The 52,925-nt window shown below is 66.0% G+C and carries 55 protein-coding genes, 1 tRNA gene and 4 pseudogenes (1 of these 60 cut by a window edge); 36 read left to right on the top strand and 24 right to left on the bottom strand.

The window, feature by feature from the left end:
• The coding region (locus OE647_RS08665; RefSeq protein ID WP_263721318.1) for a DDE-type integrase/transposase/recombinase at positions 1-398 on the top strand (398 nt) is incomplete at its 5' end.
• Positions 399-535: 137 nt separating this feature from the next.
• Here the strand turns inward: OE647_RS08665 and OE647_RS08660 are convergent.
• A complete protein-coding gene (locus tag OE647_RS08660; RefSeq protein ID WP_263721317.1) occupies positions 536-730 on the bottom strand; it encodes a hypothetical protein in 195 nt (64 codons plus the stop codon).
• A gap of 173 nt (positions 731-903) precedes the next feature.
• Here OE647_RS08660 and OE647_RS08655 point away from each other — a divergent pair, with 173 nt between their 5' ends.
• Together OE647_RS08655 and OE647_RS08650 are read left to right on the top strand one after the other, a co-directional pair.
• A complete protein-coding gene (locus OE647_RS08655) occupies positions 904-2,841 on the top strand; it encodes a BTAD domain-containing putative transcriptional regulator (protein WP_263721316.1) in 1,938 nt (645 codons plus the stop codon).
• A gap of 439 nt (positions 2,842-3,280) precedes the next feature.
• Positions 3,281-4,222, top strand: a complete 942-nt coding sequence (locus tag OE647_RS08650; protein WP_263721315.1) for a ketopantoate reductase family protein — start codon at positions 3,281-3,283, stop codon at positions 4,220-4,222.
• A gap of 29 nt (positions 4,223-4,251) precedes the next feature.
• Here the strand turns inward: OE647_RS08650 and OE647_RS08645 are convergent, their stop codons facing one another.
• Positions 4,252-4,971, bottom strand: a complete 720-nt coding sequence (locus tag OE647_RS08645) for a phytochelatin synthase family protein (protein WP_263721314.1) — start codon at positions 4,969-4,971, stop codon at positions 4,252-4,254.
• A gap of 145 nt (positions 4,972-5,116) precedes the next feature.
• Complete coding sequence (locus OE647_RS08640; RefSeq protein WP_263721313.1) at positions 5,117-5,827, bottom strand: GntR family transcriptional regulator; 711 nt, start codon at positions 5,825-5,827, stop codon at positions 5,117-5,119.
• A 174-nt stretch (positions 5,828-6,001) separates the two neighbouring features.
• On the opposite strand from OE647_RS08640, the gene OE647_RS08635 reads away from it, so the two are divergent.
• The 8 genes from OE647_RS08635 to OE647_RS08600 all read left to right on the top strand — a co-directional run bounded on the left by OE647_RS08635 (position 6,002) and on the right by OE647_RS08600 (position 12,934).
• Positions 6,002-7,189 carry an ABC transporter substrate-binding protein gene (locus OE647_RS08635; protein ID WP_263721312.1) on the top strand — a complete coding sequence of 396 codons (1,188 nt, stop codon included), beginning with the start codon at positions 6,002-6,004 and terminating at the stop codon, positions 7,187-7,189.
• A gap of 79 nt (positions 7,190-7,268) precedes the next feature.
• Entirely contained in the window at positions 7,269-8,138 is an 870-nt protein-coding gene (locus OE647_RS08630; RefSeq protein ID WP_263721311.1) for a branched-chain amino acid ABC transporter permease, read from the top strand.
• 55 nt (positions 8,139-8,193) lie between these two features.
• The gene (locus OE647_RS08625) at positions 8,194-9,165 is read left to right on the top strand and encodes a branched-chain amino acid ABC transporter permease (protein ID WP_263721310.1); all 972 of its coding nucleotides are present in this window, start codon (positions 8,194-8,196) and stop codon (positions 9,163-9,165) included.
• A complete protein-coding gene (locus OE647_RS08620) occupies positions 9,162-9,947 on the top strand; it encodes an ABC transporter ATP-binding protein (protein WP_263721309.1) in 786 nt (261 codons plus the stop codon). Before OE647_RS08625 ends, OE647_RS08620 begins: the two co-directional genes overlap by 4 nt.
• Positions 9,948-9,950: 3 nt before the next feature.
• Positions 9,951-10,715, top strand: a complete 765-nt coding sequence (locus tag OE647_RS08615; protein WP_459542708.1) for an ABC transporter ATP-binding protein — start codon at positions 9,951-9,953, stop codon at positions 10,713-10,715.
• Position 10,716: 1 nt separating this feature from the next.
• Positions 10,717-11,427, top strand: coding sequence for an aspartate/glutamate racemase family protein (locus tag OE647_RS08610; protein WP_263721308.1), 711 nt, complete (start codon positions 10,717-10,719; stop codon positions 11,425-11,427).
• A gap of 441 nt (positions 11,428-11,868) precedes the next feature.
• Complete coding sequence (locus OE647_RS08605; protein ID WP_263721307.1) at positions 11,869-12,171, top strand: hypothetical protein; 303 nt, start codon at positions 11,869-11,871, stop codon at positions 12,169-12,171.
• A 178-nt stretch (positions 12,172-12,349) separates the two neighbouring features.
• Positions 12,350-12,934, top strand: a complete 585-nt coding sequence (locus OE647_RS08600) for a hypothetical protein (RefSeq protein ID WP_263721306.1) — start codon at positions 12,350-12,352, stop codon at positions 12,932-12,934.
• Between the two features lie 73 nt (positions 12,935-13,007).
• Here OE647_RS08600 and OE647_RS08595 read toward each other — a convergent pair whose 3' ends face one another.
• Entirely contained in the window at positions 13,008-13,664 is a 657-nt protein-coding gene (locus tag OE647_RS08595) for a transglutaminase-like cysteine peptidase (protein ID WP_263721305.1), read from the bottom strand.
• Positions 13,665-13,877: 213 nt separating this feature from the next.
• On the opposite strand from OE647_RS08595, the gene hisB reads away from it, so the two are divergent.
• The 5 genes from hisB (at position 13,878) to hisA (ending at position 17,197) form a co-directional block, all read left to right on the top strand.
• Positions 13,878-14,465, top strand: a complete 588-nt coding sequence (hisB, locus tag OE647_RS08590) for an imidazoleglycerol-phosphate dehydratase HisB (protein ID WP_263721304.1) — start codon at positions 13,878-13,880, stop codon at positions 14,463-14,465.
• Complete coding sequence (hisH, locus tag OE647_RS08585) at positions 14,462-15,103, top strand: imidazole glycerol phosphate synthase subunit HisH (protein ID WP_263721303.1); 642 nt, start codon at positions 14,462-14,464, stop codon at positions 15,101-15,103. The genes hisB and hisH overlap by 4 nt, the downstream gene beginning before the upstream one ends.
• Entirely contained in the window at positions 15,100-16,029 is a 930-nt protein-coding gene (locus OE647_RS08580) for a glutaminase (protein ID WP_263721302.1), read from the top strand. The genes hisH and OE647_RS08580 overlap by 4 nt, the downstream gene beginning before the upstream one ends.
• 75 nt (positions 16,030-16,104) lie before the next feature.
• Positions 16,105-16,395 carry a DUF1330 domain-containing protein gene (locus tag OE647_RS08575; RefSeq protein ID WP_263721301.1) on the top strand — a complete coding sequence of 97 codons (291 nt, stop codon included), beginning with the start codon at positions 16,105-16,107 and terminating at the stop codon, positions 16,393-16,395.
• A gap of 85 nt (positions 16,396-16,480) precedes the next feature.
• Positions 16,481-17,197: a 1-(5-phosphoribosyl)-5-[(5-phosphoribosylamino)methylideneamino]imidazole-4-carboxamide isomerase gene (hisA, locus tag OE647_RS08570; protein ID WP_263721300.1), complete on the top strand. Its 717-nt coding sequence runs from the start codon at positions 16,481-16,483 to the stop codon at positions 17,195-17,197.
• Here hisA and OE647_RS08565 read toward each other — a convergent pair.
• On the bottom strand, positions 17,194-18,321 hold the full coding sequence (locus OE647_RS08565) for a THUMP domain-containing class I SAM-dependent RNA methyltransferase (RefSeq protein ID WP_263721329.1): 1,128 nt from the start codon (positions 18,319-18,321) through the stop codon (positions 17,194-17,196). The genes hisA and OE647_RS08565 overlap by 4 nt on opposite strands.
• 97 nt (positions 18,322-18,418) lie before the next feature.
• Here OE647_RS08565 and hisF point away from each other — a divergent pair, with 97 nt between their 5' ends.
• Genes hisF through OE647_RS08550 form a run of 3 tightly spaced genes read left to right on the top strand, consistent with a single transcriptional unit; the run spans position 18,419 to position 20,024 of the window.
• Positions 18,419-19,180: an imidazole glycerol phosphate synthase subunit HisF gene (gene hisF, locus OE647_RS08560; RefSeq protein WP_263721299.1), complete on the top strand. Its 762-nt coding sequence runs from the start codon at positions 18,419-18,421 to the stop codon at positions 19,178-19,180.
• Entirely contained in the window at positions 19,177-19,716 is a 540-nt protein-coding gene (locus OE647_RS08555) for a YcxB family protein (protein ID WP_263721298.1), read from the top strand. Before hisF ends, OE647_RS08555 begins: the two co-directional genes overlap by 4 nt.
• A complete protein-coding gene (locus tag OE647_RS08550; protein ID WP_263721297.1) occupies positions 19,713-20,024 on the top strand; it encodes a phosphoribosyl-ATP diphosphatase in 312 nt (103 codons plus the stop codon). The genes OE647_RS08555 and OE647_RS08550 overlap by 4 nt, the downstream gene beginning before the upstream one ends.
• 114 nt (positions 20,025-20,138) lie before the next feature.
• Here OE647_RS08550 and OE647_RS08545 read toward each other — a convergent pair whose 3' ends face one another.
• The 3 genes from OE647_RS08545 to rlmB form a co-directional block, all read right to left on the bottom strand.
• A complete protein-coding gene (locus OE647_RS08545; protein WP_263721296.1) occupies positions 20,139-20,615 on the bottom strand; it encodes a CoA-binding protein in 477 nt (158 codons plus the stop codon).
• A 164-nt stretch (positions 20,616-20,779) separates the two neighbouring features.
• Positions 20,780-21,241: a YHS domain-containing (seleno)protein gene (locus OE647_RS08540; protein WP_263721295.1), complete on the bottom strand. Its 462-nt coding sequence runs from the start codon at positions 21,239-21,241 to the stop codon at positions 20,780-20,782.
• A 118-nt stretch (positions 21,242-21,359) separates the two neighbouring features.
• The gene (gene rlmB, locus OE647_RS08535; RefSeq protein ID WP_263721294.1) at positions 21,360-22,157 is read right to left on the bottom strand and encodes a 23S rRNA (guanosine(2251)-2'-O)-methyltransferase RlmB; all 798 of its coding nucleotides are present in this window, start codon (positions 22,155-22,157) and stop codon (positions 21,360-21,362) included.
• A 139-nt stretch (positions 22,158-22,296) separates the two neighbouring features.
• On the opposite strand from rlmB, the gene OE647_RS08530 reads away from it, so the two are divergent.
• Positions 22,297-22,380 (top strand) — tRNA-Tyr (locus OE647_RS08530).
• 145 nt (positions 22,381-22,525) lie between these two features.
• Here OE647_RS08530 and OE647_RS08525 read toward each other — a convergent pair.
• On the bottom strand, positions 22,526-22,894 hold the full coding sequence (locus tag OE647_RS08525; protein ID WP_263721293.1) for a hypothetical protein: 369 nt from the start codon (positions 22,892-22,894) through the stop codon (positions 22,526-22,528).
• A gap of 323 nt (positions 22,895-23,217) precedes the next feature.
• Positions 23,218-25,395: an excinuclease ABC subunit UvrB gene (gene uvrB, locus OE647_RS08520; protein ID WP_263721292.1), complete on the bottom strand. Its 2,178-nt coding sequence runs from the start codon at positions 25,393-25,395 to the stop codon at positions 23,218-23,220.
• Between the two features lie 131 nt (positions 25,396-25,526).
• Here uvrB and OE647_RS08515 point away from each other — a divergent pair, with 131 nt between their 5' ends.
• Entirely contained in the window at positions 25,527-25,838 is a 312-nt protein-coding gene (locus OE647_RS08515) for an ETC complex I subunit (RefSeq protein WP_263721291.1), read from the top strand.
• Between the two features lie 120 nt (positions 25,839-25,958).
• Here the strand turns inward: OE647_RS08515 and OE647_RS08510 are convergent, their stop codons facing one another.
• The gene (locus OE647_RS08510; RefSeq protein WP_263721328.1) at positions 25,959-27,512 is read right to left on the bottom strand and encodes a trimethylamine methyltransferase family protein; all 1,554 of its coding nucleotides are present in this window, start codon (positions 27,510-27,512) and stop codon (positions 25,959-25,961) included.
• Between the two features lie 379 nt (positions 27,513-27,891).
• On the opposite strand from OE647_RS08510, the gene OE647_RS08505 reads away from it, so the two are divergent.
• The 3 genes from OE647_RS08505 to OE647_RS08495 all read left to right on the top strand — a co-directional run bounded on the left by OE647_RS08505 (position 27,892) and on the right by OE647_RS08495 (position 31,482).
• On the top strand, positions 27,892-28,047 hold the full coding sequence (locus tag OE647_RS08505; protein WP_263721290.1) for a hypothetical protein: 156 nt from the start codon (positions 27,892-27,894) through the stop codon (positions 28,045-28,047).
• Positions 28,048-28,195: 148 nt separating this feature from the next.
• On the top strand, positions 28,196-29,002 hold the full coding sequence (locus OE647_RS08500) for an FkbM family methyltransferase (protein WP_263721289.1): 807 nt from the start codon (positions 28,196-28,198) through the stop codon (positions 29,000-29,002).
• Between the two features lie 263 nt (positions 29,003-29,265).
• The gene (locus OE647_RS08495) at positions 29,266-31,482 is read left to right on the top strand and encodes an NADP-dependent isocitrate dehydrogenase (protein WP_263721288.1); all 2,217 of its coding nucleotides are present in this window, start codon (positions 29,266-29,268) and stop codon (positions 31,480-31,482) included.
• Positions 31,483-31,579: 97 nt separating this feature from the next.
• Here OE647_RS08495 and OE647_RS08490 read toward each other — a convergent pair whose 3' ends face one another.
• Positions 31,580-31,774: a 4-oxalocrotonate tautomerase gene (locus OE647_RS08490; protein ID WP_263721287.1), complete on the bottom strand. Its 195-nt coding sequence runs from the start codon at positions 31,772-31,774 to the stop codon at positions 31,580-31,582.
• Positions 31,775-31,943: 169 nt separating this feature from the next.
• Here OE647_RS08490 and OE647_RS08485 point away from each other — a divergent pair, with 169 nt between their 5' ends.
• Positions 31,944-33,101, top strand: coding sequence for a mandelate racemase/muconate lactonizing enzyme family protein (locus tag OE647_RS08485; protein WP_263721286.1), 1,158 nt, complete (start codon positions 31,944-31,946; stop codon positions 33,099-33,101).
• A 25-nt stretch (positions 33,102-33,126) separates the two neighbouring features.
• Here the strand turns inward: OE647_RS08485 and OE647_RS08480 are convergent, their stop codons facing one another.
• Entirely contained in the window at positions 33,127-33,921 is a 795-nt protein-coding gene (locus OE647_RS08480) for a helix-turn-helix transcriptional regulator (protein WP_263721285.1), read from the bottom strand.
• 124 nt (positions 33,922-34,045) lie between these two features.
• Here OE647_RS08480 and OE647_RS08475 point away from each other — a divergent pair, with 124 nt between their 5' ends.
• From OE647_RS08475 to OE647_RS08455, 5 genes are read left to right on the top strand one after another with little or no spacing between them, the layout of a single operon-like run.
• The gene (locus tag OE647_RS08475; RefSeq protein WP_263721284.1) at positions 34,046-35,194 is read left to right on the top strand and encodes an ABC transporter ATP-binding protein; all 1,149 of its coding nucleotides are present in this window, start codon (positions 34,046-34,048) and stop codon (positions 35,192-35,194) included.
• Between the two features lie 31 nt (positions 35,195-35,225).
• Positions 35,226-36,386, top strand: a complete 1,161-nt coding sequence (locus OE647_RS08470; RefSeq protein WP_263721283.1) for an ABC transporter substrate-binding protein — start codon at positions 35,226-35,228, stop codon at positions 36,384-36,386.
• Positions 36,387-36,402: 16 nt separating this feature from the next.
• The gene (locus tag OE647_RS08465; protein ID WP_263721282.1) at positions 36,403-37,254 is read left to right on the top strand and encodes an ABC transporter permease; all 852 of its coding nucleotides are present in this window, start codon (positions 36,403-36,405) and stop codon (positions 37,252-37,254) included.
• A gap of 7 nt (positions 37,255-37,261) precedes the next feature.
• A complete protein-coding gene (locus tag OE647_RS08460) occupies positions 37,262-38,074 on the top strand; it encodes an ABC transporter permease (protein WP_263721281.1) in 813 nt (270 codons plus the stop codon).
• Positions 38,071-38,862 carry an SDR family NAD(P)-dependent oxidoreductase gene (locus tag OE647_RS08455; protein ID WP_263721280.1) on the top strand — a complete coding sequence of 264 codons (792 nt, stop codon included), beginning with the start codon at positions 38,071-38,073 and terminating at the stop codon, positions 38,860-38,862. The genes OE647_RS08460 and OE647_RS08455 overlap by 4 nt, the downstream gene beginning before the upstream one ends.
• A gap of 16 nt (positions 38,863-38,878) precedes the next feature.
• On the opposite strand, the gene acuI is transcribed toward OE647_RS08455, so the two are convergent.
• Both acuI and OE647_RS08445 read right to left on the bottom strand, forming a co-directional pair.
• Positions 38,879-39,871: an acryloyl-CoA reductase gene (acuI, locus tag OE647_RS08450; protein WP_263721279.1), complete on the bottom strand. Its 993-nt coding sequence runs from the start codon at positions 39,869-39,871 to the stop codon at positions 38,879-38,881.
• A gap of 57 nt (positions 39,872-39,928) precedes the next feature.
• Complete coding sequence (locus OE647_RS08445) at positions 39,929-41,017, bottom strand: dimethylsulfoniopropionate demethylase (RefSeq protein ID WP_263721278.1); 1,089 nt, start codon at positions 41,015-41,017, stop codon at positions 39,929-39,931.
• Between the two features lie 156 nt (positions 41,018-41,173).
• Here OE647_RS08445 and OE647_RS08440 point away from each other — a divergent pair, with 156 nt between their 5' ends.
• Positions 41,174-41,923 carry a FadR/GntR family transcriptional regulator gene (locus tag OE647_RS08440; RefSeq protein ID WP_263721277.1) on the top strand — a complete coding sequence of 250 codons (750 nt, stop codon included), beginning with the start codon at positions 41,174-41,176 and terminating at the stop codon, positions 41,921-41,923.
• Here OE647_RS08440 and OE647_RS08435 read toward each other — a convergent pair.
• The 4 genes from OE647_RS08435 to yajC are packed head-to-tail and all read right to left on the bottom strand — an operon-like array spanning position 41,920 to position 45,677.
• A complete protein-coding gene (locus tag OE647_RS08435) occupies positions 41,920-42,672 on the bottom strand; it encodes a TSUP family transporter (RefSeq protein WP_263721276.1) in 753 nt (250 codons plus the stop codon). The two genes, OE647_RS08440 and OE647_RS08435, sit on opposite strands and share 4 nt — an antisense overlap.
• Before the next feature lie 7 nt (positions 42,673-42,679).
• Positions 42,680-43,660, bottom strand: a complete 981-nt coding sequence (gene secF / locus OE647_RS08430; protein ID WP_263721275.1) for a protein translocase subunit SecF — start codon at positions 43,658-43,660, stop codon at positions 42,680-42,682.
• A gap of 10 nt (positions 43,661-43,670) precedes the next feature.
• Entirely contained in the window at positions 43,671-45,329 is a 1,659-nt protein-coding gene (gene secD, locus OE647_RS08425) for a protein translocase subunit SecD (protein WP_263721274.1), read from the bottom strand.
• Between the two features lie 6 nt (positions 45,330-45,335).
• Positions 45,336-45,677, bottom strand: coding sequence for a preprotein translocase subunit YajC (gene yajC / locus OE647_RS08420; RefSeq protein WP_263721273.1), 342 nt, complete (start codon positions 45,675-45,677; stop codon positions 45,336-45,338).
• A gap of 212 nt (positions 45,678-45,889) precedes the next feature.
• On the opposite strand from yajC, the pseudogene OE647_RS08415 reads away from it, so the two are divergent.
• The 3 pseudogenes from OE647_RS08415 to OE647_RS08405 form a co-directional block, all read left to right on the top strand.
• A pseudogene (locus OE647_RS08415) lies at positions 45,890-46,376 on the top strand (3-oxoacid CoA-transferase subunit A).
• A gap of 47 nt (positions 46,377-46,423) precedes the next feature.
• A pseudogene (locus tag OE647_RS08410) lies at positions 46,424-47,040 on the top strand (CoA-transferase).
• 1 nt (position 47,041) lies between these two features.
• Positions 47,042-47,286, top strand: a pseudogene (locus OE647_RS08405) (thiolase family protein); the annotation flags it as partial.
• 202 nt (positions 47,287-47,488) lie between these two features.
• Here the strand turns inward: OE647_RS08405 and OE647_RS08400 are convergent.
• From OE647_RS08400 to OE647_RS08380, 5 genes and pseudogenes are all read right to left on the bottom strand, one after another.
• Complete coding sequence (locus OE647_RS08400; protein ID WP_263721272.1) at positions 47,489-48,307, bottom strand: beta-keto acid cleavage family enzyme; 819 nt, start codon at positions 48,305-48,307, stop codon at positions 47,489-47,491.
• Positions 48,304-49,632 (bottom strand): aspartate aminotransferase family protein, encoded by a 1,329-nt coding sequence (locus OE647_RS08395; RefSeq protein ID WP_263721271.1) that lies wholly within the window; start codon positions 49,630-49,632, stop codon positions 48,304-48,306. The genes OE647_RS08400 and OE647_RS08395 overlap by 4 nt, the downstream gene beginning before the upstream one ends.
• Before the next feature lie 3 nt (positions 49,633-49,635).
• Positions 49,636-50,061: a universal stress protein gene (locus OE647_RS08390; protein ID WP_263721270.1), complete on the bottom strand. Its 426-nt coding sequence runs from the start codon at positions 50,059-50,061 to the stop codon at positions 49,636-49,638.
• A gap of 88 nt (positions 50,062-50,149) precedes the next feature.
• Positions 50,150-50,560 (bottom strand): annotated as a pseudogene (locus tag OE647_RS08385) (C4-dicarboxylate ABC transporter); the annotation flags it as partial.
• A 20-nt stretch (positions 50,561-50,580) separates the two neighbouring features.
• Entirely contained in the window at positions 50,581-51,441 is an 861-nt protein-coding gene (locus OE647_RS08380; RefSeq protein WP_263721327.1) for a TAXI family TRAP transporter solute-binding subunit, read from the bottom strand.
• Positions 51,442-51,521: 80 nt separating this feature from the next.
• On the opposite strand from OE647_RS08380, the gene OE647_RS08375 reads away from it, so the two are divergent.
• Positions 51,522-51,647 (top strand): hypothetical protein, encoded by a 126-nt coding sequence (locus tag OE647_RS08375; protein ID WP_263721269.1) that lies wholly within the window; start codon positions 51,522-51,524, stop codon positions 51,645-51,647.
• A 207-nt stretch (positions 51,648-51,854) separates the two neighbouring features.
• Positions 51,855-52,925: the 5' portion of a non-ribosomal peptide synthetase gene (locus OE647_RS08370; protein WP_263721268.1), read on the top strand. It continues 2,817 nt past the right edge of the window; the window shows 1,071 of its 3,888 coding nt (coding positions 1-1,071); its start codon is at positions 51,855-51,857; the stop codon falls past the right edge of the window.

The following is a 52,925-nucleotide window of genomic DNA, read 5'->3' as shown; positions in this document are numbered from 1 at the left end:
TCGTCGGTTGGGCCACGAGTGATCGCCTGAAGCGCAACCTGGCGGTCGAAGCCCTGCGCCGTGCTCTGGTGGCTCGCAACCCCGCGCCGGGCCTGGTTCACCATTCCGACCGTGGGTCGCAATACTGCTCTGTGGACTATCAGGCGCTGCTCCGGAAACGTGGCATCCTGATCTCAATGAGCGGGCGTGGGAACTGCTACGACAACTCGATGGTGGAAACGTTCTTCAAGACCATCAAGTCGGAGCTGATCTGGCCGGTCGCCTGGCAATCCCGCCAGCAGGCCGAAAACGCCGTCGCCAGATACATCGACGGGTTCTACAATCCCGTCAGGCGGCATTCATCGCTCGGCTTCCAGAGCCCCATCGCCTTCGAGCGAAAAGCCCGGGAAGTGAGCTAAACGCTCTCCATAAAAGTCGGGCAAGTCCACCTGGTCGGGATCGTCGGGCAGACGAGGCACCTCGCGGTGGCACAGCGCCACCAATTCTGGGGTGAGCACCATTCTGCGCGACGCATGCACGCGTTCGTGACGAGACATCAGCGGCCCCTGCAGACGTAATCCAGATACTGGCGCGCGCCATCGCTATGCAGACTGGCGAGAAGGGCCTGTTCCAACCTGCTGTCGATGCCGAGACAGGGATCCATGTCTCCACCGTCCCACAGAACGTTGGCGGGCGCGTCGGACGAGGACGGCGAGAACAGTCGTCCGAGACTCTTGATGAGCGTTTTCATGGAACGGTTCCTCCCGGCATAGCTGTGTTGCGTTGGTTCAAGCTTGGAGGACTGCCGTGAACTGACCCCGGCCGGTTTCGTGAAATCACCCTGAAAAAGGGGGTTACGAACGCGCCGGATCGTGAAATGACTGTGAAATCGCTCTGCCGTGCGCATCATCGGAGACATGTGCCATGCGACGCTTGCGGCTTGATCTTCTGGGAGGCTTCACCCTCAGCACCTCCGAGGGGGTCGAACTGCCGTTGCCGACGCGAAAGGACCGGCAACTGCTCGCGTTCCTCGCGCTTCAGGGCGGTCGCGCGCAGTCACGCGACAGGCTGGCGTCGCTTCTGTGGGCCGATCGTGCAGAACCGCAGGCACGCAGCAGCCTGCGCCAGTCGCTTGCCGCACTTCGCAAGGCGTTCCGCGCGGCGGGAACCGACCCTCTTGCCGGCGAGAGGGTCACCGTTACGCTCGATCTTTCCGAGTTCGCCGTCGACGCGATCGACTTCGCGGATGGCTGTTCCGGGAGCATGCTCAGTTGCGACATCGCCGAGCTTTATCGAGGGCCGCTGCTGGACGGGATCGAGACTTCGACGCCGGAGTTCGAGCAATGGGTCATGGCGGAACGCGCCCGGCTCGATGAGCTTGCCGGAAGGCTCGTCACCACGGCGTCGATCTCGGTGCTGCCGGAAGCGGACAGGGGCGGCGCCATGCGGCTGGGACGGAAACTCCTGAGCCAGGATCGGTCGCTGGAGGCCGTCTACAGGGCATTGATGAGGATCTGCAACGCACGCGGCGACCGTGCGGCTGCCTTGAAGCTCTACGCCAATTGCCGGGCAGCGTTGCGCGAAGAGCTTGACGTCGAACCGGACCGTGACACCGAGGACCTGTATCGGGACATTCTCACCGGCCACAGCGGGGCCGAGCCAAGCGCCGCCGCACTCAATCCGGCCGCGATGCATGCGATTGACGATCGCCCCTCCATCGCCATCCTGCCCTTCCGGAACCTGACCGGAAACGACCGGCTGAACTTCCTCTGCGAGGGGCTGGCGGAAGAGATAGCAACCGGCCTGGGCCGGTTTCGGTCCGTTTTCGTGATCGACCAGTATAGCTCGGCCGCGGTTGCCGCCACGACCAGCGACACTGCTGAAATCGCGCGGCAACTGGGCGTCATGTTGCTGATGCAAGGGAGCATTCAGGCCAACGCCGCGCGGCTGCGCATAACGGTTCGGCTTGTGGAAGGCACCAGCCGCGCGCAGACGTGGAGCGACATCTTCGAGTGCGAAGCGGGCGAAGCGCTTGCCGTTCCGGACCAGATCGCGCGGGCGATCATCGTGACCATCCAGAACCGGATGGAGGACACCGTCGCCGAACAAAGCCGCAAGAATCCATCACCGGCCGCCTGCGAATGCGCGCTTCGCGGCATCAAGCATCTGCGCGGCTACGCGCCCGACGACAACGACAAGGCCATTGCCCTCTTCCGCGAGGCCTTGCGGCTCGATCCGGACCACGCGCTGGCGCAGGCCTACCTCGCCTTCGCCGAGATCGTGATGAACAACTACGACGCGGCGCCCAGACCGCTCCTGCTCGACTGCAAGGCGAGGATCGAGCGCGCCCTGGAACGTGACCCTGAGGATGGAAGGATCCGATGGGTCTTGGCCAGCGTTCATGGCTATCTGCGTGAATTCGACGAAGAGAGACATCACATCGAACGCGCGCTCCAGATCAATCCCAACGATGCGAATGCAAGAATGACCTACGGGGCGATCCTGGCCGACTCGGGGCAGCCGGAGGAGGGTATCGCCATGATCCGCGAGGCGATGCGACTGAACCCATTCCATCCCGAGTGGTATTGGCTATTGCTGGGCGACGCTTTCCTGTCGGCACGGCGTTATGAGGATGCGATAGAGGCCTACAAGCGCAGAACGAACCTGAAGGTGTGGTCGCTCAGCCGCCTGGCAAGCTGCTACGCGCACCTAGGACGAGACGCGGAGGCCCAGGACGTGAAGCGGCGGATTCTGGAGAAGGATCCAAACTTCCGGATATCGTCGCTTCGTCGCGGCGCCTGGTCGGAGCGTGTGATCGAGGACTGGAAGGCCGGCATGCGAAAGGCTGGTCTGCCCGAATGACCGCATGCCAGAAGGACGATCGTTGGTTAGGTGCCGAATGCGACAGGCAAACCCGTAGACGGCGCGTCTGCCGTCGTCTCCTTAAGCAAGCGACACCGCCTCGTCGAACGGCACGCCGAGACCGGCCCAAAGCTCAGCGGCGCCCGCCATGAGGAACTCGATACCCTCGTCAGCGAGCGTTTCGACCGAGAAATCGGTTCCTTGCAGCCCCCTCGGCCTCGTCCCATCGCCCTTGCCGGATCTGCATCCAGGTCAGTTCACCCTGAATGTGGATCCTGCATCCACTTCCCTATGCCCTCGTTTGCGGCACCCAGCCTTTCTCGGCGGGAGGGAACAGCGCCCGCCACGCAGGACCAGGCGCCGTCCCTTTTACGTCTGTAGAAATCTGCGCCCGTCTCCGGGCATGCTAGGTTTGTGAAATGGGGGAGTCGGAGGGCGCATGAAAATCGCAGTGATGGGCGCAGGTGCGCTCGGCGGCTACTTCGGAGGGCGTCTGGCGGCGGCAGGGCAAGAGGTGACGCTCATTGCGCGCGGGGCGCATCTCGCGGCGCTCCGCGCGCGCGGGCTGAAGATCCTGAGTCCGCGCGGAAACCTCCACCTCCCTGCGATCCCGGCGACCGACGATCCGGGCGCGGTCGGGCCCGTCGATGTCATCATGTTCATGGTGAAGAACTACGACGTCGAAAGCGGCGCGCGCGCGATTGCTCCGATGCTCGGTCCCCAGACGATGGTGGTGACCTGCCAGAACGGCGTCAGCGCGCATGAACGGCTAGGCGCGATCATCGGCGCGAGGCGCGTGGTGCCGGGGGTGGCGCGCATCCCGGCGCATGTGGCCGAACCTGGCGTCATAGACCACTCCGCCATGTGGGACAGGCTCACCTTCGGCGAAGCGGACGGCCGGGTAACGGCGCGCGTCGAAGGGTTCCGCGATGCGATTCTAGCGGCAGGGGCGACGGCCGTGCTCCCTGACAACATCTTGCACGACTTGTGGAAGAAATTCATCTCGCAGGCCACTCTTGCCAGCATGACCACGCTGACGCGGCTCGATCTCGGCCCGCTGCGCGCCAACCCGGACAGCAGGGCGCTGTTCGTCGCCGCGATGGAAGAGACCGAACGCGTCGGCCGGGCCGTGGTCCATGATCTGCCCGGAGGGCTGGTTCAGAAGGAATGGGAAATCCTTGATACGCTTCCCGACACGATGCATGCCTCCATGCTCGACGACCTTAATGCCGGCAAACGGCTGGAGGTCGACTATCTGAGTGGGGACGTGGTGCGTCTCGGGCGCAAGCACGGGGTCCCGACACCGATCCATAATGTGCTCTGGGCCGCACTCCAGCCGCTCAAGGATGGAGCTCCCCCACGGTTGGCGAACGCCGACTAAGGCGCAAGTCACCCCAGTGCGGCCTTCGGTCAACGACTGACGCTGAGGTAGCCCCGCGTCTTGTTGTCGTTGTCGGCATCTTCGGTGTTCATCGCCTCGAAGAGCGCCGCGGCCTCGACCCAGATGGGAGGATACTTGTAGCGGGTCACGTCGAGGATGAGGAAGCGGTCGGTATCCGCGTCGTAGGCAGCCAGCGGAGAGATATGGCCCCCGGCCTCCTGGCCAATGGCCTTGCGCAGGTAGTTCACCAAGATGAAATGGTCGCTGTCGGCGAGTTCGGCGATCGCCGTCCGGCGGAACGTTTCCAGGTCGGAGTCGGAGGCGTGAACCACGGACGCCTTCAGCCCATGCGAGGCGAAGACGCCCCCAAGCTCGTCCAGCGTCATGCCATAGGGCGGGCTCAGGATTGCGGCGGCGGGCTTCACGGCCTCGGCTTCGGGGGTGAAGATGTTCTCCTGATCGAACATCCCCAGGCCCAGCGTCATGTCCGAGGCCGGGCGCGGCACGTCGAGCGCGTTCAGCACCATGGCAATGGAGGCCGGCCCGCAATAGGCGGGATTGACCTGTGTCGTGAAATGGATGCTGAGCGGGAGGTAGTCGGCGCTTGCCTCGGCCCCGAAAAGCAGCGCCGCCCCTTCGGGGGTCGAAAGCCCGATCACGCCCTCGGGCAGTGGCAACGTCTCTGCCTGCGCCAAGGACCAGCCGCCGACCATCAAGACCGCGGCGGTGAATGCCAATCTTTTCATCATGTCAAATCCCCTGTCGCCAAGGCCGGCCCGAACAGGCTCACCCATCGGATCGGCACCTCAGCATGCCCTAAAACGGCGCGGCCTGCCAAATCATCCGTCGCCTCTCGGGACAGGTGCGGGGGTCTGAGGGCGGCTGGCGAAAGACCTAGGTCCGAAAGATCGCGACCAGATCGCTGGGCGGCTCGCCCTGCCCGCCCAGGTCGAGGTGATCCTGGATATGTTCAAGGTGGCTCGCCATCAGTTGGGCGGCCCGGTTGCTGTCGCGGGTGCGCAGGGCCTCCAGGATCTCTCCGTGATCCTCGTCGCGGCAGTTCGACACCCCCCCGCTGCCGAAGATCCCGATGATGAGCGATGTCCGCGTCACCAGCTCCTTGACCATCCGCAGGGCAACGCCATTGCCCGCCACATCGGCAAGATGGACATGGAACTGACCCGACAGGCGGATCGAATCACGCCGCCGATTGTTGCGAAGCGCCTCCGCCTCCAGCTCCAGATGCCGGGCCAGAAGCTCCAGATGGGCAGGTGTCGCACGTTCCGCCGCCAGCCGCGCCACGTTGGGCTCGATCATCAGGCGGGTTTCGAACACCTCCCTCGCCTGTTCCGCCGAAGGAGAGGCAACGAAGGCGCCACGGTTGGGCTGAAGCTCCACGACCTCGCGGCTCGACAGCAGCAGGAGGCTTTGACGGATGCGCATCCGGCCGACGCCGAACGCCTCGCACAGCGCGGCCTCGGAAAGCTTCATTCCCGGCGGAAGGCGTTGATCTATAACCGCTTCGAAGATGCGGTCCACGATCTCTTCCTCGGCGAGTTCTTCCGCTTTCAGACCGCGTTCCGCCGCAGCGATATCCCTGCCCATTCGCAATGCCCGACATCAAGTGTGTTGCCTTTAGCCTATAGAGCAAGTGCGCCGGCCATCAAGGGGATGCGCACCATCAGTCGCAACAATTTTGTTGACAACTTCGTCAACGATTGCGTCAATCAGGGTGTCGCGGGCTCAAGACACCGCTGACCGACAACAGGGAGACAGAGAATGAAGAGACGTCATTTCCTTGCCACGACGGGCCTGACGCTGGGCCTCGCGCTGACGACCAGTGCCGCCGCCTGGGCGGAGAACCCGGTCCTCAAGATCGGCTTCGTCGGCGTGACCTCGGGGCCGGCGGCCGCCTGGGGCATCTCGAACCAGCGCTCGATGGAAACGCGCGCGGCCTGGCTGAACGAACTTGGCGGCGTGACGATCGGCGACACCACCTACGACGTGGAAATCGTGCCCTTCGACGATCAGAAGGACCCCAAGCGCGCCATCGCCGGCATGGAAAAGATGGCCCAGGACGGCGTCCACTACGTTGTCGGTCCGAACGTCGATGACGGCGCGGCGGCGGTACGTCCGGTGGCCGAGCAGAACGGGATCATGTACTTCCCCTACGCCTTCCCCAAGGAGCTTTACACCCCGCCCGCGTCGAACGCGATCCTGGGGATGGTCGCCAACTACCAGTCGGGTCCGGCGATCTACAAGCACCTGATGGACAACAGCGGCGTCAAGAAGGTCGCCTTCGTGGCCGCGAACGAATCCGACCCCCTGTCGCAGCGCGACGGCGGCGTGGAAGCGGCCAAGGCCCTTGGGCTTGAGGTCGTCTCGGACAGCGTCACCTACCAGGTGGACACGACCGACTTCACCCCGGTGCTCCTGCCCGTGATCCAGTCGGCGCCGGACCTGCTGGTGCTTTCGGGCGTCTCGCCGGCCAATGCGCCGCAGCTGATCCGTTCGGCGCGCGAACTGGGCTACACGGGGCTCATCTCCACCGAGACCGCGCAGGACGCGACCGTCCTGACCGAGGGCGCGGGCGAGCTGGCCAACGGCTTCATCTCGGTCGGCGGCGCCTCCACCCCCGAGCTTGCCAGCGACGCGATGCGCGAATTCGTGGACCGCTACACCAAGATGTTCGGCGAATATAACGACGAGTCGAACACCAAGGTCTATGCGCTCGAATACATCCTCGAAACGCTGAAGGCGAATCCCGCCGCGATCGACGACGTGGAAGCCTTCAAGTCCACGATGGACACGTTCGAGGCGCCGAACCCCTTCATGGTGGGCGACGCGAAGCTGACCTATGTCGGCTCCACCTCCTTCGGCCAGAAGCGCCAGGTCTCCGTTCCGCTGGTTGTGAACGAGTTCCGCGACGGCAAGTTCGAGACGCTGTTCGTCGCGCAGGTCGACTGACGGGCGCAAGCCGCATGTCAGGGGCCCGCGAGACGTCATCTCCCCTCGCGGGCTCCACCCTTCTGTGAACGAGGACCCGATGGAACAGATACTGGCCAATGGCCTCTACCTGGGCGCGCAATACGCCCTTATCGCGCTTGGACTGACGCTCATCTTCTCGCTGATGAACGTGCTGAACTTCGCCCACGGCCAGATGTATGTCTTCGGGGGCTTCGTCACCTATACGGTGGTTGCACAGTTCGGGCTTCCCTTCATCGTCGGACTGCTCGCATCAGCCGCGGTGCTGGCGGTGATGGGCGGGCTGATCGAGAAATTCCTGTTCCGGCCGGTCATCCGGCGTTCCAAACGCGAGGAGTCAACGATGCTCCTGGCGGCGGGGATCGCTTTCTTCCTTGATGCGGTCATCCTCCTGCTTTTCGGCGAAAAGCAGCGGGGCGTGCCGAAGATCGTGAATGGCGTGCTCAATTGGGACATGCGGATCATCATGCCCTACGACCGCATCCTGATCGGGGTGCTGGCGATCACGCTCATCGCGAGCTTCATCCTTTTCATGCAGTATTCCCGCACGGGACGCGCGATGCGCGCGCTGGCGCAGGACCGGATGGCCGCGCAGTTGATGGGCGTCGATGTCGACCGCTATTCGATGATCGGGTTTGCCCTTGGCGCGATGCTCGCGGGGCTGGTCGGCGGGCTTCTGGTCACGATCACCGGCATCAACCTGGGGATGGGCGGACCAACCTCCGTCAAGGCCTTCCTGATGATCATGATCGGCGGCGCGGGCGTCATATCGGGCGCGATCGCCGGCGGCTTCATCCTTGGCATGATGGAATCGGTCGGCCTCACGCTGCTGGCGGCCTACGGCGACATCACCTACCTCGTGATCTTCGCGACGCTCATGGTCTTCCTCGCCATCCGGCCGCAGGGCCTGATGGGCAAGCCGTGGGGTTGAGCCGATGAACGCGCAAACCATTCAGACCGCAACCCCGAAGGCCAAGGGCGCAATCATGACCCCTGTACGACTAATCGGCGTCGGCGCCTACCTTCTGGGTGTCTTCGCGCTCGTCCCGCTGTTCATCGCGGTGACCGGGCGGTGGGACTTTTACTATACGCTAACCTCGGTCGCGCTCCTGTCCGTGGGCGCGGCGGGGGTCTGGCTGACGTTCTACATCGGCCGCATCAACATCGGACAGGGCGCCTACGCGCTGGTCGGCGGCTATGTCTCGGCCATCCTGGTGGTGAAGGCGGGTTTCAGCTTCTGGGCAACCCTGCCCCTGGCCGGGATTGCCTGCGCCATCGTCTCGGTCGTCATCGGCCTGCCGATCCTGCGGCTCCGCGGCGTCTACTTCGCGATGGTCACGCTTGTCCTGACCGAGGTCGCCCGGCTGAGCGCGCTCGCCCTACCGGTGACGAACGGCGCCAAGGGGATCACATCAATCCCGCTGCCGGGGGAGCTTGCGGTCTTCGGGCTTACCATCATCCCGGACTTCGCGACACTCGCCAACCCGAAGCTGGCCTTCTACCTCATGGCCGCCGCGCTGATGGTGGTGACCTATTTCGTCCTCTGGCGCATCGTGAATTCACGACTGGGCCATCTCTGCCGCTCGCTTCAGCAGAATGAGGAACTGGCGTCCTCCATCGGCGTGAACACGGCCATGCTGCGGGTGCTCGCCTACTCGATCTCCTCCTTCTTCGGGGGGATCGCCGGGGCGGTGTTCGTCGCGATCTCGCAGTCGATCTATCCGTCGTCCTTCGTCGTGACCGACAGCGTGAACTTCATGCTCTACTGCTTCCTCGGCGGGCTCGGCTATGTCTTCGGGCCGATGCTGGGAACGCTCCTGCTTTACTTCGGGTGGGACCTGCTCTCGATCGCCAAGCAGTACCAGCTGCTGATCTACTCCGGCTCGATGATCGCCCTGATGCTGCTCCTGCCTAACGGCATCCTGAGCCTCCTGGACAAGAAGGAGAACCGCCAATGACCGCGCCGATCCTGCAGATCAAGGGGGTGACCAAGCGTTTCGGCGGGCTGACGGCCAACAGCGACATCAGCTTCGATGTCGCCCCGCGCGAGATCCTGTCGGTCATCGGGCCGAATGGGGCGGGCAAGTCCACGCTTTTCAAGCAGATCGCCGGGTTCATCAACCCGACCGTGGGCGAGGTCCTGTTCAAGGGCGACCGCATCTCGGGCCTGCCGCCGCACAAGGTGGCGCGCCTGGGCGTCGTGCGCACCTTCCAGGAAACAACGATCTTCCGCTCGATGACGGTGCGGGAAAACGTCATCGTCGCCCATCACCTGCGGTCCAAGGCCTCCCTTCTGGGGTTCTTCTTCGGCAGCGGTCAGGCCCGCGCGGACGAGGCGGACTTCGCCCGCTCGGCCGACGACATCATCGACTTCCTCGGACTTCAGTCGATCCGGAACGAGATGGCCTCGAACCTGCCGCAGGGCCATCTTCGGGCGCTCGGCATGGCGATCGGCCTTGCCACCCACCCGGAGGTCATCCTGCTGGACGAACCCTTCGCCGGCATGAACCATGACGAGACGATGCGGATGGTGGCGCTTGTCCGACGCCTGCGCGACGAACGCGGACTGACCGTCCTGCTGGTCGAACACGACATGCCCGCCGTGATGAAGATCTCCGACCGGATCGTGTGCATCAACTTCGGCGAGAAGATCGCCGAGGGCACGCCCTCCGAAATCCAGGCCAACCCGCGCGTCATCGAGGCCTATCTGGGTTCCGAAGACGCCGCGATCGGGATGTAAGCCATGACCCAGACCGCATCGACCCAGACTTCGGCGGCCCCCGCGCCCCGGCAAATGCTGAGCTTCGAGAATGTCGAGCTTTACTATGACCATGTCTATGCGCTGAAAGGCGTCTCCATCGAACTGATGGAGGGGGAAACCGTCGCGCTGATCGGCGCGAACGGCGCGGGCAAGTCCTCGATCCTGCGGGCCATCACGGGGCTGCGCAAGATCAAGTCCGGCCGGATCACCTACCTCGGCGAAAGGCTCGATGGCCGTCCGGCGGCCGACATCGTCCGCAGCGGCATCGCCATGGTGCCCGAAGGCCGCCGCGTCTTTCCGCTGATGAGCGTGAAGGACAACCTCCTGATGGGGGCCTTCACCCGAACCGACAAGGCGGGCATCGATCAGACGCTCGAAAGCGTGCTGACGCGGTTCCCACGCCTGCGGGAGCGGTTCAACCAGCAGGCCAGCACCCTTTCGGGGGGCGAACAGCAGATGATGGTGATCGGCCGCGCCCTCATGGCCAAGCCGCGCCTGCTGCTTCTGGATGAACCGAGCCTCGGGATTGCGCCGAAGCTCGTGCAGGATATCGCGCGCGCGATCGTCGCGATCAGCCGGGACGAGGGCGTCAGCGTGCTTCTGGTCGAACAGAACAGCCGCATGGCGCTGTCGATTTCGAACCGGACCTATGCGCTTTCGACGGGACAGGTCGTGCTGTCGGGCCCGTCCGCCGACCTCATGCACGACGAACGGATCAAGGCCGCCTATCTCGGCGGGGAGCTCTGACATGCGCGTTCTGGTGATCAATCCCAACTCCACCGTCTCGATGACCGAGAAGATCGGCGCGGCCGCCCGCGCCGCGGCAAGCCCGGGGACCGAGGTGGTGGCCCTCAACCCGCTCCGCGGTCCGGTCTCGATCGAGGGCTACTATGACGAGGCGATGAGCGTCCCGGGTCTCCTGCAGCTTATCCAGAACGCGACGGATGCCGACGCTTTCATCATCGCCTGCTTCGACGATACGGGCCTTGACGCGGCGCGCTGCCTGACCGACCGCCCCGTCATCGGGATCGGAGAGGCCGCGTATCACTTCGCCTCCATGCTGGCCAACAAGTTCTCGGTCGTCACGACGCTGGCGCGGTCGGTGCCCGCATTGGAACACAACCTGAGCCGCTACGGCCTCGCGGCGCGCTGCGCCCGCGTCCGCTCTTCCGACGTGGCGGTGCTGGAACTGGAGCATCCGGGCTCCAACGCCTGCAACCGCATCAGCACGGAAATCGGCCGCGCCGTGGCGGAGGATCGGGCCGAGGCGATCGTCCTGGGCTGCGCGGGCATGGCCGATCTGGCCGAACGGCTCTCGCTAGAACATGGGCTGCCGGTGCTCGACGGCGTATCCTGCGCCATCCGCCTGGCCGAGGCCATGGTCGGGCTGAAGCTGCGCACCTCGCGCCTTGGCGGCTACGCACCGCCGCCGACGCAGAAGCTTCTCGCCTCGGCCTGAGGGCGCAACCCAAAGCCGCAAGGCTACCGCACATTTCGCCAGAGCCGCACCCGACGTGGCGCCGACATTGCGTGAGCTTGCGTCGCGAACTGGGGCGCCACCTGCCAAGACCGGTCGGCCGTAGCTGTGGGGCCAGCGACCCGATGGCCAACCTTCATGGCCGCCGGTCGGTGCCTCCCGGAAGCGCCTGTTCCCGGCGGTCCGACGCGGCGTCCGGACAGGCGAAGAACCAGCCTCACCAAGCTCTGACTCAGTCTTGCGTCCCACCCCCCAGGTGCCGCACAGTTTCACAATTGTGGCTTTTTCATGGCTTTACTGCGTATTGTCGCCGGCCCGATGCCCCGCGAGTCGATCATTTTGCCATTTTGTTGACACACTTCTCGCGATCGGTCGTGCTGTTTCGGTGCGAAATCGCACATCGTGATCGGTTTCTGACCGGCAATGGTGATCATGAGCGCAGAAAAAGCAGCCAAATTCCTGTCTCTGGCCGCTGCCCTGTCCGTATTGGGTATGACGGATGCCCGCGCGTCGCTACCGGACCGCGCTTGGGATGACCAGGGGCTAGAGCTTCTTTGCCAGCGCAGCGCCCTCTCATCCGCCGAGATCGATGCCCTTAGAAAGTCAGATCAATTTGTGGATATCATTGAATTCACGCTACAATTCTGCCCGAACGTCGCGGCGGTCCTGACCGAAGGCGCTACGGGCGCCGTCACCAGCGCGCCACCGCCGAAAGCCGGAGACTGACCACACTCAGCGCAAGAACAGCCGCCCGCTCGCTTTTCGCAACCGCCCAGAAAGCCTAAAGGTCACGTTCTGGACATATTTTCGCCCCTTTATTGACACGAACCCTTCCTTGGGGGGCAGAATGGGGCGGTACCGGGCGGCACAGCGGGTGTTCCCGGATTGTGTGGGGAGTAATGTGATGACTATCAGGTCCGGGACCTTGCTGTTCACGGCACTGGTCCTTTCAACAGCCGCTTCGGCGTCGCTTTATGCGACCGGCAGCTTCGCGGCGATCCGCAACGTTTCGATGTCCGACGATTTCCTCTACGAATTGTGTTCGCGCAAGGAGTTCAAGCGCAGCGAGCTGACGCGGATCCAGAGAAGCAAGTACTTCGCCGAACTTCTCGACTATACGCTTGAGCACTGCCCGGCCGTGGCGGCCGTCCTGACCAATGGGGCGACGGCGACGATCACAACCGCGACGGGTGACACGGGGGGAAGCACGACTCCAACCGGCACCGATCCGGGGACCGATCCCGGCACCGATCCGGGGACTGATCCTGGGACCGACCCGGGGACTGATCCCGGTACCGACCCGGGGACTGATCCCGGTACCGACCCGGGGACTGATCCGGGGACTGATCCCGGTACTGATCCGGGGACTGATCCCGGCACCGATCCGGGTGGTAAGAAGGACAACAACGGCCTGGGCAATGGCGACGAGGGCGATTGCAAGGGCGGCGGCTGCAGCGACGACGGCAACCCCGGGCATAACGGGCTTTAGTCCGCTCGCCAGCCAGGACTAACGCGTTCCCCGGCGCGCGCTAAGCGCCGGGGAAATTCAGGCCTGATGTCCGTCAGGTGCTTTGGCGTCCGAAGATCCCACCGGCGAAGACCGCCTGCCAGCGCGACGGCGCGCTCGGGTCCTGCATCCGAAGGAAGGTATAGCCGGTATCCTGCCAGCCGCTCACCCGGTTGCGGAGATTGTCGAGCACGAAATCCCCCGCCTCGGTCCGCATGACCAGAACAGCGTGGAGTCCCCTCTTGCGGTCCAGAACCGTCGCGATCAGAAGCCGCGCGGGGGAGACGCCCGCCTCGATCAGCGACATCTTCTTCGCCAGGGCGAAATCCTCGCAATCGCCGCCGCGGGCACTGGTCGGCAGCGCCCAGAACTCCTCGGTTCCGTATTGGCGGCGGTCGGTCACCTGCCGGTAGCGGCGGTTCACCGCGCTGTTGACGTCCTGCGCGAGCTTCAGAAGCGCCCGGGCATTCATCTGGTCCGCGCTCCCCTTGGCGCAGGCCCATTGGTAGCGCGCGCAGACATCCCCGAAGCCCTCCGGTGCCGCGATCGATTTGCGCGGCGTCAGCGTCGTGCCTTCCGCCGCCGCAGTCGGCCCCGCGGCTTGAAGCCCGAAGACAAGCGCCAGCGCCAAGGCGAACCCCGCCCCCAGACGCGCCCCCCGGCCCGCCCCGTCTCGCTCGATCCTTTCAGCGCTCTCGAATGTCGATCGCATCGGCAGCCTCTTCACTTTCCCCCAAGGACGAAGAAGCACCTGCTGCGTGGCAAAAGTTGGCCCGCACCATGGCTTTTCCGCGAAAGGCGAACAGTTGCCGGCGGGCATTTCCAATTTCGAAACACTCGAACCGGCCCGCCCGACCTAACCAAGGCTTGGCGACGGCGGAAGTCCTGCCTATAACGCCGCCAAGGACACGAGCGGGGGATCGCCATGCGTCAGGCCACGATCACGCGGAATACCGCCGAAACCGAGATCAGCGTGACGCTGAACCTCGACGGGACGGGGGTCTATTCGAACGAAACCGGCGTGGGGTTCTTCGACCACATGCTGGATCAGTTGTCGCGCCATTCACTGATCGATCTGACGGTGCGGGCCAAGGGCGACCTGCATATCGACGATCACCACACGGTCGAGGACACCGGCATCGCCATCGGCCAGGCGCTCGCCCGTGCGCTTGACGACAAGCGCGGCATCCGCCGCTATGGCCATTTCGCTTTGGCGATGGACGACACGCAGGTCGCCTCGGCGCTGGACCTGTCGGGGCGGCCCTACCTGGTCTGGAACCTCGACTTCCCCACGGCCAAGATCGGCACGTTCGACACCGAGCTGGTGCGGGAATTCTTCCAGGCGTTGTCCACCCACGGCGGGATCACGCTGCATGTGGACAAGGTTCACGGGCTCAACAGCCACCACATCGCCGAGGCCGCCTTCAAGGCTGTCGCCCGCGCGCTGCGCATGGCGGTCGAGCCGGACCCGCGGATGGCCGGTGCGCTTCCCTCCACCAAAGGTGCGCTGTGAGCCTGACGGTCCTTGTTGACTACGACAGCGGCAACCTGCACTCCGCCGAGAAGGCCTTCCAGCGCATGGCCGCAGAGGCCGGGGCCGGTTCGGTCATGGTCTCCTCGCGGCCCGAGGATGTGGCGCGCGCCGACCGGATCGTGCTGCCGGGGGACGGGGCCTTCCCGTCCTGCCGGGAGGCGCTGACCCGTTTTACCGGCCTGTTCGAGGCGATCGAGGAGGCCGTCACGCACAAGGCGCGCCCCTTCCTCGGCATCTGCATCGGGATGCAGATGCTCGCCACCTGGGGGCGGGAATATCATGACACGCGCGGCTTCGGCTGGATTCCCGGCGAGGTGGTGCGCATCACGCCCACCGACCCGTCGATGAAGGTGCCGCACATGGGCTGGAACGACCTGGTGATCGACCACCCCCATCCGGTGCTCGACGGGATCGCGACCGGCCAGCACGCCTATTTCGTCCACTCCTACCATTTCCGCGTGGATGACCCGGCGCATCGGCTGGCGCATGTCGATTACGGCGGCGACATCGCCGCGATCGTCGGGCGCGACAATGTCGTTGGCGCCCAGTTCCACCCGGAAAAGAGCCAGACGGTGGGGCTGCGCCTGATCGAGAACTTCCTGACCTGGCGGCCATGACCGCGTCCCAGGCGGAACTTCTGGCCGAAGTCCTGGCCGAGATCGGGGCCCGCGCTGCCGCCGAGGCCGACCGGGGACGCGTGGCCGATTACATCCCCGAACTCGCCGCCATCGACCCCTCGCAGTTCGGCCTGTCGGTGGTCCTGGCCGACGGCAGCCAGCATTCGGTCGGCGATGCCGAGGTACCCTTCTCGATCCAGTCGGTCTCCAAGGTCTTCGCGCTGGCGATCGCGCTCGGGCGGCTGGGCGACCGGCTCTGGTCGCGCGTCGGGCGCGAACCCTCGGGCCTCGCCTTCAACTCCATCCTGCAACTCGAACATGAACAGGGTATCCCTCGAAACCCCTTCATCAACGCGGGCGCCATCGTGGTTACCGACGCGGCCCTGGCGGGCCACGCGCCGCGCGAATACCTGGGCGAGCTTTTGCGCTTCATCCGGGCGGCAGCCTCGGACGACGACATCCACATCAACGATGCGGTCGCGCGGTCCGAAACCGAGACCGGCCACCGCAACTTCGCGCTGGCGCATTACATGCGATCCCACGGAAACCTCGAGAACGCGCCGGAACTGACGCTGGGGGCCTATTTTCACCAATGCGCGGTCGAGATGACCTGCACCCAGCTTGCGCGCGCGGGGCGCTTCCTGATGGGCGCGCCCGGCATGCCGCGCATGGTGGCGCCCGGGCGGGTCCGCCGGATCAACGCGCTGATGCTGACCTGCGGGCATTACGACGGATCGGGCGACTTCGCCTACCGGGTTGGCCTGCCTGGCAAGTCCGGCGTGGGCGGCGGCATTCTTGTGATCGCGCCGGGGCGGGCCTCCATCGCGGTCTGGTCGCCGGGGCTGAACGCGCAGGGCAACTCCAAGCTCGGGACGGAGGCGGTCGAAACCCTCGCGCGCCGGATGGGCTGGTCGGTCTTCGGCTGAACCCCGCAGCCCCCATGGCGCGACTCGCGCGCTTGGGGCACTCTGGCCGCGAACCGCTTGACAGGAGGGCACAGGATGCGCGCGCTCGCGATCTTTCTCGAAACGATTCACGACATGGACGGGTTCGAGGCCTACCGCTCCAAGGTCATGCCCACAATCGAGGCCTTCGGCGGCAGGTTCCTCGTCCGGGGCGGCAAGTGGACGACACTGGAGGGCGCATGGTCGCACGAGCGCATGGCCGTTCTCGAATTCCCCAGTCGCGAGGCGGCGGAGGGCTGGTACAACTCCCCCGCTTACCAGGCGATCGTCCATGACCGCCTGAACAACGCCACCTGTCACGCGCTGATCGTGGACGCTGCCTACTAGGGGATGGCCGGGCCGGCGCCCTCCCCCTTTCCATCCTGCGCCCCCTGTGGCATCAGCGCGCCGAAACGTCAGCCGGAGGCCGCCCATGATCCTTTATCCCGCCATCGATCTGAAGGACGGCCAGTGCGTGCGGCTCCTGCACGGAGAAATGGACAAGGCCACCGTGTTTGGCGACGACCCCGCCGCGCAGGCCGCCAAGTTCGAGGCCGCGGGCTGCGAGTGGGTCCACCTCGTTGACTTGAACGGCGCCTTCGCGGGCCAGCCCGTCAACGCCGCCGCCGTCGAAGCGATCCTGGCGCGCGTCAAGGTGCCCTGCCAGCTGGGCGGCGGCATCCGTGACATGGCGACGATCTCCATGTGGCTGGAAAAGGGGCTGGCGCGGGTGATCCTCGGGACCGTGGCGGTCGAGAACCCCGCGCTGGTGCGCGAGGCCGCGCGCGCCTTTCCGGGCCGGGTCGCGGTTGGTATCGACGCGCGCGGCGGCCGCGTGGCGACCAAGGGCTGGGCCGAGGAGACCGACGTGCTGGTCACCGACCTTGCGAAAAGCTTCGAGGACGCAGGTGTTGCCGCGATCATCTACACCGACATCATGCGCGACGGCGCGATGCAGGGCCCGAACATCGCCGCGACCGAGGCGCTGGCGCGCGCCGTCTCGATCCCGGTCATCGCCTCAGGCGGGGTGTCGTCGCTGGAGGATCTGATCGCGCTGCGCGATACCGGCGTCATCGCGGGCGCGATCTCGGGACGCGCGCTTTATGACGGGGCGATAGACCTGGCGCAGGCGATCACGGCGCTGGGTTAACCCAGCGCCCCGGTCTTCCACAGCCGGACCTTGATGCCGCCATGCGGGATCTCCGGCCCCGGCGCGGCGAAGGGAAGGCCCGTAGCCTTCGCGAGCCCCGCGTCCGAGGTGACCAGGCCCACGCGCCAACCGCCGAAGCGCTCTTTCAGGACTCCGCCAAGCGCCGCGTATAGCCCGAACAGCAGGTTCCGGTTGCCGCCGATCCGCGCGCCATAGGGCGGGTTGACCATGACCAGACCCGGGGCCCCCTCGGGCGGGGCCAGATCGCTGACGGGATGGCACGCGAAGGTGCAGAACTCCGCCACCCCTGCCCTTTCGGCATTGTCGCGCGACATCCGGATGGCACCCGCATCCCGGTCCGAACCGTAAAAGCGTTGAACCGGAGCCCGCGGGCTGACGCCGGCCTTCATCGCCCCCCAGGCCCCCGCGTCAAAGCCCGCAAAATCCTCGAACGCGAAAGCGCGGCTGCGGCCCGGCATCAGGCCTGCCGCGATCTCCGCCGCCTCGATCACGAAGGTGCCCGATCCGCACATCGGGTCCAGAACCGGCTCCGCCCCGTCGTAGCCGCAGTCGCGCAGGAACATCGCCGCCATCGTCTCACGCAGTGGCGCCTTGTTCACGGCCACCTTGTGCCCGCGCCGGTGCAGGGGCTCGCCTGAGGTGTCGAGCGAGAAGGTGACGAGGTCATCCTCGATCCGTGCCAGAAGCCGGATCGCCGCCTCCCCCTCCTCGGCCTCGCGTGCGCCTAGGGTCTCGACCAGGGCGCGCACGATCCTCTGGGTCGCCGCCCCCGCGTGGTAGATCTTGGACCGGCGGCAGGTGGCCTCCACCCGCACGGTCGCACCGGGGCGCAGGACATCGCCCCAAGGAAACCGCCGTGCCCGCTTATCGAGCTGCGCCAGGTGAAAGGCGCGGAACCCCCCGATCCGTACCAGCACCCGGCTTGCGCCCCGAAGCGCAAGGTTCGCGCGCCAGACGTCCGGCCAGCCGCCCGTGCACGTCACGCCGCCGGGCACTTCCTGGACCCCCGGCAGCCCAACGGCCCGCGCCTCCTCGGCCAGAAGCGGCTCAAACCCCGGAAGGGCGGCCAGAAAGATCTCAAACGGTGGGGTTGCGGCATCCATCCCGGCGCCATAGCGCGATTTCCCGGCGGTGGCGAGGGGGGAACCCTTGGCGCGCCACGGGATACGGTTTAGACAAGGCGCCGAAAGGACCTCCCCCATGCTCAAGACCCGCATCATCCCCTGCCTCGACGTGGCCGATGGCCGCGTGGTCAAGGGTGTCAACTTCGTCGACCTGATCGACGCAGGCGACCCGGTGGAGGCCGCCAAGGCCTATGACGCGGCCGGCGCAGACGAGCTCTGCTTTCTCGACATCCACGCGACGCATGAAAACCGCGGCACGATGTTCGATCTCGTGACCCGCACGGCGGAACAATGCTACATCCCGCTGACCGTGGGCGGCGGCGTGCGCAGCCACGAAGACGTACGCGCGCTGCTTCTGGCGGGCGCCGACAAGGTCAGCTTCAACTCCGCCGCCGTCGCAAACCCCGACGTCGTGGCCGAGGCCGCCGACCGCTTCGGGTCGCAGTGCATCGTCGTCGCGATCGACGCCAAGACGGTGGCGCCCGGCCGGTGGGAGATCTTCACCCACGGCGGGCGCCGCCCAACCGGCATCGACGCCGTGGCCTTCGCGCGCACCGTCGCGGCCAAGGGCGCGGGCGAGATTCTGCTGACCTCGATGGACCGCGACGGCACCCGCGCAGGCTTCAACATCCCGCTCACCCGCGCCATCGCCGACGCGGTGGACCTGCCGGTGATCGCCTCGGGCGGCGTCGGCACGCTTGACCACCTTGCCGAGGGCGTGACCGAGGGCCATGCCTCGGCCGTCCTCGCCGCATCCATCTTCCACTTCGGCACCTACACCATCCGCGAGGCCAAGGAACACATGGCCCGCGCCGGCATCCCGATGAGGCTGGAATGAGCCAACCGGAGCGCAGCTTCAGCTTCACGCTTGACGGCTACGACCACCAGGCCACCTGCGGCCAGCTGACGCGGCGCCTTATGCCCTGGGGCCTGCGCCATGCGGGATTGCTCTTCGTCGTCATCCTGGCGATCGGTCTCCTTGGGGCCCACCTGGCGGTCAGGCTCGGCTACCGGTCACGAGGATTCGAGTTCTTTGTCATCTTCGGTGCCGCCTACCTCTTCCTTCTCGCGGCCCTGAGGCGAAGGCGCGAACGGCTCTGGCAGGCCGTGGCGGATGCGCCGACCAGAAGCGGAGCAATCGCGCTGACGACCTCCGAGGACGGGATCACCCTCGCCTCCGCCACCTCGCGCAGCACCGTCTTCTGGCCCGGGATTATCGACATCATCCCCGGCAAGGACGGCCTGCTGATCATGATCGGGGCGATGGACTACATCCCCATCCCTTCCCGCGCTTTCCGAGACCCCACCGATCAGCAGGACACGCTGAGTGAGCTCCGCGCCCAGTTGGTCGCCAGCAGAGGAGCCGCGCCTTGACGCCGCTTGAACGCCTCGCCGCCACAATCACCGCCCGCAAGGGCGCCGATCCCGAAAGCTCCTGGACCGCGAAGCTTCTGGCCAAGGGGCCCGAAAAATGCGCCGAGAAATTCGGCGAAGAGGCGATCGAGGCCATCATCGAAGCGGTCAAGGGCGACCGCGCGCGCCTCACGTCCGAGGCGGCCGACGTTCTCTACCACCTGCTCGTGATGCTCGCCGCGCGTGATGTCGCCCTTGACGACGTTCTCGCCGAACTCGCCCGCCGCGAAGGCACGTCGGGCATCGCCGAAAAGGCGTCGCGGGGCTGACCCTCCGCTCTTTCAGTCTGGCCCAAATACTCCCGCCGGAGGCGCGGCCGCCAGGCCGTCCGGCCAAGGGGGGTCGATCCCCCCGCGGACGGTGCCCGCCCAACACCCGCCGCATCAGAGTTTCGCGGAAATGAGCCCTGTTGCGAAACCGCCCATGCGCAGCTCGCCGAACAGCCGCTGATACTCGATCTTGGGGCAGCGGTTCTGGATCACGCGCAGCCCGCGCGCTTCCGCCATCGCCGCGGCTTCCGCGTTCTCGACCCCGATCTGCATCCAGACCACCTTCAGATGCGGCAGTTCCGCCAGCGCCGTCTCGACGATGGCGGGCACTGCCTCGGGCCGGCGGAAGATGTCGACCATGTCCACCCGGATATCCTTCGGGATCGAGGCGAGGTCGGCGTGGATCACCTCGCCCAGCACCCGTTCGCCCGCATGGCCGGGATTGATGGGAATCACCCGGTAGCCCTTCAGACCAAGGTAGCGGGCCACGAAATAGGACGGCCGCACCGGGTTGGGCGAAAAGCCCACCATGGCGATGGTGCGCACCATCTTGAGCGTCTGGGTCAGGAATCGATCGGAATAATCGGGCATACGGCACCCCGTGCCAGAAAAAGGCGCCCGATCCAAGGGGTCGGGCGCCAGTCGCGGAACGAGGGACAGTGAACTGAAGCTCGGCAGTTCCGTAGCCGTGCTTCGATAGTGATATATTGGCATCTTTGCAGGATTATTAAAGACCCATCGCCATAATGTGATCGTCAGCGACCGATCACGGCGGGCCAATGCGCGTCGGCGCGCGCGATGTTCGCCGCCAGATCTTGGCTCAACAGTTCCAGGGCCTCCATGTTATGGCCGAGGTAGAGCTTGCCGTCGCGCAGCAGGAATGCCTTGGGCATGGACGAGGCGACCGCGCCTTGTGAAACCGAATAAGCACAATAGCCGCCGTATTGCGGTGCGAAGGCCGCCGGGTTCATCTCGAACTCCATCAGCGATTCGGCGGAGACGAAGCGCCACATGGCCCCGTGCCACATGATCTCGAACGCCTCAGAGCCCATCATGGGCTGGCCCTTGGTGAAATAGGCAACGACATCGTAGCCCCCCAGCGCCACGCCCGCAGGCGCATAGACGGCAGGCTCCTCCGCCAAGGCGGGCCGCAGGATCGATCCCACGACCGGGATCATGATCATTGCCGCCAGAATGGCACGACGGCTGGCGCGCATCTCTTTCTCCGTTCTTCGCCGGGCCTGATGGGGCCCCGCCTTTCCGCCTGTCAACATGCCATCGCGCAGGCGCGTTGAAAACCGCTCTCCCGAAAGCGTGAAGGCCAGTGCGCCGCCGTTACCGGGTGCGCGCGGCGTAAAGCGCGACCGCCGCGGCGTTTGAAACATTGAGCGACCCGAAGCCACCCGCGAAGGGGATCTTCACCAGCGCGTCGCAGGTCTCGCGCGTCTTGTCGCGAAGCCCCGGCCCTTCGGCGCCCAGGACCAGCCCCACGGGCCGATCGCCCAGACCTGCAAGCGTTTCGGCCAGCATACCCTCGGCCTCCCCGTCGAGGCCCAGGAGCACGTAGCCCATCGCCTTCAGCGCCTCCATCGCCTCGGCCAGGTTGCCGACGCGGACATAGGGCTGGCGCTCCAGCGCGCCGCTCGCGGTCTTGGCAAGCGCCCCGGTCTCGGGGGCGGAATGGCGGTGCGGCGCGATCACGGCGCGCGCGCCGAAAACCTCGGCCGAACGCAGGATGGCGCCGACGTTATGCGGGTCCGTCACCCGGTCGAGCAGCAAGACGAGGGGTTGGTCCCGCCCCGGCGCGCAAATATCAGCAAGCTTGCCCCAGTCCAGCGGCCGGACCTCCAGTGCCGCGCCCTGATGGACGCTCTCAGCGTCGATCGGCACATGGCTGTCGAAGCTGCGGGCATCCACGATCTCGGGGGTCAGGCCCGATTCCGTCACCGCCGCGCCAAGGCGGTCGGCCGCGTTCTTCGTCAGCACGAGGCGAAGCTTGTCGCGCATCGGGTTGCCGAGCGCGTCACGCACCGCATGAAGTCCGAAAAGCCAGACCGTCTCGGCCGCCGAAGCCCGGCGCGAGCGTTCTTTTTCGATCACCCACTTGGGCTTTTTGGTCTTTTGTCCGGCCATGTCAGTCCCCTTTCGACCCGCTCTGACACGGGCTGCGGCGGCTGGCAAGCCTTTGCGCGCGAAGGCCCCATTTTGCGGTTGACGCACAGCGGGCGGAGCGCTATCCACCGCCTCGCGCCGCTTCGAAAGATGCGGCCAAGGGCGACGGGCTGCAAGGTGCGGCAGCGGACTGTAACTCCGCCGGGGAGACCCACGCCTGGTTCGATTCCAGGGTCGCCCACCACTCCCCACCCAATCAATGACTTACGCCGCATGATTGGCAGATGGCCTCAATGGCGGGACAGATCATGCGCCTTGCGGGCCATATTTGCGCCTGCCGAACGGCTTTTGCCACCTCCGCTTCCCGCAGCCAACAGCCTGAGTATTCCTTATGTCGCCGATGCTGGGTGGCTCTTGACCGCGGCCCGGACAGCGCCTTCGTTTGCGTCGTTGCCCCACCCGAAGGCCGACACGAACGCCACGCCTAGCGCGGTCCCGGAAACGACGTTCACCCCCGACATCTTGGGCTTCTGGGGCCCGATATCCACGGTGATCTTCATACCGTTCTCGCATTCGAGCGTGCTTATTCCGGCCTTCGTGAACCCACCCGTGCAATGCCCCCAAACCGGTCCGGTCAGGTCATACTTGGCGCTTCCGTTGGCATGGCCAATCAACTTGCCGTCCAGAAGCTCCTCCGTGCCGCCATCGAAGGCCACAAGCATCGTTGCGGGGAACGTGATCTCGAACATACTGGTCATTTGGCCCTGGTTCTTCTCGGCCTCCGCCATGACGGCGACTTCGCAACCTGACACGGATATCGCCGATAGCGCGATCAAAACAACTTTCCTGAACATCTATCCTCTCAACCTGCATCGAATCCGGGGCTCAATCGTCCGGCCATCGAAGGCCGTGCGCCCACACAAAGCAAGCGCGTTATCGGAGGAAAGTTCGGCAGAACTAGGGCCATCTGGCGGGCTGGATTCTCGGCGCAGCCCAGCCCGGCGCCGCGAGATGTCGATCCGGGGCGTGTTCGCGGCGCAGGGTAGGTGCCGTTGGTGCGGGTCCGGTGCCGGCTGGCGCCCTACCCCCGCCTCCGCTTGCCCCCCCTCTGCCCTGCCCGCCCGGCGGTCGAACGGCCGGAGGATTTGACCGCGGCCTCCACCGCCTCGTCCACGGCGGACTGACGGGCAAGCGGATCGTCGGCGACAGCGAGTTCGACGGCCTCAAGCCGCTTGATCTCGTCGCGCAGCCGCGCCGCCTCCTCGAACTCCAGGTTCTCGGCCGCCTTGCGCATCTGGAGCCGCAGCGCGTCAAGATGCGCCGCCAGGTTCGCCCCCGCCATCGGGCGGTCAACCTTGGCGGTGACGCGCGACTGGTCGGTGTCGCCCTTGTAGAGGCCCGCAAGAATATCCTCGACGTTCTTCTTGACCGTCGCCGGCGTGATCCCGTGCTCAAGGTTGTAGGCGACCTGCTTCTCGCGCCGCCGGTTGGTTTCGGCCAAGGCGCGCTCCATGCTGCCGGTCACGCGGTCGGCATACATGATGACCCGGCCTTCGGCGTTGCGCGCGGCCCGGCCGATCGTCTGGATCAGCGAGGTTTCGGAGCGCAGGAACCCCTCCTTGTCCGCGTCGAGGATCGCGACCAGCCCGCATTCGGGGATGTCGAGGCCCTCGCGCAGCAGGTTGATGCCGACGAGCACGTCGAAGGCGCCCAGACGCAGGTCGCGCAGGATCTCGATCCGTTCGATCGTGTCGATGTCGGAATGCATGTAGCGCACGCGGATGCCCTGTTCGTGCATGTATTCCGTCAGGTCCTCGGCCATGCGCTTGGTCAGCGTCGTGACCAGCGTGCGGTAGCCCTTGGCCGCGACCTTGCGCACCTCGTCCAGAAGATCGTCGACCTGGGTCTCGACGGGGCGGATCTCCACCTCGGGGTCGAGAAGCCCGGTGGGGCGGATGACCTGTTCGGTGAAGACACCGCCCGCCTGCTCCATCTCCCACGCGGCGGGGGTGGCCGAGACGAAGACCGATTGTGGGCGCATCGCGTCCCATTCCTCGAACTTCAGTGGTCGGTTGTCCATGCAGGAAGGCAGCCGGAACCCGTGTTCGGCCAGTGTAAACTTGCGCCGGTAGTCGCCCCGGTACATGCCGCCGATCTGGGGGACCGAGACATGGCTTTCGTCGGCGAAGACGATGGCGTGGTCGGGGATGAACTCGAACAGCGTAGGGGGCGGTTCGCCCGGCGCTCGGCCGGTCAGGTAGCGTGAATAGTTCTCGATCCCGTTGCAGACGCCAGTCGCCTCCAGCATCTCCAGGTCGAAGTTGCAGCGCTGCTCCAGCCGCTGCGCCTCCAGAAGCTTGCCCTCATCGGTCAGTTGCTTCAGCCGCAGCGCAAGCTCCTTGCGGATGCCGATGATGGCTTGCTGCAGCGTCGGGCGCGGGGTGACGTAGTGGCTGTTGGCATAGATGCGGATTTTCTCGAAACTGTCGGTCTTGGTCCCGGTCAGGGGATCGAACTCGGTGATCGCCTCCAACTCCTCCCCGAAGAAGGAAAAGCGCCAGGCGCGGTCTTCAAGGTGGGCGGGCCAAAGGTCCACCGTGTCGCCCTTGACCCGGAACGCCCCGCGCTGGAAGGCCGCGTCCAGGCGGCGGTATTGCTGGGCCACCAGTTCGGCCAGGAACTTGCGCTGGTCGTAAAGCCCGCCCACGGCCATGTCCTGGGTCATCGCCGAATAGGTCTCGACCGAGCCGATGCCGTAGATGCACGAGACGGAGGCCACGATGATCACATCGTCCCGCTCCAGAAGCGCCCGGGTGGCCGAGTGGCGCATCCGGTCGATCTGTTCGTTGATCTGGCTTTCCTTCTCGATATAGGTGTCGGTCCGGGCCACATAGGCCTCGGGCTGGTAGTAGTCGTAGTAGCTGACGAAGTACTCGACCGCGTTGTCGGGGAAGAAGCCCTTGAATTCGCCGTAAAGCTGGGCGGCCAGCGTCTTGTTGGGCGCCAGGATGATCGCCGGCCGCTGGGTTTCCTCGATCACCTTAGCCATGGTGAAGGTCTTGCCGGTGCCGGTCGCGCCCAGCAGCACCTGATCGCGTTCGCCCGAGAACACGCCCGCGGCCAGTTCGGCGATCGCCGTCGGCTGGTCGCCCGCGGGCGCGAAGTCGGTCTTCATCACGAACCGCCGCCCGCCTTCCAGCTTCGGCCGGGTCAGCACCTCGGGGCGATGCATCGGCATGTTGGTGTTGTTGTGCGGCATGGTCGAATCCCTTCGCGATCCGACAGAGTTGATCACTTTTTGTTCCGGTTCAAGGTGTCTTCGGAGGTCTGAGAACCCTTGCGGTTCCCGCGAACATCTTTGATAAGGGGCCGACAGCTCGGAGGTGCCCCATGCGCGCGCGTATCTATCAGCCGGCCCGCAATGCCATGCAGTCCGGTACCGGCAAGACCAAGGTCTGGCTGCTGGAATTCCCACAGGCCGAGGCGCGTGAGATCGACCCGCTGATGGGCTGGACCGGATCTTCGGACACCCAGAACCAGGTCCGCCTGCGCTTCGACAGCCGTGAGGCGGCAGAAGCCTACGCGCGTGAGCGCGGGATCGACGTCACCGTCGCCGCCCCCCACAAGCGCGCCCCGAACATCCGCGTTCGCGGCTACGGCGAAAACTTCGCCACCGACCGCAAGGGCGCCTGGACGCACTGAGCGCGATGGCGCGGGGCCAAAGGCCCCGCGACGGCGATCTTTGACAAAGACATCGGGCGCCCGAGGGGCGCCCGTTTCAATTGTGGAACCATCGTTGCTGCGGCAATGAGGGCCCCCGCCCTAGAACTCGGTATTCAGCGCGTCCTCGGCGGGGATTTCGCGTTCGCGCCTTGCGATGTAGTCGCGCAGCGCCTCGTCGATGCCCTCGTCGAGCTTCGGCTCCTCGTAGTCCCGCAGGAGCTTCCTGGCGTGGTCCAGCGCGCGCTGGGTGATCTCGACCGCCCCCTCTGCCTGCCACTGTTCGATCGAGTTGTTGTCGAAGAGCTTCGGCATGAAGAAGGCGCGCTCGAAGTTTTCCAGCGTATGGGGGTGGCCCAGGTAATGCCCGCCGGGGCCGACGTCGCGCACCGCCTGCATGGCAAGGTCGAAGTCGTCCCAGCGAGGTCCTTCCGCCATGCGGTAGCCCATCGCGCACATCTCGGCGTCGACCACGAACTTGGCGACGGAGCAATGCATCCCCGCCTCGTTCCAGCCCGCCGAGTGCCAGATGTAGTTGGCGCCCGCGTGCAGCACCGCGTTCATCGTCATCGCGCTTTCATAACCCGCCTGCGCGTCGAAGGTCTTGGCCCCGCCCAGAAGGTTCGAGGTCCGCCAGGGCACGCCGTAGAACCGCGCCATCTGGCCGATCATGAAGTTCATCAGGCTGATCTCCGGCGTCCCCGCCATCGGCGCGCCCGATTTCATCGAGACGGTCGATAGGTAATGGCCATAGATCGCCGGGGCGCCCTTGCGGATGACCTGGGTGTAGGCCAGCGCCGACAGCGCCTCCGCGTTCAGCTGCGCCACGGCGGGCGCGACCGAGGCGGGCGTATTGGCGCCACCCAGCACGAAGGGCGAGCACAGGACCGGCTGGCGCCGCTTCACGAAGGCGCGCATCGCCGACAGCATCGTCTCGTCCCAGACGAGCGGCGAGTTGCCGTTGCAGTTGCCAGTGGTGACGGGCGTTTCCTCCATCACGTCACGGCCGAACAGGATCTCGCACATGTCCATCACGTCCTCGGCGTTCTTGCCGGAGGTCGTCATGCCCATGAAGGTCTTGTCGGAATACTTCATCGAGGAATAGGTGATGTGAAGGTGGCGGTGGCTGACCTTCATGTCCATCGGCTCCACGATGTGGTGCGCGGTCGAGTGCAGAGCCGGGGACATGTGGCTGAGCTTGTGGAACATGTTCAGGTCCGCAACCGTCGGCCAACGGCGCACGTCGTCCAGATCGCGCAGGAAGGGCGCGCCCGTCATCGGCACGAAGATCGAGTGCTTGCCGCCGAAGGGCAGGCTGCGGCCTGCGTTGCGCGCCCGGTAGGTCCAGCCCGAGGGGATCGAGGCAATCAGTTCGCGCACCAGCCCGCGGTCCAGGTGGACCCGCTCGCCCCGCACGTCCGCGCCGGCGCGGCGCCAGTCCTCCAGCGCGATATCGTCGCGGAAGATGACGCCGACGTCTTCGAGGATCGCCATCGAGGCCTCGTCGATCTGTTCGACACGGGCGGGGTCCATGACCTCGCACTCGGGAATGCCGCGCTTCAGCGCCGGCAACATCTCGAAATCCGGCGCCGCCCGCATCGCCCGCCGCGCCCCGCGCCCACCGGACCGGGATGGCCGTGTCGCTTCTTCGATCATCATTTCGCACTCCGACTGGAAAACGCGGCTGAAAGTGGGGCCAACACCCGTCGGTCGGCAGTCAATCCAGCGAAGCGTTCGCGCCGAAATGCGACATGGGCCTCGGGCGGGAATCGCCGCTTCGCGGACCCGCCTCAGGTTTCGCGACGACCGCTGCTTCGAGAGCCGTCATCGACATCAATGTCCAATTGGAACCGAGGGGGACGAACGGCAGGCCCGGAAAGGGTTGCTCTACGCTCAAATCATCTTGGCGACACAAAAAGACACATATGCCCACTTACCCGTCGAACAGCGATCACGGCCCGGCATCGGGGATCTTCCGGATGGGGGCGCGGAAATGAGGTCGCACTAGAGGGTCATCGTTATCGGCGGTGGCGTCGTGGGAGCCCACGATGCGCGCGCGTTGTCCGAACCGCTCGACAAGCGATTGATGCGGGTCGAAAGCGACTTGCTGGGCGTCACCGGCGCCCGCGCACGCCTCGAAACGGTCAAGGCGTTCCTGCCCCATGCGCGAGAGGTTCCGCACCCTGGCTGAGCGCGCTGCGGCACAGGCCCTTGCCATCCTTGGCTATGCGGGGCACTCAGGGTTTCGGTTCCACCCGACCGAACCCCGCCTGTTCGGTGCGGGACACAATCCTTGGCGCATGAGAAACCCGCCAGCCCGGGTCTTGATGGAGAGCAATGTGAGCGAACGAAACCCAAAGGATGCACCAAAGACGCTGGACGATCTTTGGGCGATCAACAAGGCCGTCGCGGACCGGCTGGACGAGCTCATACACCTTCAGCGCATCGCTCTGCTGGGCCAGGATCGGATTTTCAGCTTCCCGCATGAAGACGAGATGATCCACCTGAACCTTCCCTTCGCCGAGCGGGATTACATCCAGCGCAACATCATCAAGGCCGGGGGGTTCTACGAAACGCGGCAGCTTGAACTGCTGCGCGCGACGGGCCTTGTGAAGCCGGGCGCGGTCATCTGCGACGTGGGTGCCAATATCGGCAACCACAGCGTCTATTTCGCCAAGACCTTCCAGCCCTCCCGGCTGGTGGCGATCGAACCGCAGCAACAGGCGCTCAACATCCTCAGAAAGAACCTGGCGCTGAACGGCATCGATGCGGCCACGGTCGTCAACTGCCTGCTTGGCAGCGCCGAGGGGCACGGCAATGTCGCGGGCTTCATCCGCGCAAATCTTGGCGGGACCTCCTTCCGTGAAGAGGAAGGTGGTCGCATCCCGATGCGAACGCTCGATTCGATCCTCGCGGAAGAAACCGGGGGCAAGGTCGACTTCGTGAAGATCGACGTGGAAGGCATGCATGTGGAGGTGCTTTCGGGGGCAAAGCGCATGCTGAGCGAAGCGCGTCCGCATATCTGGATCGAATTGCGCGTGTTCAGGAACGAATATGACTCCGGCGCCGCGATCTTCGCGAAGCACGGCTACCGGCAGGCGCATAAACTTGGCCAGCACGACTTCATCTTCTCACCTTCCACCTGAAACCCCGACGCCGTCCGTGGTGCGCCGATCCAAGGTCGGCCCCGCAGGTTGGCGTTGCCCGAACCCCCTGTCGGACATAGTTTGCACCAAGCGCCGCGGCGCAGGCTGGCGCCCCAGGAACGGCCTGATTCCACGGTGCGCGAAGGCCAAGTGATCGAAACGGCGCCTTGCCAAAGCGCCGCATTGGCTTTTGGTGAAGAACCAGTGTATACCATTGTGTACCAACCGGAACGATTCTAGAACATTTGCGAGGACGATGCGAAATGACGGCTGAAAGCTCGACCCCTGACATCATCTACACGAAAGTCGACGAAGCCCCCGAACTGGCCTCCGCGTCGCTTCTGCCGGTCATTCAGGCCTTTGCCGGCACGGCCGGCATTTCGGTCGGCACGCGCGACATCTCGCTTGCCGGGCGCATCATCGCGGCCTTTCCCGAACGGCTGAGCGCGGCGCAGCGCCAGTCCGACGACCTGGCCATCCTCGGCGATCTGGTCAAGCAGCCCGAGGCCAACGTGATCAAGCTGCCGAACATCTCGGCCTCGGTTCCCCAGCTCGTCGCCGCGATCAAGGAATTGCAGTCGCAAGGCTACGACCTACCCGACTACCCGGAGGACCCCGCCTCGGAGGCCGAAAAGGACGCCCGCGCGCGTTACGACGCGATCAAGGGTTCCGCCGTGAACCCGGTCCTTCGCGAAGGCAACTCCGACCGCCGCGCCGCGGTCGCGGTCAAGAACTACGCCAAGGCCAACCCGCACCGGATGGGCGACTGGTCCAAGGACAGCAAGACCCGCGTGGCCGCGATGTCGGGCGACGATTTCTTCTCGAACGAGGCCTCCGCGACACTCGGCGCCGCCGCCACGGCGAAGATCGTGCTGGAATCGGCGGCTGGCGAGACGGTGCTGAAAGAGGGCGTGAAATACCCTGCGGGCACCGTGGTCGATGCGACCTTCATGTCCGCCAAGGCGCTTGACGCCTTCCTTGCGGCAGAAATCGAGAAGACCAAGGCCGAGGGCGTGCTGTTCTCGCTCCACATGAAGGCGACGATGATGAAGGTCTCCGACCCGATCATCTTCGGCCATGCGGTCAAGGCCTGGCTCGCCCCGGTGTTCGAAAAGTTCGGGGACAGGATGACCGCGCTCGGCGTCAACCCGAACTCGGGCCTCGGTGACCTTCTGGCGCGCGTCAAGGACGATGCGGAGATCATGGCGGCCATCGACGCGGTCACGGCGCAGCGCCCGCCGATGTACATGGTGAACTCCGACAAGGGGATCACCAACCTGCATGTGCCCTCGGACGTGATCATCGACGCCTCGATGCCCGCGCTGATCCGCGCCGGCGGCAAGGGCTGGGGCCCGGACGGCAAGGAGCACGATTGCGTCTGCGTGATCCCCGACAATTCCTACGCGCCGGTCTATGACGCGGCGGTCGAGTTCTTCAAGGCCAACGGCAAGCTGAACCCGGCGACCGCCGGAACGGTGCAGAACATCGGCCTGATGGCGCAGAAGGCCGAGGAATACGGCAGCCACCCGACCACCTTCGAGATCCCGGCGGACGGCACCGTCAAGATGATCCTCGACGATGGGACCGTCCTGCATTCGCAGAAGGTCGAAAAGGGCGACATCTGGCGCTCCGCCTCGGCCCGCAAGGCGCCGATCGAGGACTGGGTGAACCTGGCCATCGACCGCCAGCGCCTGACCGGCTACCGCGCGATCTTCTGGCTGGACGCGAACCGCGCCCACGACGCCGAACTGATCAAGATGGTCAAGCCGATCCTCGAAGCGAAAGGCGTGGCCGACAAGTTCGAGATCATGGCCCCGCGCGAGGCGACCGTCGCCACCCTGGAAACCATCACCAAGGGCGACAACACCATCGCCATCACCGGCAACGTGCTGCGCGACTACCTGACCGACCTGTTCCCGATCCTGGAGCTTGCGACCTCGGCCAAGATGCTGTCGATCGTCAAGCTGATGCAGGGCGGGGGCCTGTTCGAAACCGGCGCCGGCGGCTCCGCCCCCAAGCATGTCCAGCAGCTGGTCGAGGAAAACCACCTGCGCTGGGACTCGCTGGGAGAGTTCTGCGCGCTCGGCGAAAGCTTCCGCTTCCTGGCGGAGGCGAAGGAAAATTCCGCCGCAAAGGTTCTGGGCGACGCGGTGGACGCGGCGACCCAGGGCATCCTCGACCATGACCGCTCGCCCGGCCGCAAGGTCGGTCAGCCGGACAACCGCGACAGCCACTACTGGTTCGCCCGCTACTGGGCCGAGGCACTCGCTGCCCAAAGCGCCGACGCGGGCCTTGCCGCGCGCTTCGCGCCGGTCGCCAAGGCGCTGGCAGAGGGAGAGGCGGCCATCGTCGCCGAACTATCGGCTGGCCGGGGCAAGCCTGCGGACCTGGGCGGCTACTACCACGCCGATCCGGCGAAGGTGGCGGGCGTGATGCGGCCCTCGGCCACGTTCAACGCAGTGATCGCCTCGCTGGGCTGAGCCCTGCGCGCAGACCGCAATGACGAAAAGGGCGCCGGAGCATTCCTCCGGCGCCCTTGTCATTAGGCCACGCGAAGCGGCTGGGGCGCGCGCGCCTTCACTCCGGTTTCGGGTCGATCGCCAGGCGTCCGCCCGTCGCCCAGTCGTGCTTGGCGACATCCTGAAAAATGACGTGGACGGCCTGCGGATTGCCGCCACAGGTCTCAATCAGGGCCTGGGTCACGGCAGCCGCACAGGCGCGTTTCTGTTCGACCGTGCGGCCTTCGTACATTTCGATGCGGATGACGGGCATGGGGGGCCTTTCGCTTGCAGGGGATCTCGGGCGCCTCGGCGAACCGGCGCCCTGCCCTCATGGCGCAGCGTGGCCCGGTTTTCCAGCCCCCTCTCATGCGGCCAGACCATTGCCGCAAGCCCGCGCGCCCGCTATCGGTTGAAGCCTCAATAGCGCAGGGGCCACAGTCATGACGCGCATCGCCCGGATCGAGACCTTCCACGACGAATTTGTCTGCTTCGTCCGCGTCACGGCCGAGGACGGGGCCATTGGCTGGGGCCAGACCTCCACCTACAACGCCGATATCACGGCGCAGGTCCTGCACCGGCAGGTGGTGCCCTGGGCCCTGGGCGCGGCCTGCGACGACATCGCGGGCCTCGTCGCGCTGATCGAACGGCGGGAGCACAAATATCCCGGAAGCTACCGCTGCCGCGCGCTGGCGGGCCTCGACACCGCGCTTTGGGACATGGCGGGGCGCCGGGCCGGCAAGCCGGTCGCCAGCCTGATCGGCGGCGGACCGGGCCGCGTGCGCGCCTATGCCAGTTCGATGAAGCGCGACATCACGCCCCGGGACGAAGCCGAACGCCTGACCCGCCTTTGCGCCGAGCAGGGATTCACCGCCGCCAAGTGGCGCATCGGCGCGGAATGCGGCGCCGACGTGGACGAATGGCCCGGCCGGACGGAGGAGATCATCCCCACCCTCGCCCGCGCATTGGGGGACGGGATCGACAAGCTCGTCGATGCGAACTCCGGCTTTTCGGTCCCCCGCGCGATCGAGGTAGGGCGGATGCTCGCCGACCACGGCATCGGACATTATGAGGAGCCGGTGCCTTACTGGGACCTTGAGGCCACCCGTGCCGTGACCGAAGCCGTCGCGATTGACGTGACAGGCGGCGAGCAGGACTGGGACATGGGCACCTGGTCCCGCATGATCGCGATGCGCGCGGTCGATATCGTCCAGCCCGATGTCATGTATATGGGCGGGCTCACCCGCACGCTTGAAGTCGCACGGATGGCCGGGGCGGCGGGCTTGCCCTGCACACCGCACGCGGCGAACCTGTCGCTGGTGACCGTCTGCACGATGCACCTGCTGGCCGCGCTGCCGAACGCGGGCAAGTATCTGGAACTGTCGATCGAGGGCGACGACTACTATCCTTGGCAGCGCGACCTGTTCCTGGGTGCGCCCTTCGCGGTCACGGACGGCGCCGTCACCGTCCCGGACGCCCCCGGCTGGGGCGTCGAGATCAACCCCGCCTGGCTGGAACGCGCGAACTACAAGGACGCGGCAGTGGGGAGCTTCCGGCCAAGCGCCTACGGCGCGCTTTACCACAAGACCCCTGGGGGCTAAGCGGCGGCTTCAGCCGCCATGCCCCTCAGCCGCGCTCCCCCTCAGCCGAGAGGGTCTCGATGAAACGTGAGAAGAGTTCCCCTTGGGAACGGATGCGCAGCTTGGCGTAGATGTTGCGCCGATGGATGCGCACCGTGCCGGGGGAAATGCCAAGGATGCGCCCCACCGCGTCAGCCGAATGACCCTTGAGCGTGTATTCCGCCACGGCGCGCTCGCGCGGGGTCAGCGTCCCCTCGCCGAAGTTCAGGAAGGCCATTTCGACGCTGTCCTGCATCCTTGGTCCCGGCGCGGCCTCCGGCTTTCCGTCCGAGGGCTCAATGTCCGACCAATGCTGCCGGCAGGCGGCGCTCAGGACCGGCCAATATTGGCGGAAGTCGCGAATCTCCTTGGCGGAGAAAGCCTTCTTCGCGCGCATCAGCGAGACCACCACAACCGCCCCGCCAGGAACATCGACGAAGTAGCCCGCCTCTTCCGCAAGGCCGGTCTGCACATAGTAATTGCGAAAATACTCGCCCTGGTAGAAGCGGTCCGGCGCGAGGTCTCGCATCCGGTAGAAGCCTTCGGAAACCGGCTGGGTGCAGGCCAGGTAGAACGGGTCCAGAAGGTAGGGCCCCTCCTGATAATCCTCCACGAAGATCCGGCGCTTTCCCTTTGGAAAATCGTCAAAAAGATCAAGCGGCCGAGAGGCCCCGCGATAGCCGAAGATGACCGTGTAATCGAAGGGCGCTATGCCGCGAAGCGCCTGCGAAAGGCGGCCCGGAAACTCCGCCTGCCCGATGGCGGCAATCACCGCGCCGGTCGGTTCAAGCCAGTCCTTCACCGCTCCTCCCCCCTGCGCCAAAGCGCTTCTCTACCTAATTCGGGATATATACAATAAATCGCATCTTTCTTACAGTTTTCCCGAATATGGGGGTATGTACCCAATTGCGAAAAGAAATCAAATAATGAACGAAGCGGCATACGCACCGCCATCCGGACTGCAAGCCGCGAAGCCCGCGGCGGGGCCGATCGCGGAACTTCGCAACGTCTCCAAGCGCTTTGGAGAGGTTCTGGCGGCCGACGGTCTGAACCTGTCGATCGAGGCGGGGGAGTTCCTGTCCTTCCTCGGCCCCTCGGGCTGCGGCAAGACGACGGCGCTGCGCATGCTGGCGGGGTTCGAGGCCCCGAGCTCCGGCGATGTGCTTCTGGATGGGGAGGTCGTGAACGACCTCGAACCCTACCGGCGCCCGGTCAACATGGTCTTTCAGCACTATGCGCTTTTCCCCCACCTGACGGTCGCCCAGAACATCGGCTACGGGCTGCGCCAGCGCCGTCCGCGCCCGCCGCGCGAAGAAATCGAGCGCAAGGTGACAAATGCGCTGGAAATCGTCCGGCTCGAGGGGTTCGGAGGGCGCCGCATCTGGGAACTCTCCGGCGGCCAGCAACAGCGCGTGGCGCTGGCCCGCGCCATCGTCAACGAACCGAAGCTCCTGCTGCTGGACGAGCCGATGGCGGCGCTCGACCGCAAGCTGCGCAAGGAAATGCAGATCGAGCTGCAGAACATCCAGCGCCGGCTTGGCATCACCTTCGTCCTCGTTACCCACGACCAGGAAGAAGCGCTGTCGATGAGCGACCGGATCTGCATCATGCGCGACGGCCGTATCGTCCAGACCGGCAGCCCGCGCGACCTTTATGACCGCCCGCGCAACCGCTATGTCGCGGGCTTCGTCGGAAGCTCCAACTTCTTCGACGGCGTGGCGGCGGCGGTCTCGGACACGGAAACGCAGGTCCGCGTCGCGGGTGGCATCATGCTTTCGGGCCGCGCGCTTGCCCCGGTGACGGCGGGCCAGGCGGTCACGCTCAGCGTCCGGCCCGAACAGGTCCGGTTGGCCCGCACTGCGGCCGACGGGGACAAGGCCGGATGGGATGTCACCGTCCTGAGCCGGATCTTTCTGGGCGAACACACCGAATACCTGGTGAAGCATGACGGCCTTGGCGAATTCATGGTGCTGACGCCAAGGCAGGCGGAACTGAGCGACGGACCGTTCAACGCCGGCGAGCGGCTCGTGGCCTTCTGGGAGGCCGAAAGCGCGCTTGTCCTGACACAAGACTAGGCACCACAAAAGCCAACCGACGGGGAAAACCATGACCAACGACACCGACTACATCTCGAAGCGGAAGTTCATGGAGGAGCTTTATCGCTACAGGCGCGGCTCCGTGACGCGGCGCCACTTCCTGGGCGTCACGGGGCTTGGGACAGCCACCGCCGTCCTGGCCGCCGCCGTACCGGGGCTTCGCCCCCGCCCTGCCTTTGCTGCGGGCGACATTGGCGACCGCGTGGTGCTGGCGACCTGGCCCAACTACCACGATCCGGCGAACTTCGAAGCCTTCACCGCCGCCACCGGCGCGGCCGTTGACGTGAACGTCTTCGGCTCCAACGAGGAGATGCTGGCCAAGCTTCAGGCCGGCGGCTCTGGCTGGGACGTGTTCGTGCCGACGAACTACACGATCACGACCTATGTCGGCGAAGGCCTGATCGAGCCCTTGGATGCGGCGCGCATGGCGAACTACGACCCTGCCGCCTTTGACGCGCGCTTTGCGGGCCCCGGCAACGTCGACGGCACGCTTTACGCCGTGTCGAAGAACTGGGGCACGACCGGATATGCCATCAACATCAGCAAGAACGACAACGTGACGCCGACCACCTGGAAGGAATTCTGGGACATGACCATGGACAGCTTCTCGGGCCGGACCATGGTGCATGATTATCAGCTCACCACCATCGGCAACGCGCTGAAGTACTTCGGCTACTCCTTCAATTCTGTCGATCCGAAGGAACTTGCGGACGCCGAGAAACTGCTGCTGGACGCCAAGCCGCACCTGTTCGCGATCAACTCGGACTACCAGCCCTCGATGCGTTCGGGCGACGCCTGGATGACGATGTGCTGGACCGGCGACGGGAAACAGATGAACCGCGACATGCCAGAGATCGTCTACGTGCTGGGCAAGGAAGGCGGCGAGCTTTGGAGCGACTTCTACGCCATCCCGAAGGGCGCCCCGCATCTCGACGCGGCCTATGCGCTGATCGACTTCATGCTGACGCCCGAAGTCAACGCGAAAGAGGCGCTGTTCCACGGCTACCCGGTCGCCGACAGCCGCGTGAACGCGCTTCTGCCGGCCGAGGTCCTGAACGACCCGATCCTCTACCCCGCGGCCGAGCTTCTGGACGCGCTTGAGTTCGGCGCGGCCGCGACCCTGACCGATCCCAACCGGGCGGAGCTTCTGGCCCGCTTCAAATCGGCCTGAGCGACGGAACGGCGGGATGACACAGCGCAGCAGGAACTTTCTTCTCCTCGCGCCCGCAGGGGCGTGGTTCCTGGTCATGCTGGTCATCCCGCTGACCGTCGTCCTGATCTTCAGCTTCGGAGAGCGCGGGGCAGCCGGCGGCTATGTCCCCGCCTTCACGCTGGAGCAATACGCGAACCTGCCGGCGCGATGGGCGGCGTTCAAGAACACGCTGATCCTCGCGCCGGCGGGCACGCTCGCCTCGCTCCTGATCGCCTATCCTCTGGCCTATTACCTGGCGGTCCGCGCCGACCCGCGCTGGAAGACGGCGCTTCTGGTCCTCGTGATCGTGCCCTTCTGGACCTCGATCCTGATCCGCAGCTACGCCTGGATCTTCCTCCTGGGCGGGCGCGGCATCCCGGCGCTGCTTGCTGCCATCGGGATCGAGGATGTGCGGTTGATCAACACGCCCTTCGCCGTGCTGATCGGCATCGTCTACGGCTACCTGCCGCTGATGGTCTTCCCGATCTTCGTGAACCTCGACCGGCTGGACAAGCGGCTGCTGGAGGCATCCTCGGACCTTGGCGCCTCACCCTGGCGGACCTTCCTTCAGGTCACGCTGCCGATGTCGCTGCCGGGCATCGCCACGGGCTGCCTGCTGGTCTTCATCCTGCTGATGGGTGAATTCCTGATCCCGGCGATCCTGGGCGGTGGCAAGGTGTTCTTCGTCGGCAACGCGCTGGTCGACCTGTTCCTGCAATCGCGCAACTGGGCCTACGGTTCGGCGGTCGCGGCAACGCTGGTGATCCTGATGCTGGTCTCCGTCACGGCCTACATGCGGCTCATCCGCAGGCTCGGTGCGCAGCGCGAAGACGTGGCGCTGATGTGAGGGGCCGATGAGGATCTACGCCGCCTTCGTCTACCTCTTCCTTTACATCCCGATCGGGGTGATCGCGCTTTTCAGCTTCAACGCCGGGCGCCACGCGAGCCAGTTTCAGGGCTTTTCGACGCAGTGGTACGGCAAGGCGCTTTCCAATCCCTTCGTGATGGAGGCGCTTCAGACGAGCCTGATCGTGGCGCTGGTCTCCGCCACTTGCGCCAGTGTCTTCGGCACGATGGCGGCAGTCGCGCTGCAAGGGACCAAGGGGCCGCTGCGCACCGCCTTCGACCTTCTGATCTATGTCGCGGTGATGATCCCCGGCATCGTCATCGGCATCGCGACGCTGATCGGGCTTGTCACGCTCTTCGACCAGTTGAACCCGGTGCTCGCGGCGATATGGCCGGGCGGTCCCCCGCCGCAACTGTCGATGGGCTACGGATCGCTGATCGCGGCGCACACGCTCTTTACCATGGCGCTGGTGATCATCATCATCCGCGCGCGCCTTGCCGGCATGGACCGGGCGCTGGCCGAGGCGTCATCGGACCTTTACGCCACGCCAATGGGCACCTTCCGGCAAGTGACGCTGCCGCTCATTTTCCCGGCAATCCTCGCGGGGTTTCTCCTCAGCTTCACCTTCAGCTTCGACGATTTCATCATCGCCTTCTTCGTCGCAGGGTCTGAAACGACGCTGCCAATCTATGTCTTCTCCTCGATCCGCCGGGGCGTGACGCCAGAAATCAACGCCATCGGCACGATGGTACTGGCGGCCTCTCTGCTGCTGCTGATTGCCGCGCAGGTGCTTCTGCGCACGGGGCGGAGGCGCGGATGAACGGGCTTGCCAAGACCTCCCCCGACCTCCGCCCGCTGGCCCGGCGCGTCGCGTTCCTCACAGGCGCGGGGTCCGGCATCGGGCGCGCGGGCGCGTTGGCGCTGGCACAAGCGGGGGCGCATGTCCACGTCACCGACCGCGACGGCACACGGGCGGCGGACACCGCCACGGCAATCCGCGAGGCTGGCGGCAGCGCCGCATCGCAGACGCTGGACGTGACCGATGACGCGGCGGTCGCGGCGGCCGTCGCGGCGGTGGGCGACGATCACGGCCGTCTCGATATCCTGCACTCCCACGCGGGGGTGCAGATCCAGGGCACGCTGGAGGAGGTGACCGCCCGCGACATGGACCTGTCCTGGGCGCTGAACGTGCGGTCGCATTTCGTCGCGGCGCGCGCGGCGGTGGACCGGATGCGGCGGCAGGGCGGCGGCAGCATCATCATCACCGCCTCGAACTCCGGCGTGCAGTTCGACCGGGAGATGATCGCCTACGCCACGACGAAACACGCCGCCGTCGCCATGACGCGGCAGATGGCGGCCGATTACGCCCGCTTCAACATCCGCATCAACGCGCTCTGCCCCGGTTTCGTGGACACGCCCTTCAACGCCGGGTTCGAGGTTCAGATGGGCGGGCGGCAGGCGCTGGAGCGCTACGTTGCCACCGCGATCCCCATGGGGCGCTGGGGCGAGGTTCGTGAAATCGCGGAGGCCATCGTGTTCCTGGCCTCCGACGCATCATCCTTCATGACGGGTCACGCGCTCGTCATCGACGGCGGCGAGTCCATCTGAACCCGCGCGGCTGCCCTCAGGCGTTCACGTCCACGACCACCCTGCCCCGCACCTGGCCCTTCAGGATATCCCGGCCAAGCCCCGGCAGATCGGAGAGCGTCGCGGGCTGGACCATCGCTTCCAGCTTGTCCATCGGCAGGTCCTTGGCGATTCGCTCCCAGGCGCGGAGGCGGTTGGCATAGGGCTGCAACACGCTGTCGATGCCCAGAAGGTTGACGCCACGCAGGATGAAGGGGGTGATTAGCGCCCCGTCGATCGCGGCGCCGCCCGCAAGCCCCACGGCGGCAACGGAGGTGCCGTATTTCATCTGCTTGAGCACGCGGCCCAGCATCGGACCCGCGACCGCGTCGACACAGCCCGCCCAGGTCTCGCTTTCCAGGGGACGCTTCGTGACCTCGGTCAGCTCCTCCCGCGCGACGATCCGGGTGGCGCCAAGGCTGGTCAGATACTCCGCCGTATCGGGCCGTCCGGTGACAGCGGCAACCTCGTGCCCGAGCCTCGCAAGGATCGCGGTCGCGACCGAGCCGACCCCGCCGGCGGCCCCGGTGACCAAGACCGGCCCGTGGCCGGGGGCCAGCCCGTGATCCTCAAGCGCCATCACCGCGAGCATCGCGGTCAGCCCAGCAGTACCCACCGCCATGGCCTGACGGGTGCTCAGCCCCTCGGGCAGCGGGACCAGCCAGTCTGCGCGCACCCGCGCCTTTTGCGCATAGCCGCCCCAATGCGCCTCACCCACGCGCCAGCCGGTCAGAACCACCTTGTCGCCGGGCTTGTAGCGGGGATCGGCCGACGACTCGACCGTGCCGGCGAAGTCGATGCCGGGAATATGGGGGTAGTTGCGCACCAGCCCCCCGCCCGGCCCGATGCAAAGCCCGTCCTTGTAGTTGACGGTGGAGTAGTCCACCGCCACCGTGACCTCCGCCTCCGGCAACTGGTCGAGGGAGATCTCCTCGACCGCGGCCACAGGTTTCGCCTCGCCTTCCTTGCGAACGACAAGCGCCTTGATCATCTCGGCTCCTTCCCGCGGGTCTGTCCCGCCATCGCTTTTCCGCCCTGTGACGGGCGTTCAGATCCAGAACCCGGCCTTGACCTCAGCCGCGCGCATGCCCTCGGGGGTCTCGATCTCCAGCTTCTGGCCCGCGTCCCAATGCGACCGGTCTACCATGCCGATCGACACATTGGTGCGGAAATCGGGCGACCACGACGCGGTGGTGACCTGTCCCACCCTGCGGCCGTCCGCGTAAAGCGGCCAGGGCGCCGTGATCGGCGGGATCTCTCCGAAGATTTCGATCGCACGGATCTGGCGCTCGGGCTCGGCCCGCGCCAGAAGGCCCGCCTTGCCGATATAGTCACGCGGAGAGTTAACGTATTTCCCAAGCCCGCATTCGTAGGGCGTGTTCTCGCGCCGCATGTCGTTACCGTAGCTGAGCAATCCGCCCTCGACCCGTTCCATGGTCGAGGGGCAACCGGCGCGGACGTTCAGATCCTCCCCCGCCGCCATAAGCGCGTTCCAGAGCGGCATGCCGTGCTCGCTGCCCTCCACATAGATCTCGAACCCGCCCTGCTTGGAATAGCCGGAGCGCGCGACGACGAAGGACTGACCCTGGAAGGCCAGGCGCTTGTAGCGGAAGAAGCGGATCGCGCGGACCTCTTCCCCGAAGACCCGCGCCATCAGGTCGTCGGACTTCGGCCCCTGAACGGCGAGCGGGCTGACATCGGGCTCCCACACGCGGACGTCCATGCCGAGCCCGTCAGAGATCCCCAGGACGTATTGCAGATAGTCGCTGTCGGCGAGCGAAATCCAGAAGTGATCGTCGGCCAGCTTCACCAGAACGGGATCGTTCAGCATGCCGCCTTCGCGGTCGATGGCGGGCATGTAGTAGCACTGGTCGGCGGCCATGCGGTCGATGTCACGCGGGCTGATCAGGTCCAGAAGCCGCCGCGCGTCCGGGCCCTGCACCGCCACCTGGCGTTCGCAGGCCACGTCCCAGACCTGCACATGGGTCTTGAGGTGGCGGTAATCCTCTTCCTGGCTGGCGAAGACGGACGGCAGGATCATGCGGTTGTAGATGGTGCAGACGGTCATCCCCGCCGCCTCGACGCCAGCAGAGAAGGGGGTGCGCCTGACCCGGCGCGAAGGAAATACGGTGGCCATGTCCGATCCGATGCTAAGTATTGGTTTCCGAGGTGTTTACGGTCTTTTCGTCGCAGCGCCCGCCCATGAAAACTATGGACGCGGCGCGGCGTCCCACCTAAATTCAACATCAATGGGAGAAATGTCAAACAATTAATGTCTGACAATTGAGGCGCGATGAAGAAACTGACAGTCAGCGACGAGGGAGAGCTTCCGGTCCGCATCGCGGCGGTGTTGCGCGATGCCATCGTTGAGGGACGGCTGAGCGTGGATCAGCGCCTGCCCTCCGAACAGGACCTGGCCGAGCAGTTCGGCGTCTCGCGTCCGACCGTGCGGGAGGCGCTGAAACGTCTGGCGGCGCAAAGCCTGATCCGCACCCAGCGTGGTGCCACGGGCGGCGCCTTCGTGAACCGGCTGTCCTATGACACGGCCGCGGCACAGCTGATCACGACCTCGACGCTCTTGCTCTCGATGAACGCGGTGGATTTCGAAACCGCCTGCGAGGCGCGCTATGCGCTGGAACGCGCCTGCGTGCCCTTCGCCGCCGCGCGCCGCACGCCGGATCATCTGGCCGCGATGCGGGCCGAGATCGCCCGGCAGGCGGAACCGGGCCTGTCGGACGAGGCGTTCTGCGCCTCCGACGTTGCGTTCCACCGCGCCCTGGTGGACGCCGCGGCCAATCCGGTGCTGTCCTACCAGCTTGCGGGCGCGGTCGAGGCAATGCAGCCCCTGATGAACATGATCACCTTCACCGCGCGCTCGCGCGAGCGCATCGTCGCGCTCCACAGCGCCATCGCCGACGCGATCGAGGCGGGTGACGCCTCTGCCGCCGATGCGGCCCTTTCGGCGCTTGCCGCCTACTCCACCGCGCTGGGTGAGCAGGTGCGCCAATCGCGCGGCGTTCGCAAGGCGAACGGAAACGCCTAGCCCCAGACCGGCATGCCCAGAACGGCAGAGGCGGCGATCACCCCATAGGCGATCCAGCGGTAGGCCCCGGCACGCTCGGGCCGGAATGCCCGTGCGCCAAGCACATTGGCCAGCATATAGACCGGCGCGGTCAGAAGCGCGATGGCAAGCGGCGGCGTGGCAAGCAATCCGCCCCCGCCCATAAGCGCCAGCACCGTGCAGTCGATGGCGAAGAAGTACAGGATCAGGTTCGCGCGCATCACCGCCGGGGAATGGCCTGCGGCCATGTAGAACAGGATAACCGGCGGTCCGGCCACCCCGGTCAGCCCCCCCAGAAGCCCGCCAAGCGCGCCGATCCCCGCCACCAGGCGGTCGCTCAGCGCGTGGCGATAGCGCCACCCTGCCGCCATCAGGGCCAAGAGCCCGAAGACAAGGCCCGAAAGCCCCCAGCGGAACGGGTCCTGCGGCAGGCGCGACAGGAGCCAAAGCCCCAGCGGCAGGGCAAGCGCGGCCCCGACCAGAAGGATCGCGACCTCTCGCCGCCGCGCCGCCGCCCAGGCGCCCCGCAGGTTCGGCACCGGCCCCGCGATATCCATCAGCGTCAGCGTGATCAGCGCCCAGACCGGCGTCAGCACGGTCGCGGCCGCCGGCATGTAGATGAGCGCGCCGCCAAAGCCCGAAAAGCCCCGCACCAGCCCGCCGACGGCCGCCGCCAGCAAGAGCCGCCAGAGGCCCTCGACCTGAAGCGCCTGCGCCAGCGCCTGGCTCATGCGCGGGTCAGCTGTTGCTGTCGGCGAAGGTCGTGCCGCCCGGCCCGCCCTCTGGCTTCTTGCCCCAGTCGCGCTTGACGCCCAGCATCAGAACGACGTTCTTGGCGACGTAGACCGAGGAATAGGTGCCCACGACCACGCCCCAGGTCATCGCAAAGACAAAGCCCCGGATCACGTCGCCGCCGAAGACCAGAAGCGCGATCAGCGCGATCAGCGTCGTGCCGGAGGTCAGGACCGTCCGGCTCAGCGTCTCGTTCACCGACAGGTTCATGACGTCGCGCAGCGGCATGGTCTTGTACTTGATCAGGTTCTCGCGAAGCCGGTCGAAGACGACCACCGTATCGTTGATGGAATAGCCCAGGATCGTCAGCAGCGCCGCGATGATCGTCAGGTCGAACTTGATCTGGAAGAGCGAGAAGATGCCGACCGTCAGCGCGATGTCATGAACCAGCGCGACCACCGCGCCGACCGAGAACTGCCACTCGAACCTGAGCCAGATATAGGCGCAGATCGCGACGGTCGCGGTCAGGATCGAATAGATCGCCGTCTTGATCAACTCGCCCGAGACCTTGGGACCCACGGATTCGACCGAGGGGAAGGTGATCGAGGGATCGACCGATTGCAGCGCGGCCTCCACCTGGCCGATGGTTTCGGGGGTGATGGCCTCATCCCCCTCCTGCGCCTGGATGCGGATCTGTGCGACATGCTGGTCGTCGCGGAAGGTCGGATCGAAGACCTCCGTGATCGTCACGTCGCCAAGATTCAGCGGCGTGATCACATCGCGATAGGCGCCCACGTTCACCGGAGTCGTGGAGTCGGTGCGGATCGTCGTGCCGCCACGGAAGTCGATGCCGAAGTTCAGCCCCAGGAACACGGTCAGGACGATCGAGGCGATCACCAGCGCGACCGAGCCCCAGAAGGTGACAGGCGCCCAGCGGAAGAAGTCGATGTTGGTCTGTTGCGGGACCAGTCGAAGACGGAATGCCATGGCCGGACCCTCAGACTACAAGCGTTTTGGGGCGCTTGCGCGCGAACCAGGTGACGACGAAAAGCCGCGTGACGAAGATCGCCGTGAAGACCGAGGTGATCAGGCCGATCATCAGCGTGACGGCGAAGCCCTTGACCGGGCCGGAGCCCAGGAAGAACAGGATCAGCGCCGCGATGACGGTGGTCAGGTTCGCGTCGATGATCGCGGACATGGCCTTTTCGTAACCAAGCTCGATCGCGCGGGCGGGGCCCCGGGCGGTCTTCAACTCTTCCTTGATGCGTTCGAACACCAGCACGTTGGCATCGACCGCCATGCCGACCGTCAGCACGATCCCCGCGATGCCGGGCAGCGTCAGTGTCGCGCCCATGGTCGACAGGATCGCGAACATCATCGACAGGTTCAGCCCCAGCGCGACCGCCGCGAAGACGCCGAACAGCCCGTAAGAGGCGATCATGAAGAACACGACGGCAACGGTGCCGACAATCGCGGCCACGCGGCCCGCATCAATGCTGTCCTGACCCAGTTCAGGGCCGACGGTGCGTTCCTCAAGGAACTCCATCTTCGCGGGCAGCGCGCCGGCGCGCAGCAGCACGGCAAGGTTGTTGGTCTGCTCGGGGGTGAAGGTGCCGGTGATGATGCCGGACCCGCCGCCGATATGGGTGCGGATCTGCGGGGCGGAAATCACCTTGCCATCCAGCACGATGGCGAACAGCTCGCCCACATGCGCCGCCGTGTAGTCGCCGAACTTGCGCGCGCCGGAGGTGTTGAAGCGGAAGGCCACGGCCGGGCGGCCGTTCTGGTCGAAGTCGGGGCGCGCGTCCACCAGTTCCTCGCCCGTCACGACAGGGAGCTCGTCGAGGATGTAATAGACGCCTTCGTCCTCGGCCGAGGGATAGTTGACGTTGCCGACGCCGGCCGGTTCGTCCTTGTTCGCGCTGCGGCGGATGACCTGGTTGAAGGTCAACTGCGCCGTGGTGCCGATCAGTTCCTTCAACTCGGCGGCGGAGCCGATGCCCGGCACCTCGATCAGGATGCGGTCGTCGCCCTGGCGCTGGATCGTCGGTTCGCGCGTGCCCGCCGCATCGACGCGGCGGCGCACGATTTCGAGCGACTGCTGCATGGTGCGGTCGTCGGTGGCGACGCGTTCGGCCTCGGAGAGGGTCACGACGATCTGGTTGCCCTCGGTCCGGATCGCCAGATCGTTCTGGCCGACGCCGGTCAGTGTCACGACGGGGCTGGAGAAGCCGCGCACGACCTCCACCGCCTTTTCCATCGCCTCGGGCTTGTCGATTTCCACCCTCAGCTCGTCCGGGGCGCCCTTGATCCGGCGCACGGCGACCTTGGCCTCGCTCACCAGCGCGCGGCGCACCTCGGGCCACATCGCGTCCATGCGCTGCTTGTAGACATCGGCGACCTGCACCTCCGCCAGAAGATGCGCGCCGCCCCTCAGATCGAGGCCCAGGTTGACGATCGCCGAGGGCAGCCAGGACGGCCACAAGTCAATTGCGGCAGTCTGCTGTTCGGTCTCGACCTTCGTTCGCTCGACAGCCGCGACGGCATCATTGTGGCGCTCCACCCGGTCATAGAACAGGTTCGGCGCCGCGCCGATCAGGCCCAGGGCGCACAGGCCCAGGATGACGATGCGCTTCCAAAGGGGGATCTGAAGCATGACAGCTCAGTTCGTGTTGGCGGCCGGTTCGGTCTTGGACACCACCTGCGCGATGGAGGAACGCACCACGCGCACCTTCACGCCGTCGGCGATCTCGACCTCGACCTCGCCGTCGCCGTCCTTGACCTTGGAGATCTTGCCGATGATCCCACCCTGCGTGACCACCTGGTCGCCGCGGCGAAGGGCCTCGACCATGGCGCGGTGTTCCTTCACCTTCTTTTGTTGCGGGCGGATCAGGAAGAAGTACATGATCGCGAAGAGCAGCAGCAGGAAGGGAAGCTGCGACAACAGCGCGCCCGCGCCGGGGTTTGCGCCGGCGGCTTGGGCGTAAGCGGGGGAAATCAGCATTGGAGGCGTCCTCTCGTCAGATCGGGCGCTTCTGCCCGTTTGGTCGCGCAGGAACCTATAGTCGCCACCCCGCCTTTGCAAGGCTGCGCGACACCGGCACGAGGCGGCGTTTGCGCCGCTGCGGCGGCGCGGATCTTGCGGGCCGAGAACAAAGACGGTTTCACCCGACGACCGCATCGCCCCAGGGTCGCCATCCCGATCAGGAGTGCGTCGTGGACAAACGCATCGCTTCGCCCGCGCAGGCCGTCGCCGGCATTCCCGACGGCGCCACGGTGATGAACGGTGGATTCGGCGGCGCAGGCGCCCCGATCGAGCTGATCCATGCGCTGATCGACCGTTTCCTGGCCACGGGAAGCCCGAAAAAACCTGACCGTGGTGAACAACAACGCGGGCAACGGGTACGTGGGGCTTGCAGCATTGATCGAACATGGCCTTGTCGAGCCGCTGGTCTGTTTCTTCCCGCGCTCGGCCGACCCGCGTGTCTTCACCGAGCTTTCCCGCGCGTGCAGATTCGTGCTGGAACTTGTGCCGCAGGGCGACCTGGCCGAGCGCATCCGCGCTGGCGGGGCGGGCGGCATCGACCCGGAGCATGTGGTCACGCCCGGTATCTTCGTCCGAGCAGTCGTCGAGGTTCCCGACCCTGCGCAGGAAGAGGTGCTGAACCGCGCGCAGGCCCGCTGCCCGGAGGCGTGGGCATGACCGCCAAGCTTACTAACGCCGAGATTGCCTGACGCGTCGCGCAGGACATCGCGGACGGCGCCTATGTCAACCGCGGGAACGACTTCCCAGAACTGGTCGCCCGGTTCCAGCCGCCCGGCCGCGAGGCCGTGTTCCATACCGAAAACGGCGTCCTCGGTTTTGGCGGCGCCCCGGCGCCGGGGGACGAGGACTGGGACCTGATCAACGCCGGCAAGACGGCGATCACCCTGAAGCCCGGCGCGGCTTTCTTCCACCATGCCGGCAGCTTCGCCACGGTGCGCGGCGGGCATCTCGACGTGGCGATCCTGGGCGTCTATCAGCTGGCCGAAAACGGCGACCTCGTGAATTGGTCCACTGGCCCGGGCGGCGTTCCGGCGGTGGGCGGCGCGATGGACCTCGTGCATGGCGCGTGGCGGTCGTGACCGACCATGTCACGCGGGAGGCTCAGCCCAAGCTCGTGCGCCGCTGCACCCTGCCCCTGACGGGCCTCGGGTGCGGGGCGCGCGCCTACACCTCGCTCGCCGTAGCCGATATTCGGGACGGGCATTTCGTGCTGCGGGAAAAGCTGCCCGCCCTATCGCTCGCCGCACGGCAAGCCGTCACCGGCGCCCCCCCCTTTCACCTTGACGGCCCGGTGGCCGACCTCATCGTTCCGGATCTCTGAGATGACCGAAGCCGTCATCGGCGACTTCATCCGCACCCCGATCGGGCGCTTCGGGGGGGAGCGCTTTCGATGGTGCGGACCGACGACCTTGGCGCGGTGCCACTGCGCGCGCAGATGGCGCGCAACGCGGGCGTGGACTGGGCGGCCGTAGATGACGTGATCTTCGGCTGCGCCAAACAGGCGGGCGAGGACAACAGCAAGGTCGCGCGAATGTCGCTGCTACTGGCCGGGCTGCCAGTCGAGGTTCCGTGGTGACACCTCTGCATTGCTATACGAGCGACATTTCTGAACGGCGTTTACACCCCCGGCATCCTGTACTTGCCTACGCAAGCCAATTCGCCGGGCGATGAAAATGTCTTTGGCGGCGCGGTAAGGCCGTTGGCCCGGAGGTGTCAAAGACCGAGCGGCTGGAACAAGGGCGGTCTGGCGCAAACGAGACCGGATTTCTCTAGGCTCCGCCCGTCGGCAGGTCACGGGGTCGGCCTTTCGCGCGGTCGGGTTTCGTACCCAGCCGGGTCACAAGCTCCGCCACCCTTTCGGCGTTGGTTCGGGCAAGGGTGCCATTGCTGTTCAGTCGATTGTTCTCGAACCCGATCCGCGCCTTTCCGCCCAGGGCATGGGCCGCCATCAGGCAGTCGGTCTCTTGCGCGCCGAAGGCGCAGACGGCCCAGTCGATATCCGGGAAATGACCCAGGAGCCTTGCGGCGGGCGCCGCAAGATCCTGCGGCGCAGAGGTCTGGCCCGCCGTATAGCGGCCAAGGACGACCAGCACCTTGAGGTCCGGGCCGGGCACCACCCCCTGCCCCACCAGCCGCGCGAGATGGTCGATATCGCCCGCGTCGTACAGGATGTGCTGGACGCCTACCCCGTGGTCGCGGCAGGAAGCGAAGAACGCCCGCGTCACGGCATCGTCCTGGCCTGCAGTGATCTCGCGTAGCGCGATCGACACCGCCTCTGGCCAGAGATCGGCGACGAGGGCGCGCTGCTCCTCCGGCGAATACACCCCGACGGCCTCGGTTGTGATCTGGGCATAGAACCCCGGCAGGACCTGCGCAAGCTCACCCAGAAGCTCTCGGTAAAGGCCCGCGTCCAGAACGTGCCCGCCGCCTGCGTCGCGCGCATGGGCGTGGATGCCGTCGGCCCCGGCAGCGGCGCAGGCGCGGGCGGCCTCCACGATCTCGGGGATCGTGAGGGGGATGCCGGGGTGATCGGCCTTGGTCAGACGCGCCCCGTTTGGCGCGACCATGATCCGGGGCAAGGGCCTCATGCCGCGATGGCCCGGTCGATCGCACCCGAGAGCTTCGTCACCAACTCGTCGATCTGCGCATCCTCGATGATGAACGGGGGCGCCAGCAACAGGTGGTCGCCGTGCACCCCGTCGATTGTCCCGCCCATCGGGTAGCAGATGAGGCCCGCCGCAAAGGCCTCCGCCTTGATCTTCGCGTGGATCTTGCGCGCGGGATCGAAGGTCGCCTTGGCCTCCCGATCCGCGACAAGCTCGACGCCCCGGAACAGCCCTCGGCCCCGGATGTCGCCCACATGGGGATGCTGCCCCAGCGCGCCGCGCAGTGCCTGGTCGAGTTTGTCCCCTTGCGTGCGCACACGGGCGAGCAGGCCCCTCTCCTCGATCTCGCTCAGGACCGCGTTGGCGGCGGCGGCGGCCATGGCGTGGCCCATGTAGGTGTGCCCGTGCTGGAAGAATCCCGAGCCCCCGGCGACGGCGCCGTAGATCGCACCGCTGACCATGAGCGCGCCGATCGGCTGGTAGCCCGCGCCCAGACCCTTGGCGATGGTGATCATGTCGGGGGCGACCCCGTCTTCGAGGCAGGCGAAGAGGTACCCCGTCCGCCCCATGCCGCACATCACCTCATCAAGGATCAGAAGGACGCCGTGACGGTCGCAGATCTCCCGGATACGCTTCAGGTATCCGGGAACCGCGGGAACCGCGCCGGCAGTGGCGCCGACCACGGGCTCGGCGACGAAGGCCATCACCGTCTCGGGCCCCAGGCGCTGGATCTCGTCCTCAAGCTCGTCGGCGACACGGCGGCCATAGGCCTCCTGCCCCTCGCCCTCGGCGCGGTCGCGGTATTCGTAGCAGGGCGCGATATGGGAGGTCTCGACCAGAAGCGGCGCGAACTGCGCGCGGCGCCATTCGTTGCCCCCGGTGGCGAGCGCGCCCAGCGTATTGCCATGGTAGCTTTGGCGCCGCGCGATGACGCGGTGGCGCTTGGGCTGGCCGATCTCCATGAAATACTGGCGGGCCAGCTTGATCGCGGCCTCGACCGCCTCCGACCCGCCGGAGACGAGGTAGACGCGCTCGATCCCCTCGGGGGCCTCGGCAACCAGCCGGTCGGCAAGCGCTTCTGCGGCATCCGAGGTGAAGAAGCCGGTATGCGCAAAGGCCAGCCGGTCCAACTGGTCGTGCAGCGCCGCACGGACGCGCGCGTTGGAATGGCCAAGGCAGGAGACCGCCGCGCCGCCGGAGCCGTCAAGGTAGCGCTTGCCGGAGGCATCGATGATGTAGCAGCCATCGCCGGAAACGGCGGTGGGCAGTTGACCTTTCGTCGAACGGCCGAAGATGTGTTTGGGCATAGGTCAGATCCTGACGACGTCGATGGATTGCTTGGCGTAGCGGACCACCCGGGCTGCGTTCGGCCCGAGGAGGTGGTCGGAAAGTTCGGGCCGGTGCAATCCCATGACGATCAGATCGACCGACAGCCGGTCGGCGGCGCGCAGGGTCTGGTCGTAGATCGTACCGTGGAGGACATGGGGATGCACATCGACGCCTTCCGGGACGTTGGCCGCGACCCATTCGCCAAGCTTCGCCCCGATCACTTGCAGCATGTCCTTTTCATAGCCGCTACGGAAGTGGCTCGACACCTGCGAGTGACCGAAGTCCTGAAGCACCGAGGCGACATGCGGGATCCCACCCTCGCCCAGCAGCAAGAGCGCTTCGGCCAAGGCTCTGCGGGCACTGTCGGGGTTGTTGAGGTCGATGGGCGGAAGATCGGTCTTGGCCATGGCGGAGTTCCTCAGAAAGCGGGCTTGGTCTGCCGGCGGCGTTGCATGACGATGACAAGCCCAAGAAGCAGCATGAAGATCAGGTGGCGCCCGACAGATACGCCACCAGCCCCGCCAGTTCGGTGCCGATGGGCGTCTTGGTAAGGGTCGCGACGAAGAGGAACACGAAGGAGGTCGAAACCCCCAGCGGAATGCCGAAGACGCCGGTCGTGTCGAGCCACTGGGCGTTCACGATGTAGACGAAGGACAGCCCCTTGTGCTCGATGATGCCGGGGATGAGCCAGCCGCTGCCGACATAGTCATAGGCCAGGAAGACCGCGCCCACGACCGTCAGCGCCAGTTCGCGCGAAAACAGGAAGACCTAGAACGCGCAGGCCGACCCGACGATGGCCAGCGCCTAGTCGGTCAGCGGAATGCGGTCGCGCGGCGAGGACTTGAGCGCCGGATAGGCCAGGAAGGCCAACAGTATCGCGAACGCGAGGTGCACAGGGCGGGTCTGGCCGACCTTGTCTTGATCGCTCATGTCATCCCTCCCCTCTTGAAAGCAGGGCCGCCGCCTTGCCGGCGGCGACCCGGGACTTCACTGGTTACGCTTCGGGACCACTTGATCAGGCCGACTTCGCGATAGTGCTTCTCGGCGCACGGATGCAGCGGCGCGGAAAGCCCGTCGGAGACCATCTGCGCCGGATCGTGGGTGGCAAAGGCGGGCTGCAGCCCACGGAATGCGTCGATGTCCGAGAAGTCGGGCTTCACCAGCGCATTGACGACATCATCGGGCAGTGCGGCCGAGGTGATCGGCGTCGCGCCGACGCCGATCACCTCGGCGTCTTTGCCGCGATACATGCCGCCCGGAATGGTGGCGTGACGATAGTAGGGATGGTCGGCGACCAGCTTGTCGACCGCCTCGCCGGTGACGTTGACCAGCACCACGTCGCAGGCCGTCGTCGCTTCCTGGGTCGAGCCCGAGGGGTGGCCGACGGTGTAGACCATCGCGTCAATGTTGTTGTCGCAAAGCGCCTGGATTTGCTCGGCCACCTGAAGCTCGGAGGTCAGGGCGAAGTCGTCCATCGTCCAGCCCAGCGCAGCCATGAGCACTTCCATCGCGCCGCGCTGCCCCGACCCCGGGTTGCCGACGTTGACGCGCTTGCCCTTCAGGTCCTCGAAGTTCGCGACCCCGGCGTCGGCGCGCGCCACGACCGAGAAGGGCTCCGCATGGATCGAGAAGACCGAGCACTGGTCGGGATTGGCGCCGCCCTTGGCAAAGGTGCCCTCTCCCATATAGGCCTTGTATTGCACGTCGGACTGGGCCACGCCGTAGGTCGGCTCGCCCGCCGCGGACCGCGAAAGTTTTCCGCCTTCGCGCGCTGGGTTCTCGACCATCTGGACGAGGTCGCCTTCCATTCGACTCGCAACCTCGCCCATCGCGAAGTGCGCGCCTCAGCGCGATCCTGACGGTCGAAATGATCCTGGCATCAATGGCGGCGCAAAGCGAAATCGCGGCCGAGCGCATCGAGACCTTCGACAACCGGTTCGCGGGCGACGGCGGCTACCTGGCGCTCAACGCGGGCTCGCGGGTCAAGTGTTAGCGCCCTTCGCCAGTCCTTTCTGTTTCGATTAACGTGACAGTAGGCCGCAAAACGGGATACTTGGCCTTGAGAAATTTGAGACCGGCGGAGCTCTTGGGTTTGTCGAGACTTGGCTTCCGGTGCGTGCGATGGTCCGCCGATAGCATCCGTGAATCGACGGGTTGAATTATGACTTGTGCAGATTGCCCGCCCAGAGCCGACAGCCTGATGACCCCCATGCAGTCCTGGATGCTGCTTGAGAGCAACGGTGCGGGCAGGCCCTGGCTCAACCTCGAACAGGTCGTCGTGCATCTTGAGGACAGGCCCTGGCCGCCCGAGGCGATGGCCAACGCATGGCGGACGGTGGCCAGTCTTCATCCGGCGCTTCGCACGCGCGTCGATTGGCGCGACCAGCCGCGGCCGGTTCAGACAGTCGGGTACGCGCCCGATGTGAGCTTCGAAGCCCGGGATCTGCGCGCCACCGCGCCGGACGGACAGGACGGCGCGCTGGAAAGCTTCCTGGACGAGGATCGCCGGCGCGGGGTCGATCCTGCGGCCGGACAAGCCTGGCGCGTGACGCTGATCCGGCTCGCCCCTGCGCGCCATGTTCTGGTCTGGACAGTCCATCATGCGCTGATCGACGGGCGCAGCATGGCGATCGTGCTGGAGGACGTGTTCTCGATCCTCGACACCGGCGCCCCGGTCTCCGCCGAAATGCCTGCGCAAACCTATCTGGACCTCTGCGACCGGATCGGCGACCCGCCATCGGCCGAGGCGGAGTCGTTCCTTGCCCGGCACCTCGACCGGTTCGAGCCGCCAGGGCTTTTCCCACACCGGGACGAAGGGCGGGGGGAGCGGCGCAAGCGGCTTCTCTCGCGCCACCTTGATGAGGCCACGACGGCGGCGCTGCACGACGCGGCCCAGCGCGCGGGCGGGACGCTCAACACTTTGGTGCAGGTCGCCTGGGGCCTGGTCTTGGCACGCTGGCACGACCACGACGACATCGTCTTTGGTGCCACGCGCAGCGGCCGAAAGGTCCTTTCCCGTGCTGAACGCGCGGTCGGCTGCTTCATCAACACTCTGCCCATGCGCATGCGCATCGGGCACGAGGCCACGCTTGCCTCCCTGGTGCAGGCGATGCGCCGCGACACACTCGCCCTGCATCCCTTCGAACAGGTCTCGGCGGGGGAGATCCGGCGTATCTGCGGCATGCGCGGGTCCGAGCCACTCTTCGAAAGCGTGGTCATGTTCGAACGCGGCAGCCTCGAAGGCCTGTTGCGCGCGACAGGGCCGGCCTGG

It is taken from the genome of Albidovulum sediminicola, assembly GCF_025751575.1.
Classification (GTDB): domain Bacteria; phylum Pseudomonadota; class Alphaproteobacteria; order Rhodobacterales; family Rhodobacteraceae; genus Albidovulum; species Albidovulum sediminicola.
The sequence above is the reverse complement of the archived record's forward strand: the minus strand, read 5'-3'. Positions and strand labels throughout refer to the sequence as shown.

Coding starts and splice junctions, on each gene's coding strand:
- OE647_RS08660 (WP_263721317.1), bottom strand. CDS start 730: ATGAAAACGCTCATCAAGAGTCTCGGACGACTGTTCTCGCCGTCCTCG.
- OE647_RS08655 (WP_263721316.1), top strand. CDS start 904: ATGCGACGCTTGCGGCTTGATCTTCTGGGAGGCTTCACCCTCAGCACC.
- OE647_RS08650 (WP_263721315.1), top strand. CDS start 3,281: ATGAAAATCGCAGTGATGGGCGCAGGTGCGCTCGGCGGCTACTTCGGA.
- OE647_RS08645 (WP_263721314.1), bottom strand. CDS start 4,971: ATGATGAAAAGATTGGCATTCACCGCCGCGGTCTTGATGGTCGGCGGC.
- OE647_RS08640 (WP_263721313.1), bottom strand. CDS start 5,827: ATGGGCAGGGATATCGCTGCGGCGGAACGCGGTCTGAAAGCGGAAGAA.
- OE647_RS08635 (WP_263721312.1), top strand. CDS start 6,002: ATGAAGAGACGTCATTTCCTTGCCACGACGGGCCTGACGCTGGGCCTC.
- OE647_RS08630 (WP_263721311.1), top strand. CDS start 7,269: ATGGAACAGATACTGGCCAATGGCCTCTACCTGGGCGCGCAATACGCC.
- OE647_RS08625 (WP_263721310.1), top strand. CDS start 8,194: ATGACCCCTGTACGACTAATCGGCGTCGGCGCCTACCTTCTGGGTGTC.
- OE647_RS08620 (WP_263721309.1), top strand. CDS start 9,162: ATGACCGCGCCGATCCTGCAGATCAAGGGGGTGACCAAGCGTTTCGGC.
- OE647_RS08615 (WP_459542708.1), top strand. CDS start 9,951: ATGACCCAGACCGCATCGACCCAGACTTCGGCGGCCCCCGCGCCCCGG.
- OE647_RS08610 (WP_263721308.1), top strand. CDS start 10,717: ATGCGCGTTCTGGTGATCAATCCCAACTCCACCGTCTCGATGACCGAG.
- OE647_RS08605 (WP_263721307.1), top strand. CDS start 11,869: ATGGTGATCATGAGCGCAGAAAAAGCAGCCAAATTCCTGTCTCTGGCC.
- OE647_RS08600 (WP_263721306.1), top strand. CDS start 12,350: ATGACTATCAGGTCCGGGACCTTGCTGTTCACGGCACTGGTCCTTTCA.
- OE647_RS08595 (WP_263721305.1), bottom strand. CDS start 13,664: ATGCGATCGACATTCGAGAGCGCTGAAAGGATCGAGCGAGACGGGGCG.
- hisB (WP_263721304.1), top strand. CDS start 13,878: ATGCGTCAGGCCACGATCACGCGGAATACCGCCGAAACCGAGATCAGC.
- OE647_RS08580 (WP_263721302.1), top strand. CDS start 15,100: ATGACCGCGTCCCAGGCGGAACTTCTGGCCGAAGTCCTGGCCGAGATC.
- OE647_RS08575 (WP_263721301.1), top strand. CDS start 16,105: ATGCGCGCGCTCGCGATCTTTCTCGAAACGATTCACGACATGGACGGG.
- hisA (WP_263721300.1), top strand. CDS start 16,481: ATGATCCTTTATCCCGCCATCGATCTGAAGGACGGCCAGTGCGTGCGG.
- OE647_RS08565 (WP_263721329.1), bottom strand. CDS start 18,321: ATGGATGCCGCAACCCCACCGTTTGAGATCTTTCTGGCCGCCCTTCCG.
- hisF (WP_263721299.1), top strand. CDS start 18,419: ATGCTCAAGACCCGCATCATCCCCTGCCTCGACGTGGCCGATGGCCGC.
- OE647_RS08555 (WP_263721298.1), top strand. CDS start 19,177: ATGAGCCAACCGGAGCGCAGCTTCAGCTTCACGCTTGACGGCTACGAC.
- OE647_RS08545 (WP_263721296.1), bottom strand. CDS start 20,615: ATGCCCGATTATTCCGATCGATTCCTGACCCAGACGCTCAAGATGGTG.
- OE647_RS08540 (WP_263721295.1), bottom strand. CDS start 21,241: ATGCGCGCCAGCCGTCGTGCCATTCTGGCGGCAATGATCATGATCCCG.
- rlmB (WP_263721294.1), bottom strand. CDS start 22,157: ATGGCCGGACAAAAGACCAAAAAGCCCAAGTGGGTGATCGAAAAAGAA.
- OE647_RS08525 (WP_263721293.1), bottom strand. CDS start 22,894: ATGACCAGTATGTTCGAGATCACGTTCCCCGCAACGATGCTTGTGGCC.
- uvrB (WP_263721292.1), bottom strand. CDS start 25,395: ATGCCGCACAACAACACCAACATGCCGATGCATCGCCCCGAGGTGCTG.
- OE647_RS08515 (WP_263721291.1), top strand. CDS start 25,527: ATGCGCGCGCGTATCTATCAGCCGGCCCGCAATGCCATGCAGTCCGGT.
- OE647_RS08510 (WP_263721328.1), bottom strand. CDS start 27,512: ATGATCGAAGAAGCGACACGGCCATCCCGGTCCGGTGGGCGCGGGGCG.
- OE647_RS08495 (WP_263721288.1), top strand. CDS start 29,266: ATGACGGCTGAAAGCTCGACCCCTGACATCATCTACACGAAAGTCGAC.
- OE647_RS08490 (WP_263721287.1), bottom strand. CDS start 31,774: ATGCCCGTCATCCGCATCGAAATGTACGAAGGCCGCACGGTCGAACAG.
- OE647_RS08485 (WP_263721286.1), top strand. CDS start 31,944: ATGACGCGCATCGCCCGGATCGAGACCTTCCACGACGAATTTGTCTGC.
- OE647_RS08475 (WP_263721284.1), top strand. CDS start 34,046: ATGAACGAAGCGGCATACGCACCGCCATCCGGACTGCAAGCCGCGAAG.
- OE647_RS08470 (WP_263721283.1), top strand. CDS start 35,226: ATGACCAACGACACCGACTACATCTCGAAGCGGAAGTTCATGGAGGAG.
- OE647_RS08465 (WP_263721282.1), top strand. CDS start 36,403: ATGACACAGCGCAGCAGGAACTTTCTTCTCCTCGCGCCCGCAGGGGCG.
- OE647_RS08460 (WP_263721281.1), top strand. CDS start 37,262: ATGAGGATCTACGCCGCCTTCGTCTACCTCTTCCTTTACATCCCGATC.
- OE647_RS08455 (WP_263721280.1), top strand. CDS start 38,071: ATGAACGGGCTTGCCAAGACCTCCCCCGACCTCCGCCCGCTGGCCCGG.
- acuI (WP_263721279.1), bottom strand. CDS start 39,871: ATGATCAAGGCGCTTGTCGTTCGCAAGGAAGGCGAGGCGAAACCTGTG.
- OE647_RS08445 (WP_263721278.1), bottom strand. CDS start 41,017: ATGGCCACCGTATTTCCTTCGCGCCGGGTCAGGCGCACCCCCTTCTCT.
- OE647_RS08440 (WP_263721277.1), top strand. CDS start 41,174: ATGAAGAAACTGACAGTCAGCGACGAGGGAGAGCTTCCGGTCCGCATC.
- OE647_RS08435 (WP_263721276.1), bottom strand. CDS start 42,672: ATGAGCCAGGCGCTGGCGCAGGCGCTTCAGGTCGAGGGCCTCTGGCGG.
- secF (WP_263721275.1), bottom strand. CDS start 43,660: ATGGCATTCCGTCTTCGACTGGTCCCGCAACAGACCAACATCGACTTC.
- secD (WP_263721274.1), bottom strand. CDS start 45,329: ATGCTTCAGATCCCCCTTTGGAAGCGCATCGTCATCCTGGGCCTGTGC.
- yajC (WP_263721273.1), bottom strand. CDS start 45,677: ATGCTGATTTCCCCCGCTTACGCCCAAGCCGCCGGCGCAAACCCCGGC.
- OE647_RS08400 (WP_263721272.1), bottom strand. CDS start 48,307: ATGAGGCCCTTGCCCCGGATCATGGTCGCGCCAAACGGGGCGCGTCTG.
- OE647_RS08395 (WP_263721271.1), bottom strand. CDS start 49,632: ATGCCCAAACACATCTTCGGCCGTTCGACGAAAGGTCAACTGCCCACC.
- OE647_RS08390 (WP_263721270.1), bottom strand. CDS start 50,061: ATGGCCAAGACCGATCTTCCGCCCATCGACCTCAACAACCCCGACAGT.
- OE647_RS08380 (WP_263721327.1), bottom strand. CDS start 51,441: ATGGTCGAGAACCCAGCGCGCGAAGGCGGAAAACTTTCGCGGTCCGCG.
- OE647_RS08375 (WP_263721269.1), top strand. CDS start 51,522: ATGATCCTGGCATCAATGGCGGCGCAAAGCGAAATCGCGGCCGAGCGC.